39 protein-coding genes and 1 pseudogene are annotated in these 44,141 nt (G+C 71.7%); 18 read left to right on the top strand and 22 right to left on the bottom strand.

What is annotated here, in order from left to right:
• The first annotated feature begins 443 nt into the window (after positions 1-443).
• The 15 genes and pseudogenes from D9C15_RS30650 to wecC all read left to right on the top strand — a co-directional run bounded on the left by D9C15_RS30650 (position 444) and on the right by wecC (position 17,933).
• Positions 444-1,550 (top strand): KpsE/RkpR family capsule polysaccharide export protein, encoded by a 1,107-nt coding sequence (locus tag D9C15_RS30650; protein ID WP_128003295.1) that lies wholly within the window; start codon positions 444-446, stop codon positions 1,548-1,550.
• Between the two features lie 6 nt (positions 1,551-1,556).
• Positions 1,557-3,293: a polysaccharide biosynthesis/export family protein gene (locus tag D9C15_RS30645; RefSeq protein ID WP_240668659.1), complete on the top strand. Its 1,737-nt coding sequence runs from the start codon at positions 1,557-1,559 to the stop codon at positions 3,291-3,293.
• A 166-nt stretch (positions 3,294-3,459) separates the two neighbouring features.
• Positions 3,460-4,551 (top strand): polysaccharide biosynthesis protein, encoded by a 1,092-nt coding sequence (locus D9C15_RS30640; protein WP_128003294.1) that lies wholly within the window; start codon positions 3,460-3,462, stop codon positions 4,549-4,551.
• An 89-nt stretch (positions 4,552-4,640) separates the two neighbouring features.
• Entirely contained in the window at positions 4,641-5,792 is a 1,152-nt protein-coding gene (locus D9C15_RS30635; RefSeq protein WP_128003293.1) for an NAD-dependent epimerase/dehydratase family protein, read from the top strand.
• A gap of 64 nt (positions 5,793-5,856) precedes the next feature.
• A complete protein-coding gene (locus D9C15_RS30630) occupies positions 5,857-8,061 on the top strand; it encodes a hypothetical protein (protein WP_128003292.1) in 2,205 nt (734 codons plus the stop codon).
• Between the two features lie 13 nt (positions 8,062-8,074).
• Complete coding sequence (locus tag D9C15_RS30625; RefSeq protein ID WP_128003291.1) at positions 8,075-8,929, top strand: glycosyltransferase family protein; 855 nt, start codon at positions 8,075-8,077, stop codon at positions 8,927-8,929.
• A gap of 12 nt (positions 8,930-8,941) precedes the next feature.
• Positions 8,942-10,051 (top strand): hypothetical protein, encoded by a 1,110-nt coding sequence (locus D9C15_RS30620; protein WP_128003290.1) that lies wholly within the window; start codon positions 8,942-8,944, stop codon positions 10,049-10,051.
• Between the two features lie 33 nt (positions 10,052-10,084).
• Positions 10,085-10,885, top strand: a complete 801-nt coding sequence (locus D9C15_RS30615) for a hypothetical protein (RefSeq protein ID WP_128003289.1) — start codon at positions 10,085-10,087, stop codon at positions 10,883-10,885.
• A gap of 27 nt (positions 10,886-10,912) precedes the next feature.
• Positions 10,913-12,091, top strand: a complete 1,179-nt coding sequence (locus D9C15_RS34255; protein WP_240668658.1) for a hypothetical protein — start codon at positions 10,913-10,915, stop codon at positions 12,089-12,091.
• A 23-nt stretch (positions 12,092-12,114) separates the two neighbouring features.
• Positions 12,115-12,690: pseudogene (gene cysC, locus D9C15_RS34250) on the top strand (adenylyl-sulfate kinase); the annotation flags it as partial.
• Positions 12,691-12,806: 116 nt separating this feature from the next.
• Positions 12,807-14,189 carry a glycosyltransferase family 2 protein gene (locus D9C15_RS30605; RefSeq protein ID WP_205854955.1) on the top strand — a complete coding sequence of 461 codons (1,383 nt, stop codon included), beginning with the start codon at positions 12,807-12,809 and terminating at the stop codon, positions 14,187-14,189.
• Between the two features lie 31 nt (positions 14,190-14,220).
• A complete protein-coding gene (locus D9C15_RS30600) occupies positions 14,221-14,844 on the top strand; it encodes an HAD-IA family hydrolase (protein WP_128003286.1) in 624 nt (207 codons plus the stop codon).
• 33 nt (positions 14,845-14,877) lie between these two features.
• Positions 14,878-15,417: an NUDIX domain-containing protein gene (locus D9C15_RS30595; protein ID WP_128003285.1), complete on the top strand. Its 540-nt coding sequence runs from the start codon at positions 14,878-14,880 to the stop codon at positions 15,415-15,417.
• A gap of 111 nt (positions 15,418-15,528) precedes the next feature.
• A complete protein-coding gene (gene wecB / locus D9C15_RS30590; RefSeq protein ID WP_128003284.1) occupies positions 15,529-16,656 on the top strand; it encodes a non-hydrolyzing UDP-N-acetylglucosamine 2-epimerase in 1,128 nt (375 codons plus the stop codon).
• A gap of 5 nt (positions 16,657-16,661) precedes the next feature.
• Positions 16,662-17,933 carry a UDP-N-acetyl-D-mannosamine dehydrogenase gene (gene wecC / locus D9C15_RS30585; protein WP_128003283.1) on the top strand — a complete coding sequence of 424 codons (1,272 nt, stop codon included), beginning with the start codon at positions 16,662-16,664 and terminating at the stop codon, positions 17,931-17,933.
• A 34-nt stretch (positions 17,934-17,967) separates the two neighbouring features.
• Here the strand turns inward: wecC and cysQ are convergent, their stop codons facing one another.
• Positions 17,968-18,753, bottom strand: a complete 786-nt coding sequence (gene cysQ / locus D9C15_RS30580) for a 3'(2'),5'-bisphosphate nucleotidase CysQ (protein WP_128003282.1) — start codon at positions 18,751-18,753, stop codon at positions 17,968-17,970.
• Positions 18,754-18,907: 154 nt separating this feature from the next.
• Here cysQ and D9C15_RS30575 point away from each other — a divergent pair, with 154 nt between their 5' ends.
• Complete coding sequence (locus D9C15_RS30575) at positions 18,908-20,914, top strand: capsule polysaccharide biogenesis protein (RefSeq protein WP_205854954.1); 2,007 nt, start codon at positions 18,908-18,910, stop codon at positions 20,912-20,914.
• On the opposite strand, the gene D9C15_RS30570 is transcribed toward D9C15_RS30575, so the two are convergent.
• From D9C15_RS30570 to D9C15_RS30500, 15 genes are all read right to left on the bottom strand, one after another.
• Entirely contained in the window at positions 20,880-22,193 is a 1,314-nt protein-coding gene (locus D9C15_RS30570; RefSeq protein WP_128003281.1) for a capsular polysaccharide export protein, LipB/KpsS family, read from the bottom strand. The two genes, D9C15_RS30575 and D9C15_RS30570, sit on opposite strands and share 35 nt — an antisense overlap.
• Positions 22,190-24,091, bottom strand: a complete 1,902-nt coding sequence (locus D9C15_RS30565; RefSeq protein ID WP_128003280.1) for a polysaccharide biosynthesis protein — start codon at positions 24,089-24,091, stop codon at positions 22,190-22,192. Before D9C15_RS30565 ends, D9C15_RS30570 begins: the two co-directional genes overlap by 4 nt.
• 82 nt (positions 24,092-24,173) lie before the next feature.
• Positions 24,174-24,770 carry a sugar transferase gene (locus D9C15_RS30560; RefSeq protein WP_128003279.1) on the bottom strand — a complete coding sequence of 199 codons (597 nt, stop codon included), beginning with the start codon at positions 24,768-24,770 and terminating at the stop codon, positions 24,174-24,176.
• Positions 24,771-24,774: 4 nt separating this feature from the next.
• Positions 24,775-25,779, bottom strand: coding sequence for a KpsF/GutQ family sugar-phosphate isomerase (locus tag D9C15_RS30555; RefSeq protein ID WP_128003278.1), 1,005 nt, complete (start codon positions 25,777-25,779; stop codon positions 24,775-24,777).
• Positions 25,780-25,808: 29 nt separating this feature from the next.
• Positions 25,809-26,969: a DegT/DnrJ/EryC1/StrS family aminotransferase gene (locus D9C15_RS30550; protein WP_128003277.1), complete on the bottom strand. Its 1,161-nt coding sequence runs from the start codon at positions 26,967-26,969 to the stop codon at positions 25,809-25,811.
• The gene (locus tag D9C15_RS30545; RefSeq protein ID WP_240668657.1) at positions 26,966-27,652 is read right to left on the bottom strand and encodes a class I SAM-dependent methyltransferase; all 687 of its coding nucleotides are present in this window, start codon (positions 27,650-27,652) and stop codon (positions 26,966-26,968) included. Before D9C15_RS30545 ends, D9C15_RS30550 begins: the two co-directional genes overlap by 4 nt.
• Before the next feature lie 20 nt (positions 27,653-27,672).
• Positions 27,673-28,887 carry a glycosyltransferase family 4 protein gene (locus D9C15_RS30540; RefSeq protein ID WP_128003276.1) on the bottom strand — a complete coding sequence of 405 codons (1,215 nt, stop codon included), beginning with the start codon at positions 28,885-28,887 and terminating at the stop codon, positions 27,673-27,675.
• Positions 28,884-29,942: a glycosyltransferase gene (locus D9C15_RS30535; RefSeq protein WP_128003275.1), complete on the bottom strand. Its 1,059-nt coding sequence runs from the start codon at positions 29,940-29,942 to the stop codon at positions 28,884-28,886. Before D9C15_RS30535 ends, D9C15_RS30540 begins: the two co-directional genes overlap by 4 nt.
• Entirely contained in the window at positions 29,939-30,622 is a 684-nt protein-coding gene (locus D9C15_RS30530) for a class I SAM-dependent methyltransferase (RefSeq protein ID WP_128003274.1), read from the bottom strand. Before D9C15_RS30530 ends, D9C15_RS30535 begins: the two co-directional genes overlap by 4 nt.
• Positions 30,615-31,910, bottom strand: a complete 1,296-nt coding sequence (locus D9C15_RS30525) for a glycosyltransferase (RefSeq protein ID WP_128003273.1) — start codon at positions 31,908-31,910, stop codon at positions 30,615-30,617. Before D9C15_RS30525 ends, D9C15_RS30530 begins: the two co-directional genes overlap by 8 nt.
• A complete protein-coding gene (locus D9C15_RS30520; RefSeq protein ID WP_128003272.1) occupies positions 31,907-32,569 on the bottom strand; it encodes a class I SAM-dependent methyltransferase in 663 nt (220 codons plus the stop codon). Before D9C15_RS30520 ends, D9C15_RS30525 begins: the two co-directional genes overlap by 4 nt.
• 13 nt (positions 32,570-32,582) lie before the next feature.
• Positions 32,583-34,031: a lipopolysaccharide biosynthesis protein gene (locus D9C15_RS30515; RefSeq protein ID WP_128003271.1), complete on the bottom strand. Its 1,449-nt coding sequence runs from the start codon at positions 34,029-34,031 to the stop codon at positions 32,583-32,585.
• A complete protein-coding gene (locus D9C15_RS30510) occupies positions 34,013-35,110 on the bottom strand; it encodes a DegT/DnrJ/EryC1/StrS family aminotransferase (RefSeq protein WP_128003296.1) in 1,098 nt (365 codons plus the stop codon). The genes D9C15_RS30515 and D9C15_RS30510 overlap by 19 nt, the downstream gene beginning before the upstream one ends.
• An 8-nt stretch (positions 35,111-35,118) precedes the next feature.
• The gene (locus D9C15_RS30505) at positions 35,119-35,706 is read right to left on the bottom strand and encodes an acyltransferase (protein WP_128003270.1); all 588 of its coding nucleotides are present in this window, start codon (positions 35,704-35,706) and stop codon (positions 35,119-35,121) included.
• Positions 35,707-35,710: 4 nt separating this feature from the next.
• Complete coding sequence (locus D9C15_RS30500; RefSeq protein ID WP_128003269.1) at positions 35,711-36,772, bottom strand: Gfo/Idh/MocA family protein; 1,062 nt, start codon at positions 36,770-36,772, stop codon at positions 35,711-35,713.
• Between the two features lie 77 nt (positions 36,773-36,849).
• On the opposite strand from D9C15_RS30500, the gene lysS reads away from it, so the two are divergent.
• Positions 36,850-38,367, top strand: coding sequence for a lysine--tRNA ligase (lysS, locus tag D9C15_RS30495; RefSeq protein ID WP_128003268.1), 1,518 nt, complete (start codon positions 36,850-36,852; stop codon positions 38,365-38,367).
• 1 nt (position 38,368) lies between these two features.
• Positions 38,369-38,926, top strand: coding sequence for a pyridoxamine 5'-phosphate oxidase family protein (locus D9C15_RS30490; RefSeq protein WP_128003267.1), 558 nt, complete (start codon positions 38,369-38,371; stop codon positions 38,924-38,926).
• Positions 38,927-38,941: 15 nt separating this feature from the next.
• Here D9C15_RS30490 and D9C15_RS30485 read toward each other — a convergent pair whose 3' ends face one another.
• The 6 genes from D9C15_RS30485 to D9C15_RS30460 form a co-directional block, all read right to left on the bottom strand.
• On the bottom strand, positions 38,942-39,580 hold the full coding sequence (locus tag D9C15_RS30485; RefSeq protein WP_164886928.1) for an ABC-type transport auxiliary lipoprotein family protein: 639 nt from the start codon (positions 39,578-39,580) through the stop codon (positions 38,942-38,944).
• The gene (locus tag D9C15_RS30480; protein ID WP_128003265.1) at positions 39,577-40,563 is read right to left on the bottom strand and encodes an MlaD family protein; all 987 of its coding nucleotides are present in this window, start codon (positions 40,561-40,563) and stop codon (positions 39,577-39,579) included. The genes D9C15_RS30485 and D9C15_RS30480 overlap by 4 nt, the downstream gene beginning before the upstream one ends.
• Positions 40,553-41,320, bottom strand: coding sequence for an ABC transporter ATP-binding protein (locus tag D9C15_RS30475; protein WP_128003264.1), 768 nt, complete (start codon positions 41,318-41,320; stop codon positions 40,553-40,555). Before D9C15_RS30475 ends, D9C15_RS30480 begins: the two co-directional genes overlap by 11 nt.
• Positions 41,320-42,429: an MlaE family ABC transporter permease gene (locus D9C15_RS30470; RefSeq protein WP_128003263.1), complete on the bottom strand. Its 1,110-nt coding sequence runs from the start codon at positions 42,427-42,429 to the stop codon at positions 41,320-41,322. The genes D9C15_RS30475 and D9C15_RS30470 overlap by 1 nt, the downstream gene beginning before the upstream one ends.
• 2 nt (positions 42,430-42,431) lie before the next feature.
• The gene (locus D9C15_RS30465; RefSeq protein ID WP_128003262.1) at positions 42,432-43,220 is read right to left on the bottom strand and encodes an enoyl-CoA hydratase; all 789 of its coding nucleotides are present in this window, start codon (positions 43,218-43,220) and stop codon (positions 42,432-42,434) included.
• A 34-nt stretch (positions 43,221-43,254) separates the two neighbouring features.
• A partial coding sequence (locus D9C15_RS30460) for a DUF3108 domain-containing protein (protein ID WP_164886927.1) occupies positions 43,255-44,141 on the bottom strand: 887 nt, incomplete at its 5' end.

Here is a 44,141-nt window from a genome sequence, read left to right as displayed (position 1 = left end):
GCCCCGCCAAGGTCAACCCCAAGACGGCGCCCGCCGGGGCCGTCGCCCGGCCGCGGCCGCCGGGCGCCGCGGGCGCCGGCGGGGCAGGCCGCCCGCTGCGGCCCGCCCCCGGGGCCCGGCCCGCTAACCCGGCCGGCCAAGGCCAAGGCCAAGGCCAGGGCGTGGCCAAGCCCGGCGGTGGTCCACCTCGCGCAGCCGGGGCGAACCGGCCTGGCGGCCCGGCCCGGCCCGTGAACCACGCCAAGCCGGCCAGGCCCGCCGACCCAGCAGGGCCGGCTCGGCCGGCCGGTCCCGCCAGCCCGGCGACGGCCGGTGCCGGCAGCGTAGGCCCTGCGCTGCTGCCCGTCGCCGCCACCTCCGAGCCGCCCGTCGCGCCGGCAGACAGTGAGGCGATGCCCGCGGCGCCGGCCAGTTCCACTGCCCTCCGGGCCGACTGAACCTTCATGAACGTCGACACGGTCTTCACCCCCCTGCGCCTCAAGCTGGCGTTGATCGCCCTCCCACTGCTGCTGGTGGGGGCCTACCTGTGGATGATCGCCGCCGACCGCTACGTGAGCGAGTCGACGGTCGCGCTGCAGCGCGCCGGCGGTGAGGCGCAGGCCTTGCCGGGGGCGGCCCTGCTGCTGGCCGGCCTGTCGCCGCCTTCTCGCGAGGAGACGCTGTACCTGAAGCAGTACATGCATTCGCTCGGCCTGATCAAGGCGCTCGATGCCCGGCTCGGGCTGCGCCGGCACTATGCGGCCCAGAGGCGCGACCTGCTGTTCCGCCTCGGGGAGCGTGCCTCGCAGGAGGACTTCGTCGACTACTTCCGCAATCGGGTCGACATATCGATGGACGACCTGTCGTCCACTCTGACGGTGCGCGTGCAGGCCTTCGACGCCGCATTCGCACATCGCCTCAACCAGGAGATCCTCCTGGAGGCCGAGCGCTTCGTCAACGAGATGTCGCACAAGCAGGCGCGCGAGCAACTCGCCTTTGCCGAGGGCGAGCTGGCGCGTGCCGCCGACAAGTTGCAGGCGGCCAAGGGCGAGGTGCTCGCCTTCCAGAGCAAGAACCGATTCCTCGATCCCACTGTGCAAGCCCAGGCCAGCGGCTCGCTGGTGGCCGAGATGCAGGCCAGCGTGACGCGCGCCGAGGCCGAACTGCGCAACCTGCGCAGCTTCCTCAACGACGACGCGTTCCAGGTCAAGGCGCTGAAGGCGCAGATCGCCGCGACGCAGGCCCAGCTCAACGAGGAACGGGCCCGCGCGACCGGCACGGGACGGCAGAGCGAGCGGTTGGGGGCCTTGACGATCGAGTACCAGGGGCTGCAGACCAAGGCGGAGTTCGCCCTCGACGCGTACAAGCTCGCCCTGGCCGCGGTCGAGAGCGGCCGCATCGACAGCCAGCGCAAGATCAAGAGCTTGGTGGTGATCGAGCCCGCCACCCTCGCGGAGACGCCCGAATTCCCGCGCCGCTGGTACGACCTGGCGACATTGCTGGTGTGCAGCCTGCTGATCTATGGCGTGGTTCGCCTCGTTCTCGCCACGATTCGCGAACATCAGGACTGAGAGCCCATGAGAACGATCGAACGACTCCTGCGCGCCGGCCGGTCGGCGCTGATGCTGCCGCTGTGGCTGCTGGTCGTCGGCGCGGCGGCGCAGACCCCGGTGGCCGACCCCCTGAACACCGGTCCGCGTGGCCTGACCGATCTGCCGGCCCGCCGCGCGCCGCTGCCCGTGCCCGGCGCCGCCTCGGCGGCGACCCTGCCGGCCGCCACGCCCGCGACGCGCCCGACGCTCGCACTGCCGCCCGACCCGGCCACCGCCGAGAAGCCACTCGTCTTCGGCTCGCAGATCTTCACCGGCCGCTTCGGCAACGAGACCTTCTCCGGCTTCAACCCCGACTACCAGATCTCGGTGGGCGACCGCATCAGCGTGCGGATGTGGGGTGCGTTCACCTTCGATGCGGTGCAGCCGGTGGACGCCAAGGGCAACCTGTTCATCCCAAACGTGGGGCCGGTGGCGGTGCTAGGGGTGCGCAATGCCGACCTGAATTCGCAGCTCGAGGCGCAGGTCAAGCGCACCTTCCGCGGCAACGTCGGCGTCTACGCCACGCTCGAGGCAGCGCAGCCGGTCAAGGTCTACGTCACCGGCTTCGTGCGCGCCCCGGGGCTGTACGGAGGCATGTCGTCCGATTCGGTGCTGTACTACCTGGACCGCGCAGGCGGAATCGACCCGGACCGCGGGAGCTACCTGAACGTCGAGGTACGGCGGGGCAACCAGACCCGTGCGCGTATCAACCTGTACGAGTTCCTGCTGTCCGGGCGGATCGACGCGCTGCAGCTGCAGGACGGCGACACCATCGTCGTGCTGCCGCGCCGGCACTCGGTGCACGTCGCCGGCGACGTCGCCAATCCGTACGTCTTCGAGTTCGATCGCCCGACCCTCAGTGGCAGCGAGCTGCTCGAGCTGGCCCGCCCACGCCCGGGCGCCACCCATCTGAGCATCGAGCGCAGCCTCGGCGCCGAACGACGCAGCGAGTACCACGCGCTGGCAGACGCCTCGAAGGTCACCGTGCAGGACGGCGACGAGGTGCTGGTCACTTCCGATCGCTATCCCGGCACGATCCTGGTCCGCATCGAGGGCGCCCACCTCGGTGAACGCACCCTGGTGCTGCCGTACGGCGCGCGACTGAAGGACGCTCTCGATCGCATCCGTCCGGCGCCGCAGGCCCGCCTCGAGGCCGTCCAGCTGTTCCGCAAGTCGGTGGCGGCGCGGCAGAAGGAACTGATCGAGACCTCGCTGCGCAGCCTCGAGACCTACGCGCTCACGGCCCGTTCGGCGACCAGTGAGGAGGCTGCGCTGCGCGGCCGCGAGGCTCAGCAGATCCTCGAGTTCATCGAACGTGCCCGTCAGGTGCAGCCGCGCGGACAAATCATTCTGGCGCAGGGCAGCTCGGCCGGCGAGACGCTGATGGAGAACGGCGACGTGCTGCGCGTGCCGGAGCAGAGCAACCTCGTGCTGGTCAGCGGCGAGGTGCTGTTCCCGAGCGCGCTGGTGTTCGAGTCCGGGTCGCGCGCCGAGGGCTACGTGACGCGCGCCGGCGGCTACACGCAGGGCGCCGACCGCAACAAGCTGGTGGTGCTTCGGCAGGACGGCAGCGTGGCTGATGCGCAGGCCGCCGAGCCCCAGCCCGGCGACGAGATCATGGCGTTGCCGAAGATCGAGACGAAGAACATCGAGATCACGCGCGGCATCACGCAGATCGTCTACCAGATTGCGGTGGCCGCCAAGGTTCTGTTCGGGCTATAGCGCCGCCGGGCCGGTCCCGGCGGAGGGGATCCGGGGACATCCTTATAATTTCCTGTTCAGCACTACGGCGACCGGCCCTTGCCCGACGGTGGGTCGAGTGGCCGGCTCCGTCGGGGAGCAACGGCCGGCAGACCGATCGCAAGGCATCTCAGGCGGACAAGGACCGATGAACGTTCAAGAGTTTTTCCGAGGCAGGACCATCGTCGTGACGGGCGGCGTGGGCAGCGTGGGCAGCGAGATCGTTCGCCAGCTGCTGCAGTTCGAGGTCAAGGAAGTGCGCGCGCTGGACAACAACGAGTCGGCGCTGTTCGAGGCCGAGCACCAGTATTCAGCCGACCCGCGCTTCAAGGCCTATCAGGCCGACATCACCAACGAGTGGGAAACGCTGCGGGTCTTCTCGGGCGCCGACCACGTGTTCCACACCGCGGCGCTCAAGCACGTGCCGTCGTGCGAGCGCAGCCCGTTCAGCGCCATCGACACCAACATCATCGGCATCAAGTCGATCATCCGGGCGGCCCAGCTGAATCGCGTCCAGAAGGTGCTCTTCACCTCGTCGGACAAGGCGGTCAGCCCGACCAACGTGATGGGCGCCTCCAAGCTGCTGGGCGAGCGCCTGTTCATCGCCGCCAACCACATGTCGGTCGGCCCGGACAACGGCCTCGTCTTCTCCAACACCCGCTTCGGCAACGTCGCCGGGACCCGAGGCTCGGTCATCCCGCTGTTCTGCCGGCAGATCGAGCGCGGCGGGCCGGTCACGCTGACCGACGAGCGCATGACCCGCTTCATCATGAGCCTGGAGGAAGCCACCCAGCTCGTGATCGAGAGCATGATGCACGCACGCGGCGGGGAAACCTTCATCACCAAGATGCCCTCGCTGTGCGTGGCCGACCTGGCCCGGGTGATGGTCGAGTTGATCGCGCCGGTCTACGGCCGCAACCCGCGCTCGCTCGAGATCAAGGTGACCGGCGCGCGGCCGGGCGAGAAGCTGTGGGAGGAGCTCAGCACCGACGAGGAGAGCCGGCGCATCCTAGAGGGCGACCGCTACCTTTGCGTGCTGCCGTCCGCCAACGACATCCCCGAGGACATCGGCACACGCTACAAGGCGCTCGGGCTCGAGCGCTCGTCCTGCGTCTACAACAGCGCCAACGAGCCCAAGATGACCGACGCGGAGATCAAGCGCTTCCTCCTGCGCGACGGCGTGCTCCCGGGCGACATCCTGCTCGCGCTGCGTAAGTCGCCGGGCCTGCTCGCGGCCTGATTGCCGGCAGTGCCGGGTTCGACGTCCCGCCGCACCAACCCGGGATCGCGGCGGCGTCAGCCATACACCCCCTTCAGCGGAGTTTCGTAATGAAAGTACTCGTTCTCGGTGGCGACGGCTACCTCGGTTGGCCGACCTCAATGCACCTGTCCGCCCACGGACACGAGGTGCTGGCCGTCGACAACTACCTGCGCCGGCGATTGTCGCGCGAGGAGGACTCCGAGGCGCTGTTCGAGGTGCCGAACCTGCATCGGCGCGCGCAGTTGTGGAAGGAAAAGTCCGGCAAGTCGATCGAAGTCCGCATTGGCGACATCTGCGACTGGGACTTCATCGCCGCGCTGTTCGGCGAGTTCCGTCCCGATGCGTTGATCCACTACGCCGAGCAGCCGTCGGCGCCCTACTCGATGAAGAACCGGCCGGCCGCCGCGTTGACGCTGCACAACAACCTGACGGCCACGTTCAACGTGATCCAGGCGGTGCACGAGTTCGCGCCGCAGTGCCATATCGTCAAGCTCGGCACGATGGGCGAGTACGGCACGCCGAACATCGACATTGAGGAAGGCTGGATCGACATCGAGCACAAGGGCCGCCGGCAGAAGTTCCTGTTCCCGCGCGCCGCGGGCAGTCTCTACCACACCACCAAGGTGCTCGACACCGACCTGCTGTGGTTCTACGTGCGCACCTGGGGCCTGCGGGTCACCGACCTGATGCAAGGCCCGGTGTACGGCCTGGAAACCTACGAGAACCGCGGCGACGAGTCGCTCTACCCGTTCTTCAACTATGACGAGTTGTGGGGAACGGTCATCAACCGCTTCCTGGTCCAGGCGGTCGCTGGCTACCCGCTCACCGTCTACGGCAAGGGCGGCCAGACGCGCGGCTACCTGGACCTGCGCGATACCCTGCAGTGCCTGCGCCTGTCGATCGAGAATCCGGCCCAGGCGGGCGAGCTTCGCATCTTCAACCAGTTCGTCGAGACCTTCTCCGTCAACACCCTGGCCGATATGGTGCGTGCCTCGGGCAAACGGCTCGGGATCGAGGTCAGGATCGACAGCCTGCCGAACCCGCGCAAGGAACTGGAGGAGCATTACTACAACCCGGCGCACACCGGCCTGCTCGAACTGGGCCTGCAACCGCACCGGCTCACGCCGGAGCGCATGGACGAGATGCTGTCGGTGATCCAGCGCTACAAGGACCGCATCCGTACCGACTGCATCTTCCGCAACGTGCGCTGGAACCGCTGAAGCGGCCCCGGTCGACCGCGCCCCGACGGCATCAACTCACTGGACGGCCATGGAGATGAACGACATGACGGCGGACCTGGGTCCGCTCATCGACGTGCCTGCCCGGAGCGCCGACGATGCCTGGGTGGGCGGGCTGGCGCTGAATTCGCTGTATGCGCTGAAGCTGCGTCTGGTTGCGCAGCAGCCGGGGGAGCGTGAAGGCCGGGTGCGGCTCGAGTTCGGCCACGTCGATCTGTCCGGGCGATTCTGGACCTTCGACGAACGCGAGCTCGACCTGCCGGTGGTCTCCGACGCCGACGCAGACTTCGCCCAACGCGGGCGCTGGTATGAGCAGTTTCTGTTCTTCTCGACCAACGAGAACGTCAACGCATTGCGCTGGCAGGGGCCGGGCGAGACGGACGTCGCGCCGGTCGTGCGCGTGGCCCGCATCGTCGTCTTGTACCCACAGGTCGAGTCCTTTCGTCGCACGCTGGCCGGCATGGCCGAGCGCCGCACGCGGCTGCGCGGTCGCGAGTACCAGCCGTTTCTCGGGATGGAGTCGGCCACGGCCTACCTCGACGCGCTCAACGAGGCGATCGCCCCCGGTCCGCGCCGTCTGCCGCACTTGCGCGGCCAGTTCGGCGAGCGCGACGAGCGGGTGGCCGGCCCGAGGGTCGGTCTGGTTGGCGACGACCTGCTGGCCGGCCTGCTCGACTCCTCGGCCGCCTGCGTCAAGCTGACGCCGGACAACCTCGCGCTGGTGCGCGACGACCGTCTCGACCTGATCATGGTGCAGCGGCGCGCGGTGGGCATCGGCCCGCAGGGCATGTCCGATGCCGCCGAGGCGGCCTATCTGGCCGACCTGAGCTCGGCCCTGTCGGTGACGCGGGTGCCGATCGTCGAGCTGGCCGACGACCCGCGCACGCCCGTCGGCGTCACCCTGCGCCCGCTGCGCAACAGCGAGCTCGACATTGAGGTCGCGGGGTCGGAGTACGAACTGGCGCGCTTCGAGCCCGTCCGCGGCCCGCTGTGGAACAGCCGCAACATCGCGATCCCCTGCGTGTCCGACCTGTACCAGTACACGGAATTCCAGGAGGCCGCGAACAAGCTGGTCGACAACGGCTTCTCGCTGGCACTCAGTGAGACCAACTTCGACCATGTACCGGTGCGGACCTGGGAGCGCTTCGAGTCGCCGCGCGTGAAGTCGTTCGGGCGCCTGTCGCCACGCGCCCAGTCGGCGGTCTTCCAGAGCTGCGGCTTTGCGCTCGTGCCGGGTCGGAGCCTGCGCCCCCTGGCCGACGTCGTCAACCTGTGCACGATGGCGCTGCAGAGTGGTGCGCTGCCGATCGTTTTCGGCGACCCGCTGCCGGCACCGCTGGACCTGATCGCCGAGAGCGCCAACGGATTGGACAGCCTGCATGCGTACCTGTCGCAATTCAGCGAGGACCTGGTGCGCGAGCGCCACTGGGTGAAGCGCTTCCGCCAGTTCGTGGCGCGCAGCGCGCAGGGACGCCTGTGCGATGCGCTGCAAGACTTCACCGCAGGCCGGCGCATCGCCCGGGCCGGCGGCACTCTGCCCTCGGCCGAGCTGATCTGCATCTCGAAGCGGCCCGAGAACCTGGACATCATCGCCGAGAACTACCTGCGGCAACGCTATCCCAACCTCGGCATCCACCTGATCTGGAACGTGCCGGCCGAGACCGCGCAGCACTGCGTGGACCAGACCGACCGCATGAACCTGCCGAACATGCGCGTGAGCGTGCTCGACGAGGCCCACAACATCGGCAGCTGCCTGAACTACGGGCGCCGCCAGTCTCTGGCGGACTTCTGGTTCAAGTTCGACGACGACGACTACTACGGCGCCAACTACGTCGGCGACTCGGTCAATTACTACCGCTGGGTGGGCGCTGACGCGGTGGCCAAGCCGGCAGGCTTCGTCCACTTCAAGCGCTCGCAGGAAGTGTTCGTGCGCAACCTCTCGGGCGTCTACCTCTGGCACCTGGCGCGCACGTTCCCGGACCGGCCCTACCTGTGCGGCGCCACGTTGAGCGGGCGGCGGGCCTCCGACCTGCCGCTGTTCTCGACCAACTACCGCAACAGCTGCGACTCGAAGTGGATGGAAAGCCTGCCGGAGAACAATTTCCGCATCTTCGCCTCCGACCCGTTCAACCACGTCATCTTCCGCGGCGATGCAAGCTCGCACACCTGGCAGGCCTCCGAGCAGATGCTGACCAACAATTCGCGATTGCTCGCGTCGCGCTTCGTGGCGCCGACCTTCGATGCCGAGTAGGACCATCGGTGGCATGGCCACCTTCCCGGCGCGCGCGGCCAGCCTGCGGGCGGTGGTGGCGTCGATCGCCGGACAGCTGGACCTGCTCTACCTGTACCTGAACGAGTACCAGCAGGTGCCTGCCTGGCTGGGCGAGTTCGGCAACGTCCGGCCGCTGCTCGGCCAGGGTGCGGCCGGCAACCTGAGCGCCACCGGCAAGTTGGCCTTCCTCCAGCACGAGAGTGCCGGCACCTGCTTCACGCTCGACGATGACATCCTCTACCCGCCCGACTACGTCGCGCGGATGGTGGCGCTGCGCGAGCGGCTGCGCGGCGGCGTGGCGTTGTGCGTGCACGGCTCGGTCCTCCCCGACATCGCTTCCTGGTACTACGAGCGCAGCTGGCTGCACGACTCCGAGACCCCGCTGCGGCATGCCACGCCGGTGAACCTGGCCGGTTCGGGCACGTTCTGCTTCGCGCTCGACGAGGTGCCCCTGCGCTTCGAGGAGTTCCTCGGTCCGGTGCAGGTCGATCTGGCGCTGTCGCGGCGCCTGCTCGGTGCGGGGCAGCCCTTGCTGGCGGTGCCGCGCGAGGCGGGCTGGATCCGTTTCGTCCCGCACGACGGCATGACCCGGGCATTCAAGCGCCGGATCACCCAGCACACACTGAGCCTTCGCCAGTGCCCGGAGCTGTCGTCGCGGCATGTCCGGCAGGTGTGCGCCGAGTTCGCCGCCGGCCGGCCAAGGATGCCCGAACTCGCCGGGGTCGAGCAGTTCCTCGAGCTGTTCGCCCCGCCCACCGCCGAGGCCGGTCAGCCGCAGACCTTTCCGGTCACGCCCTACTTCATGACCAAGGCGGTGGAGTTCGCCGCGCTCTGGTCCGCCCGCTAGGCCCATCGAACCATGAACAAGCAGCTCTTCGTCCTGTGCCACTCGGACCGCGCCTGCGCCAGCGCCATCGAGGCGGTCATGAACTCCTGCCAGATTCCGTCGCTGGCGCCGGAAGCCAACCCGGCGGGCGAGGACCTTTCGTCCATCCTCGAGGGCGTGCTCGCGATGGCCGGGCTGACTCCGACGCAGATGATCCCCCGCGGCTGGGCCGGCGCACTTCAGCCGAGCTTCGACGCCGTGGCGGCCTTCTACCTCGACGCGCTGCTCGCCGGCCAAGCCTCCAGCGGCTACCTCAGCGCCAGCGCAAACGCCTTCTTCGTGGATGCCTGGCGGGCGCTGTGCGCGCGCATGTCGGTGTCGGTGCGCTTCGTCTACGTGCGGGACTTCTCCCGCCTCTACCAGCCGAGCAAGGATGCGCCTATGTCGGCGGCAGACTTCAACGTCGCCCTCGCGCTGCTGCGCCAGGCCGGCGCGGACGTGCTGTGCTTTGAGGCCGACGAGCTGCGAGGCGGAAGCACGGCGCTGCTGGCGCCGCTGCTGAGCGGCTCGCGCAGCCCGGCCCAGTTGCCCGCCGCACAGGTGGCCGATGTGGTGCGCAACCTGCCGGGTGCGCTGCGCGCGGAACTCCCGGCCGAGATCGCGGCGCTGCACCGGCTCTATGTCGGTCGTCGGCGCGGCATCGCTCTGACGTTGCCGGCGGGCTCGCCGGACTTGGCACTGCTCGAGAGCTCGGCGCAGCCGCGCACGGCTTTCCATCTGTGGCTCGAATCGGGCGCCGCCAGCGGCGCGCGTGCGCTGGCGGCTGCAACGGCCGTGCCGGCTCCGGCACGTCCCGACGGCGACCTGGTAGCGCTGCTGGTGCAGCGCGAACGCCGCATCGACGCGCTGATCCAGCAGCTGCGCGAGCAGGAGGCGGCGGCTGCCATGCAGAAGCCGGTGCGCGGCAAACGGGTCGGCGCCGCCGCGGAGGCCGGTGATGGACCGAAGTCCGTGCCAGCCGCCGGCGGACCCGCGCACAAGCGTTCGATTCCCGAGCGAGTCTGGCGCAAACTGAAGAAGATCGCCACCAAGATTCGTCCTGCGGCGAGTGCACCGGCGCCGGACAAGCGCGTTACAGGCTGACCCCCGCCCACCGCGGATTCAAAGGAGCGACCCATGTTGCGCAAGATGTTCCTGGTCCTTGGTCTGTCCGGCGCGCTCGCCTGCCCGGCCATCTCGATCGCCCGCCCGTCGATCATGTTCGCCGCCGGCTGGGATCCGGAGGCCGTCCGGCTGGTGCGCGAGAAGTTCGGCGAAGTCGACTACCTCAGCTCCGAGGTGACCGACGAATCCAGGCCGGGCCCGGCGCAGGTCTTCGCGCTGCCTGCCAGCCTGGAATCGGTGCGACGGCAGGCCGGCGCACCGTGCAACCTGAAGGGCGGTCCGACGCTCGTCATCTACGACCCGGAGCACTGGGAGGCGACGCCGGAGAGCGACCGCCGCGACCTGCCGGCGACCATCGAGGCCGGTGCCGACGCCGTGCGAGCGAGCGGCTGCCGCAAGTTCGGCCTGGCGCCGGACGGCCAGTTCATCGGGCTGGAGCCGAAGGAGTGCCGCGCCGCGCCGAGCGCACTGGCACGCAGCGTCAACTGGAAGAAGGTCGACGTGCTGGTGCTGCAGGCGCAGCGCCTCCTGTCGGACAAGTGCGGTGGCCGGGCCAACATCGCCGAGTACAGCCGCTTCGTCGCGGAGTGGTCGCGCCTCGTCAAGGCGGCCAACCCGGCCATCAAGGTGTTCCCGAGCATGACCTTCCGCTACACCGACGTGGCGACGATGTCCGAGGCGATCCGCAGGACCCGGCGCGACGTGGACGGCTACTACCTGGCCTATCCCTCGTCCAAGTCGGGCATCAACTGTGATCACTGCCGCTCGACCAACCTGAAGAGCGTGGTGGATACGATCGGCACCACCCAGTGACCTCAGGCCCCTGAAAGCGCCGCGATCATGGACAACAACCGCCCCATCCTCGTCACCGGCTCCGGACGCAGTGGCACCTCGCTGTGCATGTATTTCCTGGAGGCGCTGGGGGCGGTGATGTCGCCCGAGATGATCCCCGCCAGCCCGCAGAACCCGGATGGCGGGCGCGAGGACACCGAGATCTTCCAGCTGCACCAGGCGCTGCAGCGGTCGCTGAACACCCATGCCTCACTGCCGATGCCACCGCGCTGGCTCGAGCAGGAGGCCGTCCAACGCACCAAGCAGGCGCTGCGCAAGATCGTCAGCGAGCGCCTCCAGATCGACCCCTCGCGCCCCTGGGCGGTGAAGGATCCGAACCTGGCCTATTTTCTGCCGCTGTGGACCCACCTGTTCAACGGCCTGAAGCAGGTGCCGGTCCACGTGCTGTGCGTCCGCTCCCCGGAGGCGATGTGCCGATCGATGGAATCGCAGTACGGCGTGGGCCCCGACGAATCGCTGATGGTCTGGATGCTGCGCAACGCCTACACGCTGCGGCATACCGGAGGCAACTGCCTGGTCGTCCACTACGAGGCCTGGGAACAGGACGGGCTGGCCCAGCTCGGCCGCCTGGCCGCACAGCTGCTGCCCGGACAGGCCCATACCGCCGAGAGCCTGCGTGCGGTGCTGGAGCAGGTGTTCAAGCCAAGCCTGAACCGGGCGGGCGCGTCGCCGTTGGCCCCCACCGCCAATCCGGCGGCGCGGCGCTTCTACGAGACCCTCCAGCAGGTGCCCGGCGGTGCAATGGCCGGCCGCGACGCCCTGCAGGTGGCCGAGGAATGCCTGGCGCAGATCGAGCAGTTTCGCGGCATGGCCTCGGTGGCTCAGATGGCGTTGCGCCAGGTGGCGGGGCTGCGTGCGCCCGGACGCGAGCCCGGCGCCCGCAACCCGGCCGGCGGCAACGCCGAGGCTGCAGCGCCGGACAGCGTGGGCCGCCTGCGACGCCTGCTGGCCGACGCCCAGCAGGCCCTGAAGACGCTGCAGGATGCCTATGCCGAACGCGTGGCCGAGGCCGACACGCTACGGGTCGCCTGCGACCGGCTGACCGACAGCATGGACGCGCAGCAGACAATCGCAGCCTCGACGGCCCGGCACGTCAAGGTGCTCGAGGCCCGCATCATGGAGCTGCGCTCGCAGCTGGAAACGACCCGTCGGCTGTGGGCGTCCTGAACGGGACTGGTCAGCCGCCCGGCATCGGGCGGGACGAGCGGGCGCGCCAGAAGCGGCAGCGCCCCTGCGTGGTCTGGTTCACCGGCCTGTCGGGCGCCGGCAAGTCGACCTTGTCCGGCCTGGTCGACCGGCGCCTCTTCGAGCTTGGCTACCACACCTACCTGCTCGACGGCGACCACCTGCGGCGCGGCCTGAACCAGGACCTCGGCTTCAGCCACGCCGATCGGGCCGAGAACATCCGCCGTGCTGCCGAGGTGGCGTGCCTGATGGCGGATGCCGGCCTGATCGTGCTGGCCGCGTTCATCTCGCCGTTCCGGGCCGAGCGGCGCCGGATCCGCGACCTGCTGCCCGCCGGCGAGTTCGTCGAGGTCTTCGTCGACGCGCCGCTGGCCGTCGCCGAACAGCGCGATCCCAAGGGGCTTTACAAGAAGGCCCGACGCGGCGAGCTGAAGCAGTTCACCGGCATCGATTCACCCTACGAGGTGCCGGAAGCCCCGGACCTGCGCCTGCCCACCGATCGCCTCAGCGCGGAACAGGGGCGCGACAGCGTGCTGGCCCTGCTGGCGCAACGCGGCATCATCCGCGCCGCTGGGGCGTAACGGGCGGGCCACCCACGGACCGGACGCGATAATCAACGGCGAGCCGCCCGACCGGCTTGATGCCCCGGACCCGACCGCCCCTGTCCCCCATGTCCCTGCGAGAACGGGCGCGACGATTGGCCAGCGCCCTGCGCCTGGCCCTCTATGGCCCGCCGCTGCTGCGCCTGGTGCGGCTGCTGCGCCGAGGCCGCGGCAGCGGTGCAGGCTACGTCGACCTGTGCCTGCAGCTCGGTCTGGCGGCGCGCGCGCGGGCTGCTCTGCCGTCCGTGCCGGCGGCGCCGCCGCGCCCGTCTCTGGCGATCCGACTGGCCGCACTGTCGGGCCGGGTCGAGGAGGCGCTGGCGCTGGCGCAGACGCTCGCCGGACGCCTGCCCGACCCGACCGTGCCGCGGCGCGAACTCGACGCCGCCATCGCCTGCGTGGCGCCCCTGTCGGCGCCGGCCGCACTCTCGCTGATCCAGGCGAGCGGCCACACTCATGCGGCCCTGCCGGCCCTGCGCCTGCAGCTCGGCGACCGAGCCGGTGCCGCAGCGCTGCTCGCGGCACGCCCGGCTCCCGACCCGCAGCGCTGGCTGCTGTGGGCCAACCTGCAGGACGAGCCGCTGCGCCAGCTTGAAGGTTTCAACCGCTTCCTCGCCGCACACGACCTGGCCCCGGTGCACCTGGACGACGCGAGCCGGCCCCTGTCGGTGGGTAATCTGCGCGCGTCGGTGCCGGCCGGCCACGCGCCGGGCAGCGGCGAACTGCTCAGCGTCGTGATGACCTGCTACGACTGCGCCGCCTACGTCGACGCCGCCCTGCGCTCGGTACTCGGTCAGAGCCACGCGACGCTCGAGCTGATCGCAGTGGACGACGGCAGCCGCGACGACACCTGGCAGCGCCTGCTGGCCGCGGCCGCGGCCGATCGGCGCGTACGGCCGGTGCGCCTGCGCCACAACGTCGGCACCTATGCCGCCAAGAATGTCGGCCTGGGGCTCGCACGCGGCGAACTGCTGGCCTTCCAGGACGCGGATGACTGGTCCTGCCCGGAACGCTTTGCCCGCTGCCTGTCTTTGCTGCGCCGGCGACCGTGGGTGCAGGCCGTGACCTGCGAGTACGTGCGCTTGCAGGACGACGGGCGCTTCTGGTCCGGCCTGGTGTGGCCGCTGCAGCGCCGCACGCCCAACTCGGTGCTGCTGCGGCGCCGTGCGCTGGATCGCATCGGATTCTTCGACGAGCACCGCTTCGGTTCGGACGGCGAGTTCGTCGGCCGGCTGATCGCGAGCGTCGGCCCGCGCGGCCTGCACCGCATAGCGCAACCGCTGATCGTGGCCGCGCGTCGCGAGAACTCGCTGATGACGGCGCCGGCGACCGGGCTGGACGCGCGCGGCCGGTCGCAGGTTCGCGCCGATTTCCAGGAGGCCTGGACCGAGTCCCTGCTGCAGCGCGCACTGGCGGGTGAGTCGCACTACCGGGCGGCCGTGCAGGGCACGCCGGCGCTGATCGTGCAGGCACCATGATCCGCCCGGCCCTTGCCTGCGCACTCTCGCGATGACCACGCCCGCCACGCCCCCTCTGGCCCTGTTGTTCGATCTCGGCGGGGTGCTCCTGAACGTCGACTTCGAGCGCGCGCTCGAGGCCTGGGCGCCGTTTTCGGCGCTCGGCATCGACGACCTGCGCCGCCGTTTCACCTTCGACGCGGCCTACGCACATCACGAGCGCGGCGAGATCGGCGCGCAAGCGTACTTCGCCCATCTGATTGAGCTCCTGAAGCTGCGTGCCGCCGTCGACCAGGTCGAAGCCGGCTGGAACGCGGTTTTCGTGGGCGAGATCGTCGAGACGCGCCGGCTGGTCGAGACCGCGCGGCAGCGCATGACTTGCTGCGCGTTCACCAACACCAACGCCAGTCACATGCGCACCTGGTCGGCGCTGTACCCCCGGGTGGTGTCGACCTTCGACCGGATCTTCGCGTCCCACCAGATGGGCCTGCGCAAGCCGGAGCGTGCCGCGTTTGAGTACATTTGCCGCAGCCTCGCGCTGCCGCCGTCAACCATCCTGTTCTTCGACGACCTGGCCGAGAACGTCCAGGCCGCGCAGCAGGCGGGATTTCAGGCCGTGTGGGTTCGCACACCCCGGGATGTCGCCGAGGCGCTGCGGGCCGCGGGCGTCGCCTGAGTCTCCGACCCTCACGTCTGCCGGGATCCTCCCATGCCCACCCCCGAGTTCATCCGAGCGTTGCGTTCACGGGTCGGCCATGAACTGTTGCACGTCCCGACCGTCGGCGTGCTGGCGCACGATGGAGCAGGCCGCATCCTGCTGGTGCAGGATCGCGACGACGGGCAGTGGACCTGCCCGGGTGGCATCGTCGAGCCGTTCGAACTGCCCGCCGACGCGGCCCTGCGCGAGGCCTGGGAAGAAACCGGTGTCGAGGTCCGCCTGACCGGCATCGTCGGCATCTTCGGCGGCGAGCATTGCGGCGGCACCTACGCCAATGGCGACCGTATCGCCTGGGTGGCCACCATCTTTTCGGCGCAGGCGCTCGGGGACCGTGCCACGCCCGACGGCGGCGAGACCTCCGCCGCATGCTTCATGTCGCCGTCGGAGATCGCCCGGGCTCCGCTCAAACCGCACCTGCGGCTGTTCCTGGACGCACTCGCCAGCGGGCGACCGGGCTACTTCCAGCCGCCGAGTTGGTCGCAGCAAGGCGATCGGCCCGGCGTGGAGCACACCTCGATCGAGGGCCCCTGAGACGGCCCGGCGTGTGCAGAGGTGGTCGACCGATCCCCGCCTTGCGGGGGGCGGTGCGTCGGAACAGGTCCAGATAATACGCACGGTCTGCATGGTCTCCCAACCCAGAGGATGAAGGTTCTCACCGTCTTCGGCACCCGACCCGAAGCCATCAAGATGGCACCGCTGGTCAAGCACCTCGAGGCGGTGCCCGGCATCGAGTCACGCGTGTGCGTGACCGCCCAGCACCGGCAGATGCTGGACCAGGTACTCGAGCTGTTCGAGATCCGGCCCGACCACGACCTGGACCTGATGCGCCCGGGCCAGGACCTGACCTCGATTACCTGCGAGATCCTGCAGTCGATCCGCGGCGTCTACGCGGCGGAGCAGCCCGACATCGTCCTGGTGCACGGCGACACGACGACCACCTTCGCCGCCTCGCTGGCCGCCTTCTACCAGCGCATCGCGGTCGGCCATGTCGAGGCCGGGCTGCGGACCGGCGACCTCTACGCGCCCTGGCCCGAAGAGGCCAACCGCCGTCTGACCGGCGCGCTCGCCCAGCTGCACTTCGCGCCAACGGCGACCTCGCGTGAGAACCTGTTGCGCGAAAACGTGCCCGACGAGCGGATCGTCGTGACTGGCAATACCGTCATCGACGCTCTGCTGGCGGTGCGCGGCAAGCTGGAGCAATCGGCCGCGCTCAGCGCACCGCTGGCCGGACGCTTCCCGTTCCTGCGCCCGGCCGCCCCGCTGCTGCTGATCACGGGCCACCGGCGCGAGAACTTCGGCAGCGGCTTCGAGCGCATCTGCGCCGCGATCGCACAGCTCGCCCGGCGCCATCCGTCTTTGGACCTCGTCTATCCGGTGCACATGAACCCGAACGTTCGCGAGCCGGTCGGCCGGCTGCTCGGCGGCATCGGCAATGTGCACCTGATCGAGCCGCTGGACTACCTGCCCTTCGTCTACCTGATGTCGCGTGCAACCGTGATCCTGACCGACTCGGGCGGCATCCAGGAGGAGGCGCCCTCGCTGGGCAAGCCTGTGCTGGTGATGCGCGACACCACCGAGCGCCCGGAGGCCGTCGCCGCGGGCACGGTGCGACTGGTCGGCACCGACACGCTGCGCATCGTCGACGGCGTGACCGGCCTGCTCGACGATCCCGAGGACTACCGGCGCATGAGCGTCGCCCATAACCCCTACGGCGACGGCCATGCCTGCAAGCGCATCGCGGACGCCCTCCTTGCCAAGCTGCCGCAATGAACTCGATGAACAATACCAACAAGATCCAGACCGTGTGCATGGTCGGCCTCGGCTACATCGGCCTGCCGACGGCGGCGATGTTCGCCGCCCGCCGCACCAAGGTGATCGGCGTCGACATCAACCAGCACGCGGTCGACACCATCAACCAGGGCCGCATCCACATCGTCGAGCCCGAGCTGGACATGATCGTGCACAGCGCGGTCCACCAGGGCTGGCTGCGCGCCACCACCCGCCCGGAGCCGGCCGACGCTTTCCTGATCGCCGTGCCGACGCCGTTCAAGGGCGATCACGAGCCGGATACCAGCTATGTCGAAGCGGCGGCGCGCTCGATCGCTCCCGTGCTGCGCGCGGGCAACCTGGTGGTGCTGGAGTCCACCTCGCCGGTGGGCACCACCGAGCTGATGGTGCGCCAGCTCGCCATGGCGCGGCCCGACCTGCGCTTCCCGACAGGCGACGACGACCAGGAGGTCGACGTCTGCGTGGCCTACTGCCCCGAGCGCGTGCTGCCCGGCCAGGTGGTGCGCGAGCTTGTCGAGAACGACCGCATCATCGGTGGCCTCACGCCCCGCTGTGCCGAGCGTGCCACCGCGCTGTACCGCATCTTCGTCAAGGGGCAGCTGCTGGTGACCAACGCCCGCACCGCCGAGATGTGCAAGCTCACCGAGAACTCATTCCGTGACGTCAACATCGCGTTCGCCAACGAACTCTCGCTGATCTGCGACAAACTCGACATCGACGTGTGGGAGCTGATCCGTCTGGCCAACCGCCACCCGCGTGTGAAGATCCTGCAACCCGGGGCCGGTGTGGGCGGGCACTGCATCGCCGTCGATCCGTGGTTCATCGTCGACAGGACGCCAGACGAGGCGCGCCTGATCCGCACCGCGCGCGTCGTGAACGACGGCAAGCCCGCCTGGGTGATCGGCAAGGTCGCACAGGCGGTCGAGGCGCTGGCGCGCGAAGGGCGTGCCGGCGAACCCACCGTTGCGCTGCTCGGCCTGGCCTTCAAGCCCAACATCGACGACCTGCGCGAGAGCCCTGCCCTGCACATCGCCGAGGCGCTGACTCGCTCGTTGAGGGCCCGCTTCCTGCTCGTGGAGCCGAACGTGCAGTCACTGCCCGCCAGCCTGCGAGAACAGCCTTTGGTCGACGTGGCCACGGCCCTGGCGCAGGCCGACGTGGTCGTCGTGCTGGTAGCACATAAGGAGTTCGGCGCGATCCGCGCGGCGCTGCAGCCGCACCAGCGCGTCGTCGACGCCGTCGGCCTGCTGGGCCGCTGAGCGCGCCGCGCGGAAACGACCGACCCGAGCCCGGTCACCGGGTCGCGGCACCGCCCCAAGCGACGAAACCCGGGTTCTCGAAGCCGGGCTTGCCGTACCGCATCGGCTGGCCGTCGAGACACTCGACGCGCCCGCCGGCCGCCGCCAGCACCGCATGACCTGCGGCGATGTCCCACTCCATCGTGCGGCCCAGCCGCGGATACAGGTCGGCCTCGCCTTCGGCCAGCAGGCAGAACTTCAGTGATGAACCGACCTTGCGCGTGCCCGCCAGGCGACGACCCGCGAGAAACGGGGCGAGTGGCGGCACGTCGCCATGCGAGCGGCTGGCCACGACCACCAGGCCGTCGGCCGGGGGCGGGCGCACCGCCAGCGCCCGTCGCTCGCCCGCCTGCTCGACCCAGGCGCCCACGCCCTGCGCGCCAGCGAACAGCTGGTCCAGCGCCGGCGCGAGCACGACCCCGAGTACCGGCACCCCGCGCTGCACCAGCGCGACGTTGACCGTGAACTCGCCGTTGCGGTCCACGAACTCGCGCGTCCCGTCGAGCGGATCGACCAGCCAGAACTCCTCGCCGACCGCGGGGAGGCCGTGCTCGGCGCAGGCCTCCTCGGCAACCGCGGGCACCCGGGGCGCGAGCCGTCGCAGCGCCGGCAGGATCAGCGCCTCGGCCCGATGGTCGGCGTCGGTCACCGGCGAGTCGTCGACCTTGCGGTGCAGGTCGTACGCCCCTTCATAACACGCCAAGACGGCCGAACCGGCCGGGCGCACGATGTGCGCAACCTGTTCGAGCAGGTCGTCCAACTGGTGGGGTGGAAAGAACATGGCGGGCAATGCCGTCGCGCAGATCGCGCACAGCCGGGTCGCGTCGGAGCGACAGACTATCATCGCGGTCCCCGACCCGCTCCCAGTGTTCCATGTCGCAGACGGATGCTCGGCAGCACCAACGTACCGAGCCCGCGCCGGCACCCGATCGGGCATGAGCGTGGACGGCTTCTACGTCACCCGCCACGTCGGCCCGTGGATGCGGCCGCACCTGGACCGCTTTCTCGGCGCGCCGCTGCGCTACCAGCCCGTCGGCCGGCCCGGCCCGGGCGCGCTGGGCATCGTCGGCTGGGGCCTGAAGGGTGTGTTCGCCGCCAGCGCCGCGTATGCGCAGCGCATCGGCATGACGTACTACGCCGTCGAGGACGGCCTCCTGCGCTCGATCGAGCCGGGCGACGGGTCCATCGTGCTGAGCCTGTCGGTCGACCCGGTCGGCGTCTACTACGACGCGCGCCGGCCGTCGCGGCTCGAGCAGCTGGTCGCGCGCGGCGTCGACGCGGCGCAGCAGGTGCGTGCGCAGGCGCTCGCGCAGCAGTGGTGCGCGGCGCGCGTGTCGAAGTACAACCACGCCCGCGAGCTGCCGCCGCCGGTGCCCGGGCCGTTCGTGCTGGTGGTCGACCAGACCTTCGGCGACGCCTCGATCGCCTACGGCCTGGCCGACGCGGCGAGTTTCACCCGCATGCTCGAGGCCGCGCTGGACGAGCACCCCATGCTGCCGGTGGTGCTGAAGGTGCATCCGGACGTGATCGCCGGCCGCAAGCGCGCCCACTTCGGCGCGCTGTCGCCGGGCCAGGCGGCCCGGGTCACGTTGCTGGCGAGTGATTCGCATCCGCCGGCGCTGCTCGAGGCGGCGCAGGCGGTCTACGTGGTCACCTCGCAGATGGGCTTCGAGGCGCTGCTGTGGGGCAAGCCGGTGCGCTGCTTCGGCATGCCCTTCTACGCCGGCTGGGGCCTGACGCACGATGCCCTGCCGGCGCCGCCGCGGCGCGGCGCGGCCACGCTGCCGGCGCTGGTGCACGCCGCGCTGATCGAGCACCCGCGTTACCTCGATCCCGAGACCTTCGAGCGTTGCGAGCCCGAACGGGCCATCGCCTGGATGGCGCTGCAGCGCCGCCAGCGCGCGCGTTTCCCGGCGCAGGTGCAGGCGGTCGCCTTCTCGGACTGGAAGAAGCCGATCGCACGCCTGTTCCTCGCCGGCAGCACGCTGCAGTTCGTCGACGCCCCGCAGCCGCTCGGCGCGGCCGGCGCCCGCGCGGTGTGGGGCCGGCCCAAGGACGGCGACCCGGTCACCGAGACCGGCGGCGCGCCGCTGCTGCGCGTCGAGGACGGCTTCCTGCGCTCGGTAGGCCTGGGGGCGAACTGGGTCCAGCCGCTGTCCTGGGTGGTCGATGTGGTGGGCATGTATTACGACGCCACACAACCCTCGGCGCTGGAGCAGCTGCTCGAGTGCGGCGGCTTCGAGCCCGCGCTGCTCGAGCGGGCGCGTTCGCTGCGTGCCGCGATCGTCGCGTCCGGCGTGACCAAGTACAACGTCGGCGCCGGCGCCTGGCAGCGCCCGGCCGGCGGTCGGCCGGTGGTGCTGGTGCCCGGCCAGGTCGAGAACGACGCCTCGATCGCCTACGGCGCGCCGGGCCTGCGGCGCAACCTCGATCTGCTGCGCGCGGCGCGCGAGCGCCGGCCCGACGCCCACCTCGTCTACAAGCCCCACCCCGACGTGCTGGCCGGCAAGCGTCCGGGTGATGCGCATGCCGACGAGGCGCGCCGCTGGTGCGACGAGATCGTCACCGATGCGCCGATGCACCGCCTGCTGGAGGCGGTCGACGAGCTGCAGGTGCTGACCTCGCTGGCCGGCTTCGAGGCCCTGCTGCGCGGCAAGCCGGTGGTCTGCCACGGCCAGCCCTTCTACGCCGGCTGGGGGCTGACCGAGGACGTGCTGCCGCATCCGCGCCGCACGCGCCGCGCGACGCTCGACGAGCTGGTGGCGGCCGCGCTGATCCTCTACCCGACCTACGTGAGCCGCCGCAGCGGCGCGTTCACGACACCCGAGCGCGTGCTGTACGAACTGGCCCACTGGGCCGAGAGCGCGCCGCCGCCGGAGCGCCCGGTGCTGCGGGCGCTGCGGCAGGTCAAGCGATGGCGCGATCGGCTTCGACGTCGATGACCGCCGGTGCGGCACGCCGCACCAGCGACAGCCGCGCGGCGCGGAAATGTTTCAGCGCGATCTCCGCGGTGGCCTCGATGTCCTGGGCCGTGTAGGCCCAGGCGTCGCCGGGGGCCTGGTAGCAGCGCAGCACGGTGGCGCGCAGCGCCTGCCCGGCCTCGCGGTCGCCGTCGCCCGCCAGCACCTCGGCCAGGCGCTGCGCGAAGTCGACCTGCGTGGCCGTCACGAGGCTGGGCGCGTCGGCATAGAAGCTCGGCGCGAAGCAGATCACCCGCTCGCCGCGCACCAGCGACTCGAAGCCGACCGTGGAGTTGATGCACACCACCACCGGTCGGGCGCGGTGGAAGCGGCCGAGGTTGCCGCCGACCATGCGCGCGCCCTCGGGCAGCCGGTAGCGCGTGGCATCCATCGGGTGGCGCTTGAACAGCAGCACCGCGTTCGGCGCGACACGCGTCACCTCGGCGGCGAGGAAGTCGATGAAGGCCTGGTTGTTCTCGAACGGCGAGTGCAGCACCAGCTGCGAATCGGTCTGCAGCTGCAGCGGCACGACGATCAGCGCGCGACCCTTGCGCGCCGGCAGCGCCTCGTCGTGCTCGCTGGCGAGGTGGTGCTCGGTGAGCCACTGCGCCCAGGCCAGGCGCAGGTAGGGGCCGACTGCGTAGCGCTTGTGCTGCATGCGCGCCCGGTCGGGCTGCAGCAGGCAGGCCAGCAGGTTGCGCAGCAGGAAGAGCGCGAAACGGGTGCGCAGCCAGGGCTCGGAGCGCCGCGGCGTCAGCGGCGCGTCCTCCGCAATGCCGGTGATGCCGGGCAGCGCCTCGGCACGCCTGAGGCTGAAGCGCGAGTTCAGGCCCAGGGTGCTGAGGCTGGAGGTCATCAGCCGGAACGCGCCGCGCTCGAAGTACAGGATCACGACGCCGAGTTCCTGCGCCGCCAGCCGCGCCGCCACCGAGAACGGCCGCGCGTCGGAGAACACCAGGCACAGCTCGATGCACTCCTGCGCGAAGCGCTGCTTGAACCACTCCACCGCATGCGCGAACACCGCCATCGAACGCGGGTCCTGCATCGGCGCCCAGGTGGCGTGCTCGAACTCCGGCGGCAGCTCGCGCAGATGGTCGGACAACCCGGGCTGCCAGACGATGGACCGGTCTGCGCCGGTGTAGAGCCGGTAGGCCGGCGACGACAGCAGTGCCACCACCTCCCCGCCGGTGCGCCGCGCCAGAACGCCGGCCAGCGCCTGGAAATGGCGGCTGTAGGCCGGGTCGACGTAGGCGATGTTCATGGAGCCGCCGATTGTCGCACTTCCGCCACGGCGGGCGCCTCCTGCGCCGGGTGGACCCGGTACTCCGGCACCGCCTCGGCCAGCCACTGTCGCACCTGTGCATCGCCGTCCGGGGCCTCGCCTGCCGCCCGGTCCAGCAGCGCGGCCACCCGCTCGACGCCGCCGCCCAGGCGCGCCAGGTGGATGCTCGCGATCGGGGTGGGCAGCGTCGAATCGGCGTCGGCCAGCAGTTCCTCGTACAGCTTCTCGCCCGGGCGCAGGCCGGTGAAGACGATCTCGATCTCGTCGTCGCCGTGGCCGGAGAGCCGGATCATGTCGCGCGCCAGGTCGACGATGCGCACCGGCTCGCCCATGTCCAGCACCAGCACCTGGCCGCTTTCCCCGATCGCCGCGGCCTGCAGCACCAGGCGCGCCGCCTCGGGGATGGTCATGAAGTAGCGGATGATGTCCGGGTGGGTCACGGTGACCGGCCCGCCGCGTGCGATCTGCTCCTTGAACTTCGGGATCACGCTGCCGCTGGAGCCCAGCACGTTGCCGAAGCGCACCGCGATGAAACGCGTGCCTGGGTGGCGCGGCGCGAGCAGGCCCATCGCCATCTCGGCGGCGCGCTTGGTCGCACCCATCACGTTGGTCGGGTTGACCGCCTTGTCGGTGCTGATCAGCACGAAGCGCTCGGCCCCCGCCTCGGCCGCGGCCCGCGCGGCGAACCAGGTGCCCAAGGTGTTGTTGCGCAGCGCCGCCCAGGCGTTGTGCTGCTCCATCAGCGGCACGTGCTTGTAGGCCGCGGCGTGGAACACCATCTGCGGGCGCCATTGTCCGAACACGGCGCGCAGGTGCTCCGGGTCGCGCACGTCGCCCACCAGCCGCACCAGCGGCAGGCCGGGGTGCGACTCGCCCAGCTCCTGCTCGATGGCGTAGAGGTTGAACTCGCTGAGTTCGTAGAGCACCAGCCGCGCCGGCCCGTAGCGTGCGATCTGCCGGCACAGCTCGGCGCCGATGCTGCCGCCCGCGCCGGTGACGAGCACGGTGCGGCCGGCCAGCGTCTCGCCGATGCCGGCTTCGTCGAGCACCACCGGCTCGCGGCCGAGCAGGTCTTCCGGCTCGATGTCGCGCACGCGCTGGCGCGTGCCCTCCTGCAGTTCGCTGGCGTTGGGCACGGTCAGCACCGGCAGCCGGGTCGGCAGCACCAGGTCGATGGCGCGGCGGCGCTGTGCACGGGTGGCGGTCGGCATCGCGATCACGAGGTGGGTGATGCCGTGCAGCGCCGCCTGCTCGGCCACCGTGTCGAGCCGGCCGAGCACCGGGATGCCGCCGATGCGCGCGCCCTGCTTGACCGGGTCGTCGTCGAGCAGGCCGACGACGGTCCAGCCGTCGCCCGCGACGCCGGCGATCAGCCGCCGCGCCGCGCCGCCGGCGCCCAGGATGAGCGCGCGGCGCGTCTCGGTCGCGCGGCCGGTGATGCGGCTGCGCATGTGCTCGTAGAGCATGCGGTAGGCCACGCGCACCAGCGTCAGCCCCATCAGCGTGACGAACGGGTGCAGCGCCAGCACGGCGCGCGGCACGCCGCGCAGCCCCAGGCCCATCACCGCGGCCGCCCCCACGGCGCCGGCCAGCGCGCAGGCCAGGCCGAGCCGCTTGATGTCGCCGAAGCCGGTGAAGCGCCACATGCCGCGCGGCACCGCGAAGGCCAGGAACACCGCCAGGTACAGCGCCACCAGGCCCGCCAGCACCGGAGTGTCGTAGGCCGGCCGGGCCGAGACCCAGCGCTCGAAGCCGAGGCGGAACAGGTAGGTGGCGTTCCAGCACACCACGATCACCAGGCCGTCGATGGCGAGCGCGAACAGCTGCCGGTGCGGGCGGATGCGCGTGAGCAGGGTGTCGAGCGCGAGCCAGTTCATGTCTGCCCCTCGTCCGACGAGTACGTCGGCCGATCCCCCGAGGGGATGCGGGCCGGCTTGGGAGCGGCCCGGCGCTCGGCCCTCATGCCGCCCTCCCCCACACCGCGCGCACGGTGCGCCAGATCACCTGCAGGTCGGTCGCCAGCGAGGCCTGCTCGACATAGGCCTCGGCCAGACGCAGCTTGCGCGGCAGCACCACGTGCACGTACTCGTGCTCCGGGTCGGCGGCGCGCGCCAGTTGCGCGCTCTCGTCGCGGTACTCGATCGACGCCGGGTCGGTGATGCCGGGCCGCACCGACAGCACCTTGTCGCGCAGCGCCGGCGGGTACAGCGCCACGTAGCGCGGCAGCTCGGGGCGCGGCCCGACCAGGCTCATGTCGCCCACCAGCACGTCGACCAGCTGCGCCAGCTCGTCGAGCTTGGTCGCGCGCAGCCAGCGGCCCGTGCGCGTGATGCGCGGGTCGTCGCCGACCGTGATCGGCGCGCCGGCCGCACCGTCGTGCATGCTGCGGAACTTGTGGATGCGGAACGGCACGCCGTGGCGGCCGACGCGCTCCTGGCGGAAGAACACCGGGCCCGGCGAGTCGAGCTTGACAGCCAGCGCGATCAGCATGAACAGCGGGCTCAGCAGCAGCAGACCGAGTGCAGCGACCAGCACGTCGAACACCCGCTTGGCCACCGCGTCAGATCACCTTCGCGCGCATCAGGTCGTTCGAGTTCAGCGCGCCGACCAGGCGCCCCTCGGCGTCGACCACCAGCACGCTGGTGATGCGGTGCAGCTCCATCAGGTCGGCCGCCTCGACGGCCAGCGCGTCACTGCGCACGGTCTTGGGCCCGGGGTGCAGCACGTCGCCGGCGCGCAGCTCGCGCAGGTCGCGCCCGGCCTCGATCAGGCGGCGCAGGTCGCCGTCGGTGAAGATGCCCAGCACGCGGCGCTGCGCATCGACGATCGCGGTGGCGCCCAGGCCCTTGCGCGTCATCTCGCGCATCGTGTCCACCAGGCCGGTCTCGGGCGCCACCGCGGGCACGGCGTCGCCCGAGCGCATCACGTCGTGCACATGGGTCAGCAGCTTGCGGCCGAGCGCGCCGCCGGGGTGCGAGCGCGCGAAGTCCTCCTCGCGGAAGCCGCGCGCGTCCAGCAGCGCCACGGCCAGCGCATCGCCGAGCGCCATCTGCGCCGTGGTGCTGGCGGTGGGCGCCAGGTTCAGCGGGCAGGCCTCCTGGTCGACCGCGCACGAGAGCACCAGGTCGGCATGCCGCGCCAGCGTGCTCTCGCTCCGGCCGGTCATCGCGATCAGCGTGACGAGCAGGCGCTTGATCGCCGGCAGGATGGCGGCCAGCTCGTCGCTCTCGCCCGAGTTGGAGATCGCCAGCACCACGTCGCCGGCGGTGACCATGCCGAGGTCGCCATGGCTGGCCTCGGCCGGGTGCACGAAGAGGGCCGGCGTGCCGGTGGAGGCGAGTGTCGCGGCGATCTTGCGGCCCACGTGGCCGCTCTTGCCCATGCCCATCACGACCACCCGGCCGCGGCAGGCCAGGATCGCGCGCACCGCGGCGACGAAGGAGTCGCCGACACGCGCCTTCAGGCCCTGCAGCGCGGCCGCCTCGATGTCGAGGGTGCGGTGCGCGAGGGCGAGCAGCTGCACGTCGTCGGGCGCGGCGGGGGTCGGCACGGCAGAGGTGGTCATCGGGTCGGCTGGCAGGGCAGCCGGGCATTCTAGGCGGCCAGGGCCTCGCGGGCGGCGCGGGCGACCCGCTGCACGTCGGCCTCGGTCATGCGCGTGTAGAACGGCAGGCTGAGCATGCGTTCGTAGGCGTGCTGGCTGTGCGGGAACTGCTCCGGCCGCAGGCCGTAGCGCTCGCGCCAGTAGGGCTGCAGGTGCAGCGGGATGTAGTGCACGCTGCAGCCGATGCCGGCGGCGTAGAGCGCCTCGATGAAGGCGTCGCGCGCGATCCGCGCGCCGTCGGCCAGGCGCACCACGTACAGGTGCCAGGCATGCGTGTCGCCGGCCGGCGGTCGCGGCGGGCGCAGCAGCGGCAAGTCCCGCAAGGCCTCGTCGTAGGCCGCGGCGAGCTCGGCGCGGCGCCGCTGGAATGCCTCCGCGCGCCGCAGCTGGTGCAGGCCGAGTGCCGCGGCGATGTCGGTCAGGTTGTACTTGAAGCCCGGCGCGACGACCTCGTAGTACCAGCTCGGCACCTTGGCGGTGAAGCGGTCGAAGGCGTCGCGGCTGATGCCGTGCAGGCGCATCACCTTGATGCGCTGCGCCAGCGCGGCGTCGCGCGTGACCACCATGCCGCCCTCGCCCGTGGTGATGGTCTTGTTGGCGTAGAAGCTGAAGACCGTCGCGTCCGAGGCCAGGGTGCCGACCAGCGCGCCGCGGTGCGTGGTAGGCAGCGCGTGCGCCGCGTCCTCCACCACCTTCAGGCCGTGCCGTTGCGCCAGCGCGAGCAGCGCGGTCATGTCGGCCGCGAGGCCGGCGTAGTGCACCGGGATCAGCGCCTTCGTGCGCGGCGTGATCGCACGCTCCGCGGCCGCTGCGTCGATGCACAGCGTGGCCGGGTCGATGTCGACCAGCACCACGTCGGCGCCCAGGTAGCGCACCACCTCGGCGGTGGCGGTGAAGGTGTGGGTGGTGGTGATGACCTCGTCGCCGGGGCCGATGCCCAGGGCCTCGAGCGCCAGGTGCAGCCCGGCGGTGGCCGAGTTGACCGCCATCGCGTGCAGGCCCGGCGCGCCCAGCCAGGCGGCGAAGTCCGTCTCGAAGCGGCGTGTCTTCGGCCCGGTGGTGACCCAGCCGGAACGCAGCGTGTCCACCACCTCGGCGATCTCTTCTTCGCCGATCTCCGGCAGCGCAAAGGGAAGAAAGGGTTCGGTCATGGCTTGGCGATCCAGGCGAGCACGTGGGTGCGCAGCCAGGGTACGGTGTTGCAGGCAGTGTAGAGCGCGGGGTGCAGGCGCACGACGGCGCGCGCCAGCGGCGGCGCGAGCGTGACGCGGCGCGCCGTCACGCGGCCATGCGGGAAGAGCTGCCGCAGGCGCGCGAGCGGCACGCCGCGCACGTCGGGGTTGCGCGGGTTGTCGACGGTGAAGTCGTACCAGAGCACGCCGCCGCCGGGCTTGAGCCAGCGCCACAGCGTGTCGGCCAGGCGCTGCTGGAAGGCCGCGTCGAGCAGCGAGGAGAAGACCGTCGAGACGAACACGATGTCCTGCGATGCCGCAGGCAGATCGATCGCCGTAGCATCGCCCGCGTGCAGCACGAGCGCCGCGGGCAGGCGCTCGCGCGCCTGGGCGAGCCGCTCCGGCAGCAGCTCGATGCCGACGAGGTGATCGGCGCGGAAGCCGAAGCGCAGCAGCTCGAGCAGGTTGGCGCCGCTGCCGCAGCCCACCTCGACGAGGCGCAGCGTCGCGAAGTCCGGCAGGCCCACCGACCCGGCCAGCGCCACGAACGCCCGCTGCCGCTCGTGCACCATCTGCCACACCTCCGGGCGCAGCAAGCTGTAGCGGCCGCTCTCGCCGCGACGCGCGTAGCGCTCGGCGACGGCGCGAGCCTCGTCGTTCACGCCGGCGCTCCGGGGGGGAGTCACGTCACCGCCTCGATGAACTTCCGCGCCAGCACGGGATACGTGTGGTGCGCCAGCACGAAGGCGCGGCCACGCTCGCCCATCGTGCGGCGTGCCCCGGCCGGCAAGGCGGCGAGCCGGCGCAGGCCGTCCGCCACCGCGGCCGCGTCCTCCGGCGCGACGGTCAGCCCACAGCCGGCCTCGGCCACCGGGTCGTTGCCGGCGTCCACCGAATGCAGCACCGGGGCGCCGGCCATCATGTAGTCCATCAGCTTGTTCGGCGCGATGCCGAAGCGGTACAGCGGCTGGCGCTTCCAGCCGATGTAGGCAATGTCCACGGCCGCCAGCAGCGCCGGGATCTGCGCCTTCGGGATCGGCTCGAACAGCGCGACGTGGGCGAGGCGTTCGTCGGCCACCCGCCGCGCCAGGCGCGCCTTCTCGTGGCCGCTGCCCACGAGCACGAAGGCGAAGGGCTCGTCCTTCATCATGGCCGCCGCGTCGAGCAGCACGTCGAGCGCGTTCGGCTCGCCGTGCGAGCCGGCGTAGCCGACGATCGTGCGCCCCTGCGCGCGCTGCGCGGCCAGGTGCGCGGCCAGCGCCGGCACGAGCGGCGCGGGCGCGCCGGACCAGTCCTCCGGCACGATGCCGTTCGGCACGATGTGCAGCTTGGCCAGGTCGAGCCCGTGCGCGGCCAGGTGCCCGGCCACCTTGGGCAGCATCGAGACCACGCGGTCGGCGTCGCGGCAGGCATCGTCCTCGGCCTTCTGGCACAGGCGGATGAACGGGTGCGCGGGCGACATGCCGGAGAGCTCGATCGGCGACGCGGGCCAGAGGTCGTGGATCTCGTGCACCAGCCGCGCCCCGGCCAGCCGCGCGATGCGCCGCGCGACCCAGAAGTCCATCGGGTAGGTGCTGGACGCGATCACCACGTCCGGGCGGAAGTGGCGCGCCCAGTGGCCGGCCTGGCGCCACAGCCGGCCGAGGAACACCGCGATGTTGAGCACCCGGCCCACGCCGTTGCCGCGGTAGCGCGGCGTGGCCAGCCAGCGGTAGGCGATGCCGTCGATGAGCTCGACGCCCGCCGCGGGCTGCACGCTGCGCACGTGCGAGTAGGTGGCACCGACGATCTGCACCGCGTGCCCGGCGCGCACCCATTCGCGCGCGAGGTAGTACGGCCGGTACTCCATGCCGTGGCGCGGCGAGCCGGCGTAGTGGTTGATCAGCAGCAGCCTCATGACGGCCGGCGCTCCAGCAGCTCACGGTAGAGCTGCGCCATGCGGTCCATCTGCACGCGGCTCGACGCGCGTGCCTCGATCACACGGCGGTTGTGCGCCCCCATCGCGGCGCGGCGCGCCGGATCGTCGCGCAGCGCCTGCAGCGCAGCGGCGACGGCCGCGGGGTCGGCCCCGTCGACGACCATGCCGCCCGCGCCGCTCACCCACTGCCGGTTCGCCGCCAGGTCGGACACGACCACCGGCAGGCCGCAGGCCATGGACTCGAGCAGCGACACCGAGGTGGCATCGCTGGCCGGCACCGACACCGACACCTGGCAGGCAGCCAGCCGCGCCGGCAGCTGCGCCGCATCGACCTGGCCATGCCACACCACCGAATCGTCCAGCCCGAGGCGCGCCACCTGCGCGCGCAGCGCCGCCGCGCCGGAACCGCTGCCGAACAGGTGCAGTGTCGCCGGCCCGCTCGCCCGCAGCCGCGCGACGGCCTCGACGATGACCTCGATGCGGTAGTTCGGCTCCCAGGCGCGCAGGCTGGCGACGTGGAAGCCCGCCGGCTTCGCCTCGGGCGACAGCGGCACGAAGCGTTCGGTGTCTGCGCCCCAGAAGATCTCCTCGAGCCGTGCCGTCGGCCGGTAGCGCGCGATCGCCTCGAGCACGTCGCGCGAATCGGCGGTGACCAGTGCGGCACGGCGCAGCATCCAGCCGGTCAGCACGCGCACCAGCCCGCTCTCGCGCGGCGAGACCAGGATGTCCGAGCCCCAGGCCGTCAGCACCAGCGGCCGGCGCCCGCCGGCAGCGGCCAGCATGCCGTACGAGGTGACGTAGTGGCCGTGCACCACGTCGGGCGCGAGTGCCGCCAGCAGGCGCCGCGCGGCCGGTACGCGGCCAAACCAGCCGAGCGCGCCGGCATGCGGCAGCAGGTGCAGGTCGACACCGGGGATGGCCTGCGGCTCGGCGCTGACCACGCTGACACGAAAGCCGCGCTCGACCATCGCCGTCGCCCAGCGCTGCAGGTGGATGCTCGGCGCGTGGCCGAGCAGGCACAGATGGATCGTCACGGCCGCCGCCCCAACCCCATCAGGTGCGTGCACGCCAGCCCGCTCGCATCCAGCAGCGCGAGCGCACCCGGCACGCGCCGCAGGCGGGCGGCGATGCCGATGTCGCAGGTCAGCCTGCGCCAGCGCCAGGCGACACCCGGGAACAGCGCCTCCACCTCGCTGCGCGGAACGGCACGGAAATGCGGGTCGCGCGCGCGGGTGCGGAAGGCGTCGTACCAGAGCAGCCAGCCGCCCGGGCGCAGCACGCGCAGCATCTCCGCGGCGCTGGCGCGGCGCGCTGCAGGGTCGACGATCGAGCTGAACACCACGTTCTGCGTCACGAGATCGAAGCAGGCATCGGGAAACGGCAGCGCGGTGCCGCTGCCCTGCACCAGCAGCGCCGGGCTGTGGCCGCGCGCCACGCGCAGGCGCTCGTGCATCAGGTCGATGCCGACCAGCGTCTGCCCGCGCACGCCCCAGCGCAGCAGGCTGGTGAACTCGAGGCCGAAGCCGCAGCCGACGTCGAGCACGCGCAGCGCGGCGAGCTCGATGCCGGCCGCGGCCAGCAGCTGCAGCGCGACGCGTTCGCGCTCCTGCGCCACGTGTAGCACGGCCGGGTTGCGCAGCGACCAGAAGCCGGTCAGCGCCGCGCTCGCGTCGCGCTCGCGGTAGCGCGCGGCAGCCCGCTCGAGCTCAGCCACGGCGGCGTTCCGCGCAGCGCTGCAGGAACACCGCCAGCTGCGCCGTCAGCGCGCGGCGCTCGAACAGCTCGGGGCGCGCCGCGTCCGGCACGCTGCCGTAGCCGCCCGTGAGCGCCGCGCCCAGCGCCGCGGCGATGCCGGCCACGTCGCCCTCCTCGGCCACGCGGCTGGCGGCATGGGCGCGCAGCAGCTGCGCGGCGTCGCCGTCGGTCGGGCCGATCAGCAGCACCGGGCGGCGCGCGCGCAGGTACTCGAACACCTTGCCCGACAGCACGCCGCGCGCCGCGGCACCGCCGCCGATGATCAACAGCAGCAGGTCGGCGCCCTGCATCTCGGCCACCGCCTGGTGGTGCTCGACATAGCCGCGCCGCTCCAGCACACCCGGGTGCACCGCGGCGAACTCGGCCAGCATGGTCTCGAAGCGCGCGCCGACCAGACCGACCAGGCGCAGGCGCAGGCGCTGCGCCAACGCGGGCTGGGCCGTCAGCAGGCGGTCGGCGGCGAGCAGCAGCGGCAGCGGCGACTGGTGGCCGTAGAGCGTGCCGGCGTGCACGACGCGGAAGGTGCCCGGCTCGGCCGGCACGGGCTCGACCGCCGCGAAGTCCGCCTCGTCGTAGCCGTTCGGGATCAGCGCCACCTCGCGGCGCCCGCCCAGCCGGGCGGCGAGCACACGCTGCAAGGTCGGCGTCACTGTCACGACGCCGGCTGCGCTGTCGAGCAGCCGCGTCTCGAGCGCGCGGTCGGCGGCACGGCGCCAGGCCGGCGCGGCATAGGCCGGGTTGTCGGTCCACAGGTCGCGCCAGTCGGCCACCCAGGGCAGGCGGAGCTCGCGCGCCAGGCGCGCCGCGAGCCGGTGCGAGGACACCGGCGGCGCGCTGCTGAGGATCAGCTCCAGCCCCTGCTCGCGCACCAGGCGCGTCGCGACGGCGTGGGCGCGGCGCGCCCAGCCGGCCTGGCCGTCGGGCCATTGCAGGCTGCCCCAGGCGGCCAGCGCGGCATCGCGCCAGGCCGGCCGCGCGGCCGACGCCGCCGGCGCCGCGCCCGCCGGCGCGGCCGCGTGGCGCCGCACCAGGCGCTGCAGCAGCGGCGTGTGCGCGACGCGCTCGACCCGCAGCCCGGGCGGGATCTCGGCCAGCAGCGAGTCGTCGCGTGTGTAGCCCGGGTCGTCCCCGGCCAGCACGCTCACCTGCACGCCTTCGGCGCCGAGGTACTTGCTGAACTTCAGCGCGCGCTGCACGCCCGCCCCGCCCATCGGCGGGTAGTAGTGACTCAGCAGCAAGACCTTCATGACCGGCGCACCAGCACCCAGTAGTCGCAGTAGGGCAGCGGCAGGAACGACTCGGTCTCGAAACCCGTTGCGGCGAACGCGGCCTCGACCCGCGCGCGGGTCACCGTGCCGTCGCCGATCTCCCAGCAGTGATTCGGGTCGATCCAGATGCGCCGGCGCACGAAGCGGTTGTACGCCTCCGACAGGCTCGTCGTGCCGAACGGGAAGCGCCAGGTGCGCAGCCGCTGGCGCGGCGAGACGACGAGCAGGTGGCCCTTGCGGTGCGGCACGGTCAGGAACAGCCGGCCGCCGGGCTTGAGCACGGCGGCGAGCTGCGCGAGCGCACGCGGGAAGTCGGCGAACGGCAGGTGCTCCAGCACCTCGGTGCAGACCGCGGCGTCGAAGCGGCCCGCGAGCTGCGGCTGCGGCTCGAGCAGGTTGCCCAGCACCTCGGGCTTCAGGTGCGGGTTCAGGTCCATCACCGTGTAGCCGCCGACGAAGGGCTCGAGGCAGCGGCGCAGCACGCCGTCGCCGGTGCCGACCTCGAACACCGCGCCGTCGCTGCCGACATGCGCGAGCAGGTCCTTGAGCACGTGGAAGTGACGCGTCCAGGTGAAGAAGTCCAGCCCGGCGAGGTACTGCCGCTGCGTCAACGAGAACTGGTCGGGAGGGCTGCTCATCGGCCGCGCATTGTCAGGGCAGGATGCTGCGGGCGATCGAGCCCGGCCGTGCCAGGTCGAGCCCGAGGTAGAGCGCCGCGGCCAGCAGCGCCGCGCCGAGCATCAGCATGGCCGAGGGCTGCTGCTGCGCGGCGGCCCAGGCCAGCGGCAGCGCGGCCAGCAGCGACCCGGCCCCGATGCGCGCCACACCGGTCCAGGGAAAGCGCCAGGGCAGCACCGCATGCGCCAGGCGCGCGGCGAGGGCGGACATCAGCAGGTTGGCGCTCGCCACCGCCGCCGCCGCGCCGGTGGCGCCGAAACGCGGCGCGAGCAGCAGGTTCAACCCGGCGTTGACCGCGGTGGCGAGCACCGCCAGCCCGAGCACCTGGCCGCTGCGGCCGTCCAGCAGCAGCGCGTAGAGCAGGATCTGGTAGACGCCGAAGGCCACCACCGAGACACCCAGCGCCGCGAACAGCGACAGCGGCGCGCCGTAGTGCGCGGTGGTGAGACGCGGCAGGCCCCAGGGGCCGGCCAGCGTGATGAGCAGCGCCACCGGCACGCAGAGGAACAGGTAGGCCTGCAGCGAGCGCGCCACCAGTCCGGAGGCCTTGTCGACCATGCCGGCGTGCCAGTGGCGCGCCAGCACCGGGAACAGCGTGAAGCCGAGCACCGTGTGGAACAGCGTCGGGATGTTGGCCAGCGACTGCGCCGCGGCGTACACCGCCAGGCCGCGCAGGTCGAGCGTGCGCAGCAGCAGGTAGCGGTCGAGCACCGCGTTCAGCGAGGTGAAGCCGGCCAGCGCCACCAGCGGCAGCGCGAAGCGCAGCAGCTCGCGCAGTTCCGCGGCGTGCGGCTGGCCCGCGGCCGGCGGGCCGAGCTGCGCGCGCGACAGCAGCACGACCAGCACGCCGTAGCCGGCCTGCAGCAGCGCGAAGTGCATCAGCCAGACGGCCAGCGGCGGCTCGCCGCCGCCCACCAGCGCCAGCAGCGTGCCGTAGCGCACCAGGCTGCGCCCGATCAGCACACCGGCCACGCGGCCCATGCGGCCGGCCGCGCGCAGCCAGGCGACACCGAACTCGATCGCGGCGTCGGCGGCCACCCACAGCAGCAGCGCCGGCAGCAGTGCGCGGGCCGTCGGGTCGCCGTAGACCCAACCCGCGACCGCGCCGCCGGCGGCGAGCACGGCCCCCGCGGCCACGAGGTACAGCCCCGCGGCGATGCCACCGAGCCGGTCGAAGAAGGTCCGGCACTCGCCGCCGCCGCCGGAGAAGCTGCGCACGATCGCCGTCGGGAAGGCGAACAGCACCAGCGGCACCAGCAGCCCGGCGCTGACGGCGGTCTGCGTCCAGGCGCCGAAGTCCTGCGGCGCGATCAGGCGCGTCAGGAACGGCAGCATCAGGAAGGCGAGCAGGCGGTCGAGCCCGACCGCGAGCGCGTACAGCGCGGTATCCCCGCGCAGTCCCTTCAGGCCGAACGCAGACACGCGGCCAGCGCCTCGACGACGCGGTCCTGCTGCGCATCGGTGAGGTCCGCGCTCATGGGCAGGCTCAGCACGCGCTGCGCGGCGCGCACGGCGTGCGGGCAGGCATCGGCCGGCGCGTACGCGGCATAGGCGCCCTGGTGATGCAGCGGCTTCGGGTAGTGCACCGCGGTCGGGATGCCCCGCGCCTGCAGCGCCGCCTGTACGCGCGGCCGGTCGTCGACGAACACGGTGTACTGGCCCCAGACGCAGGTGCGCTCGGGCCGCACCGCGAGCCGCTCGACGCCGATCTCGCCGAGCAGGCGCTGGTAGCGCGCACCGAGCGCGTGCCGGCGCTGCAGTTCCCACTCGAAGCGCTCGAGCTTGGCCAGCACCACGGCGCATTGCAGCGTGTCCATGCGCCCGCCGACGCCGAGCCGGGTGTGGCTGTAGCGCGCGCTCTGGCCGTGCACGCGGATCTCGCGGCAGGCCTGCGCGAGCGCGGCGTCGCTGGTGAAGACGGCCCCGCCGTCGCCGTAGCAGCCCAGCGGCTTGCTCGGGAAGAAGCTGGTGCAGCCGAGGGTCGACAGGTTGCCGCTCTTCGCGCCGCGGTAGGTGGCGCCGAAGCTCTGCGCCGCGTCCTCGATCACGGCCAGGCCGTGGCGCGCGGCGATGGCGTTGAGCGCGTCCATGTCGGCGGTCTGGCCGTACAGGCTGACCGGCATGATCGCCTTCGTGCGCGGCGTGACCGCGGCCTCGACGAGCGTGGCGTCGAGGTTGCAGGTGTCGGGTTCGATGTCGACGAACACCGGGCGGCCGCCCAGCAGCACGATCATCTCGGCCGTGGCGGCGAAGGTGAAGGGCGAGGTGATCACCTCGTCGCCGGGCTTCAGGTCGAGTGCCATCAGCGCGATCAGCAGCGCCTCGGTGCCGCTGGCCACGGTGATGCAGTGCGCCGCGCCGGTCCAACCCGCCAGGCGCTCCTCGAGCTCCTTGACCTCCGGGCCCATGATGTACTGGCCGTGGTCGAGCACGGCCTGCATGCGCGCGTCGATGCGGTCCTTCAGCGCCGCGTACTGGGCCTTCAGGTCGATGAAGGGCAGCGCGTCGCTCATCGCGCCTCCTCCGCCGGCGAACACAAGCCGCCGCGCAGAACGTAACGCTCGCCGGTGGCCGGGCAGCGCGCCTCGGCGTCGCCTTCGAGCGGCAATGCGAGGCGCTCGCCGTGGCGGCTCATCCAGCCGGCCTGGCGCGCCGGCACGCCGAGCATCAGCGCGAAGTCCGGCACGTCGCGGTTGACCAGCGCGCCGGCGCCGACGAAGGCAAACGCGCCGATCGTCACGCCGCAGACGATGGTGCAGTTGGCGCCCAGCGTCGCGCCGCGCTTCACGAGCGTGCGGCGGTACTCGGTCTTGCGCGGCACCGCGGCACGCGGGTTGTAGACGTTGGTGAACACCATGCTCGGGCCGCAGAACACCTCGTCCTCGAGCGTGACGGCGTCGTAGACCGAGACGTTGTTCTGGATCTTCACGTCGTGGCCGATGAGCACGTCGTTGCCGACGTAGACGTTCTGCCCGAACGAGCAGCGCGCGCCGATGCGCGCCCCGGCGCTGATGTGCACGAAGTGCCAGACGCGGCAGTCCTCGCCGAGCACCGCGCCGTCGTCGACGATGGCGCTGGGGTGGATCGTGGTGCCCATGGCTTCAGTACGAGAGCGGCAGGCTGATGCGCTTGCCGTCGCGCGCCGACAGGTACATCGCGATCAGCAGCTCGAGCGACTTCAGGCCCTCGCGGCCGTCGGTCTCGGGCTCGGCCTCGCCGCGCAGCGTGTTGATCACGTTGTCGTAGTAGAGCGGGTGGCCGAAGCCGTAGACGGATGTGGTCTGGTAGCTCGCCTCGTCGATCTCGCGGTCCATCTCGTGCGGCGCGTCGAAGGCCCAGTGCTCGATCTTGTTGACCGCCACGCCGCCGATGCGCACCGAGCCGCGCTCGCCCAGCAGCGTGATCGAACCCTCCAGGTTCTTCGGCCAGGTCAGCATGGTCACGTTGAGCGTGCCCATCGCGCCGTTGCGCCAGCGCAGCGCGGCCACGCCGGTGTCTTCCACCTCGATGGCGCGCGCCAGCGTGCCGGTGTAGGCCATCACGCTCTCCACCGGGCCGACGATCCAGTCCAGCAGGTCGACGTAGTGGCTGGCCTGGTTCATGAACGCGCCGCCGTCGAACTCCCAGGTGCCGCGCCAGGCGGCGCTGTCGTAGTAGGCCTGCGGGCGCGTCCAGAACACGTTGACCGCCACGCTGTAGAGCCGGCCGAAGCGGCCCTCGGCCACGGCGCGCTTGAGCAGCTGCAAGGTGCGGTTGCGCCGGTTCTGCTTGACCACGAACAGGCGCACGCCGGCCTCGTCGCAGGCGCGCACCATCGCCAGGCCGTCGCTCCAGCGCGTGGCCATCGGCTTCTCGGTCATCACGTCGCGCCCGCTCTTCGCGATCTCGATCGCCTGGCCCGGGTGCAGGCCGCTGGGCGTGGTGAGGATCACGCAGTCGGCCGTGGTGGCGGCCAGCAGCGCGCTCAGGTCTGCATGGCCGCGTGCACCGGTGCGCTCGACGGCGGCCGCGAGCGCGGCCGGGTCGACGTCGCACAGGTCCACCAGCTCGCAACGCGCGGCATGCGCCTTGATCGCCTCGAAGTGGTTGGCCGCTATGCGGCCGCAACCGACCAGCGCAAAACGGATCTTCCGGTCGGTGATGGGCGCGCGGCGGACGTGCATGGGTGGCGGGCAGGCGAAGCGCGCGATTTTACGAGATGGAACACCGCCTAAAATCGCGGGCCGAACCGCAGGACACCATGGCCGACGACCGCTCCCCGCCCCCCGCCGACGACAACCAGCTGATCGCCGAACGCCGCGAGAAACTCGCCGCGATCCGCGCCCACGCCAAGAAACACGGCACGGCCGCCTTTCCGAACGATTTCAAGCCGAAGCACCGCAGCGCCGACCTGCAGCGCCAGTACGGCGGCATGCCGAACGAGGCGCTCGAGCCGCAGGCGGTGAAGGTGTGCGTGGCCGGGCGCATGATGCTCAAGCGCATCATGGGCAAGGCCAGCTTCGCGACGCTGCAGGACGCCTCCGGCCGCATCCAGCTGCGCGCCACGGTCGACCACCTCGGCGCCGAGGCCTACGAGGCCTTCAAGCACTGGGACCTGGGCGACATCCTCGGCGCCGAGGGCACGCTGATGCGCACCCGCACCGGCGAGCTGACGATCACGGTCACCTCGCTGCGCCTGCTCACCAAGAGCCTGCGCCCGCTGCCGGACAAGTTCCACGGCATGACCGACCAGGAGCAGAAGTACCGCCAGCGCTACGTCGACCTGATGACCGACGAGGAGGCGCGGCTGCGCTTCATGGCGCGCAGCAAGGCGGTGGCCTCGATCCGAGGCTACATGGTCGAGCACGGCTTCCTCGAGGTCGAGACGCCGATGCTGCACCCGATCCCGGGCGGCGCGAACGCCAAGCCCTTCGTCACGCACCACAACGCGCTCGACCAGGACATGTTCCTGCGCATCGCGCCCGAGCTGTACCTCAAGCGCCTGGTGGTGGGCGGCTTCGAGCGTGTGTTCGAGATCAACCGCAACTTCCGCAACGAAGGCATCAGCGTCCGGCACAACCCGGAGTTCACGATGATGGAGTTCTATGCGGCCTACTGGAACCATCACGACCTGATGGACTTCACCGAGGGCGTGCTGCGCCATGCCGCACGCATGGCCACCGGCTCGGCCACGCTCACCTACGCCGGCCGGCCGGTGGACCTGGACAAGCCCTTCGCACGCCTGTCGGTCAAGGACGCACTGGTCGCGCACGCCGGCCTGACGGCCGAGCAGGCGGTCGACGCGGCCTTCATCCACGCGAAGCTGAAGTCGCTCGGCGAGGAGCCGCCGGCGCACTGGAGCCTGCCCGAGCTGCAGTTCGGCCTGTTCGAGGCCGCGGTGGAAGAGCAGCTCTGGGACCCGACCTTCATCATCGACTATCCCGTCGAGGTATCGCCGCTGGCGCGCGCCTCCGACACCAACCCGGCCATCACCGAGCGCTTCGAGCTGTTCATCACCGGGCGCGAGTACGCCAACGGCTTCTCCGAGCTGAACGACGCCGAGGACCAGGCGGCGCGCTTCCAGGCCCAGGTGGCCAACAAGGAGGCCGGCGACGAGGAGGCGATGTACTACGACGCCGATTTCATCCGCGCGCTCGAGTACGGCATGCCGCCCACCGGCGGCTGCGGCATCGGCATCGACCGGCTGATCATGCTGCTGACCGACAGCCCGAGCATCCGCGACGTGATCCTGTTCCCCTCGCTGCGCAAGGAAGGCTGAGATGAACGGGCGGCTGACGACGCTGGAGGAGGTCGAGTCGGCCGTGTGGCGCGAGCTCGCTGCCTGCGCGACCGACAAGGCGCACCCGTGGCGCACCGCGGTGCTGGCGACCGTCGACGGCGAACGCGCCGATGCGCGCCTGGTGGTGATCCGCGAGGTCGATGCGCGCCAGAAGCAGCTGCTCTTCTACACCGACGAGCGGGCCGGCAAGGTGCGCCAGCTGCTCAACCGCCCGCTCGGCACGATGGTGATGTGGTCGCAACCGCTCGGCTGGCAGCTGCGCTGCCGGGTGCGCCTGGCGGTCGAGATGTCCGGCCTGGCGGCCTCGTCGCGCTGGGCCCGCATCAAGCTCTCGCCGGCGGCGCAGGACTACCTCTCGCCGCTGCCGCCCGGCGCCCCGCTCGACGCGCTGGCGCCGCCCACGCACGGCACCGTCAAGCGCGACTACTTCGCGGTGATCGACGCCACGGTCGACGCGGTCGACTGGCTCGAGCTGCATGCCCAGGGGCACCGGCGCGCGATCTTCGATGGGCAGGGGGCGCGCTGGGTGCAGCCCTGACGAGGCTGTTGACCGTCAGCGCACGGCCACCGCAGGCCGCTGCAGTTCCGCCTCCAGCCACGGCAGCGCGGCATCGAACACCTGCGCCAGGGCCTGGGACAGCGCCGCCACCGCGGCCGCCGAATCGGCGCGCTGTGCCGGCACGCTGGCCTCGAAGCTGCGCCGCGCCACCCGCGTGCGGCTGCGCCGGTCGAACAGCTCGAGCGTGAGGGCGATGCGGCCGGCGCCGGGCTCGCTGGCGAGGTCGTGCACCACGGCATCGACGCCGAGCTGCAGCAGCCAGTCGCTGCGCAGCGGCTCACCGGCCAGGCCGACGGCGCCGGCCAGTCCGCTGGCCTCGAGCCGGCGCTGCAGCAGGCGCGGCAGCGCGCGCACCGGGCGTTCGGTCCAGCTGGCGAGCTGGTAGAAGGCGTACTCGCCAGGGCGGCGCGAGTAGGCGATCGCGGTGGTGTCGCCCAGCGCGTCGGCCGGCACGGCCTGGATCACGAGCGCCGGAACGACCGTCTGGGCGCGCCGCGCCGGCGCCGCGCCGGCACCGGCATCGCGCAGCGCGAACTGCGTGTCGAGCGCGGCCTCGTTGCCGATGCCCACCGACACGCAGCCACCGAGACCCGCCAGCGCCCCCAGCCCGCCGAGCAGCAGCGCGCGCCTCACCGCTTCTCCCCCGGGCCGAGCTGGGCCTTGCCGGGCCCGAGCAGCGCCGCGCGCGGGTCGCGCAGGCGGTCGACGACGCGTGTCGCGGCCTCGATGCTCAGGCGCAGCTCGCCGACCGCCGCGCCGAGCTGATCGTCCAGGCCGGTGGCGCTGGTTTCGAATCGCTTGACCGTCGCGGCCACCTGCTCCTGCACCGCGACGCTGGTGCTGGCCACCTGCTGCAGCGCGCGGCGGGCGTCCTCCAGCGTGCGTTGCGTCTCGACGAGCGCCTCGTCCAGGCGCGCGCCGTCGCGCTCCACCACCGCGGCGATGCGCTCGCCGGAGGCCCCCAGCCGCGTCGAGGCCGCACCCACCTCGCCGGCCGCGCGAGCCACCTGTGCGAGCGCGCGGTCGAGCGTGGCGAGCCGCTCGTTCAGCCCGTCGGACAGCTTGCGCACGCTGTCCACCGTGTCGCGCAGCGCCTGGCGGTTGTCGGCATTGAGCAGCTGGTTGATGTTGGAAAGCGCCAGCGCGGCCATCTCGCCGACCTTGTTGACCCGGCCGGCAATCTCGTCCAGGTCCGAACGGCCCTCGGCGATGACCGGGAAGTCCTCGCCCTCGGGCACGGCGGTCAGCGGCAGGCCGATCGGCTCGCGCGTGACCAGCGCGATCGCGGCGATGCCGGTGACGAAGTTGCGCGTCACCACCGCCTCGGTGTTGCTCAGCACCGGCGCGCGCCGGTCCACCCGCACCACCACGCGCACGCGGTTGAAGCGTTCGTCGGACAGCGCGTAGTCGTCGACCCGGCCGACCTTGATGCCGCGCAGCGTGACGTCGGCGCCGACCTGCAGCCCGTCGAGCGCCTGGCGCTCGAAGTGGATCGCGTAGCGGCGGTAGTCGTTGCCGCGCGCCGGATCGTTCAGCCAGACCAGTGCGCTCACCAGCGCGGCCGCCAGCACCAGCACCGCGGCACCGACCCAGGTGTAGCGCGCCTCAGCTTCCATCGCGGACCATTGTACGAACCGAGAAGTATTCGCGCAGCCACGGGTCGTCCACGCGCATCACCTCGGGCACCGGACCGTCGGCCAGCACCTCGCCGCGCGCCAGCACGATCAGACGGTCCACCACGGTCAGCAGCGTGTCGAGGTCGTGCGTGACGAGGAAGACGGTCAGCCCGAGGTCGTCGACCAGCGAGCGCACCAGGCGATCGAAGGCACGTGCGGTGATCGGATCCAGCCCCGAGGTCGGCTCGTCGAGGAACAGCACCTCGGGCTCGAGCGCGATGGCCCGCGCGATCGCGGCGCGCTTGCGCATGCCGCCGGAAAGCTCGCTCGGCCGCTTCGCGCCGGCCTCCGGCGGCAGCCCGGCCTGGCGCAGCCGCAGCGCCACCAGCGCCTCGATGGTCGGCACCGACAGCCGGGTGTGCTCGTGCAGCGGCACCGCGATGTTCTGCGCCACCGACAGCGAGGAGAACAGCGCACCGTCCTGGAACATCATGCCGAAGCGCTGGCGCAGCGCATCCAGATCGTCGGGCGCGGCGGACCAGACGTCCTGCCCGAACAGCCGCACGCGCCCGGCCGTGGGCCGCTGCAGCCCGATGATCTCGCGCAGCAGCACCGACTTGCCCGTGCCGCTGGCCCCGATCAGCCCCACCAAGGTGCCGCGCCCGACACCGAAGCTCACGCCGTCGTGCACCGTCTGCGCGCCGAAGCGCGTGACGATGCCGTCGACCTCGATCACCGGCGCATCGGCCCCGCCCATCACAGCCCCATGGCCTGGAGGAGCACCGCGAACAGCGCGTCGAGCAGGATCACCGCGACGATGCTCTGCACCACCGTGGAGGTGGTGGCCGTGCCGACCGCGCGCGTGTCGCGCTCCACCGTCATGCCCATGCGCGTGCCGATCAGCGCGATGGCCAGCGCGAACACCGGCGCCTTCACGAGGCCGATGACCACGTGGCGCAGGTCCAGGGCCTCGTGCAGCCGGGCCAGGAAGGCGGCCGGCGTCAGGTCGAGCATGGGCTGGGCGATCGCCATCGCACCCACCAGGCTCATCACGTCGCCCACGAACACCAGCAGCGGCAGGCTGATCGCCAGCGCCAGCACCCGCGGCAGCACCAGCACCTGCGCCGGCGACAGCCCGAGCGTGCGGATCGCGTCGGTCTCCTCGGTCAGCTTCATCGCGCCGAGCTGGGCGGTGAAGGCCGCGCCCGAACGCCCGGCCACGATCACCGCCACGATGATGGGCGCGAACTCGCGCGTCGCGCCGATGCCCACGCCGTCGACGACGAAGATGTTGGCGCCGTACTTGCTGGCCTGCAGGCCGAGCAGGTAGGCGATCACGATGCCGATAAGCAGCGTGACCAGCGCCACCACCGGCAGCGCGTTCAGTCCGGTCTGCTCGATCTGCACGGTCAGCTCGCGCCAGCGCAGCCGGCCGGGCCGGCGCAGCACCTCGGCCAGGGCGACGCAGGTGGCACCGAGAAAGGCCAGGTGCCCGCGCAGCAGGTGCAGCACGTAGGTGGCGGCCTGACCCACCCAGGCCAGCACGCCGACGCGCGGCGGTGCCGGCGCGGCGTGGTCCGCCGCGAGGTGCTCGCGCACGCGCTCGAGCACACGCGCATGGGCCGGCGCGAAGCCGTGCTGCGGCGGCGGCTCGGCGCCGCGCTGCAAGGCCCGCAGCAGCACCAGCGCGGCGGCGCTGTCGAGCTCGGTGAGCGCGCTGCCGTCCACGCGCACGCTCTGCGGCAGCACCAGCGTGGCCAGCGCGGCGTCGATCTCGGCCAGGCCGGCCATGCGCCAGGCCCCGGCCAGCTTCAGCACCGCGCCGTCGGGCGTGCGCTCGAGCTCGAACCAGGGCGCGCCGGCCATCGTCAGCGCTGTTTGAAGGCCGGCTTGCGCTTGTTGACGAAGGCGTCCATGCCTTCCTTCTGGTCTTCGCTGGCGAACAGCGCATGGAACATGCGGCGCTCGAACATCATGCCGTCGGCCAGCGTGCTCTCGTAGGCGCGGTTGATGCACTCCTTGGCCATCATCACGCTGGGCCCGCTGAACTCGCAGATCTGCGCGGCCGCGGCCAGCGCGGTGTCGAGCAGCTCGGCGGCCGGCACCACGCGCGAGACGAGGCCGGCGCGCTCGGCCTCGGCGGCGTCCATCATGCGTGCGGTCAGCACCAGGTCCATCGCCTTGGCCTTGCCCACCGCGCGCGGCAGGCGCTGCGTGCCGCCGGCGCCGGGGATGATGCCGAGCTTGATCTCGGGCTGGCCGAACTTCGCGCTGTCGGCGGCAATCAGCATGTCGCACATCATCGCCAGCTCGCAGCCGCCGCCCAGCGCGAAGCCGGCCACCGCGGCGATCACCGGCTTGCGGATGCGGCGCAGCTCCTCCCAGTTGCGCGTGATGTAGTCGCTCTTGTAGACGTCCATGAAGGTCCAGCGCGCCATCGCGCCGATGTCGGCGCCGGCCGCGAAGGCCTTCTCGCTGCCGGTGATCACGATGCAGCCGATGCCCTCGTCGGCGTCGAAGCCCTTCAGCGCAGCGCCCAGCTCGTCCATCAGCGCGTCGTTCAGCGCGTTGAGCTGCTTGGGGCGGTTCAGCGTGATCAGCGCGGTGCGGCGCTCGCCGCTGCCGCGCACTTCGGTCAGGATGTTTTCGTAGGCCATCGTCGATCTCCTTGGCGACGACGCACTATACGGGTCACGGCGCCCCCAGCTCGGGCTTGCGCGCCAGCACCAGGTCGACGAAGGTCTCGGCATCCTGCTGGATGCGGATGCGCGCGGGCAGGTAACGCAGCGTCGGCGCGAACCAGATCTCGGCCACCAGCTCGCCGCCCGGGCGCGACATGCGGCGCGGACGCAGGTGGAAGGCGTCGACCGCGCCGAACAGCGTGTGCACCGGCTCCTCGCCCAGCACGTCGAAGGTCCAGCGGTCGACGCTGCGCGGCAGCGCGAGCGGGAACTCGACCCGGCCGCCCTCGCGCAGCAGCTCGGGGCGCGTCGTGAACAGCCAGGAGAGCTGCACGAACTGGCTGGCAGCGTCCTGCATGCCGGGCGTGCGCTCGCGGCGCCGGCCGTCGGGCAGCACCACCACGTCGGGCTCGAAACGCAGCGTCAGGCGGCGCCGGTCGCGGAAGGCCTGCTTGGTCTCTTCGTCGTAGCGCTCGGGCGCGAGGCCCTGCGCGGTGAGTGCGCCGGCGCTGGTGGAGCGGCGCGTCAGCAGCGGCGCGAACGGCAGGCCGACGGTGATGTCCACGTGCACCTCGTAGCGCTGGCCGAGCTTGATCCACTCGACCTGGGCGTCGCCGTGCACCTCGCCGCGCACGTTGCCGGTCAGCTTGTAGCTCAGGCGCGTCGCCCCGGGCCACTCGAAGCCCGCGGCAGAGGCGGCCGGCTCGGCGGCGGGCACGGCCTCGGCCAGCGCGGGTGCCGGCTCGGAGGCCGCCGGCGCGGGCGACTCGGCCACCGCGGCCTCGGTCGCCGGCGCGGGCGGCGGCGGCACGGGTTCGGGTTCGGGTTCGGGCGCCGGTTCGGGCGCCGGGGGCGGCGGCGGCACGGCCGGCGCCGAGGCCGGCGGCGTCGGCCGCG

The sequence above is a fragment of the Piscinibacter defluvii genome, assembly GCF_004011805.1.
GTDB lineage: Bacteria > Pseudomonadota > Gammaproteobacteria > Burkholderiales > Burkholderiaceae_C > Piscinibacter > Piscinibacter defluvii.
Note: the sequence above shows the minus strand (reverse complement) of the source record. Positions and strands in the feature narration are given on the sequence as shown.

Coding starts and splice junctions, on each gene's coding strand:
- D9C15_RS30650 (WP_128003295.1), top strand. CDS start 444: ATGAACGTCGACACGGTCTTCACCCCCCTGCGCCTCAAGCTGGCGTTG.
- D9C15_RS30645 (WP_240668659.1), top strand. CDS start 1,557: ATGAGAACGATCGAACGACTCCTGCGCGCCGGCCGGTCGGCGCTGATG.
- D9C15_RS30640 (WP_128003294.1), top strand. CDS start 3,460: ATGAACGTTCAAGAGTTTTTCCGAGGCAGGACCATCGTCGTGACGGGC.
- D9C15_RS30635 (WP_128003293.1), top strand. CDS start 4,641: ATGAAAGTACTCGTTCTCGGTGGCGACGGCTACCTCGGTTGGCCGACC.
- D9C15_RS30630 (WP_128003292.1), top strand. CDS start 5,857: ATGACGGCGGACCTGGGTCCGCTCATCGACGTGCCTGCCCGGAGCGCC.
- D9C15_RS30625 (WP_128003291.1), top strand. CDS start 8,075: ATGGCCACCTTCCCGGCGCGCGCGGCCAGCCTGCGGGCGGTGGTGGCG.
- D9C15_RS30620 (WP_128003290.1), top strand. CDS start 8,942: ATGAACAAGCAGCTCTTCGTCCTGTGCCACTCGGACCGCGCCTGCGCC.
- D9C15_RS30615 (WP_128003289.1), top strand. CDS start 10,085: ATGTTGCGCAAGATGTTCCTGGTCCTTGGTCTGTCCGGCGCGCTCGCC.
- D9C15_RS34255 (WP_240668658.1), top strand. CDS start 10,913: ATGGACAACAACCGCCCCATCCTCGTCACCGGCTCCGGACGCAGTGGC.
- D9C15_RS30600 (WP_128003286.1), top strand. CDS start 14,221: ATGACCACGCCCGCCACGCCCCCTCTGGCCCTGTTGTTCGATCTCGGC.
- D9C15_RS30595 (WP_128003285.1), top strand. CDS start 14,878: ATGCCCACCCCCGAGTTCATCCGAGCGTTGCGTTCACGGGTCGGCCAT.
- wecB (WP_128003284.1), top strand. CDS start 15,529: ATGAAGGTTCTCACCGTCTTCGGCACCCGACCCGAAGCCATCAAGATG.
- wecC (WP_128003283.1), top strand. CDS start 16,662: ATGAACAATACCAACAAGATCCAGACCGTGTGCATGGTCGGCCTCGGC.
- cysQ (WP_128003282.1), bottom strand. CDS start 18,753: ATGTTCTTTCCACCCCACCAGTTGGACGACCTGCTCGAACAGGTTGCG.
- D9C15_RS30575 (WP_205854954.1), top strand. CDS start 18,908: ATGAGCGTGGACGGCTTCTACGTCACCCGCCACGTCGGCCCGTGGATG.
- D9C15_RS30570 (WP_128003281.1), bottom strand. CDS start 22,193: ATGAACATCGCCTACGTCGACCCGGCCTACAGCCGCCATTTCCAGGCG.
- D9C15_RS30565 (WP_128003280.1), bottom strand. CDS start 24,091: ATGAACTGGCTCGCGCTCGACACCCTGCTCACGCGCATCCGCCCGCAC.
- D9C15_RS30555 (WP_128003278.1), bottom strand. CDS start 25,779: ATGACCACCTCTGCCGTGCCGACCCCCGCCGCGCCCGACGACGTGCAG.
- D9C15_RS30550 (WP_128003277.1), bottom strand. CDS start 26,969: ATGACCGAACCCTTTCTTCCCTTTGCGCTGCCGGAGATCGGCGAAGAA.
- D9C15_RS30540 (WP_128003276.1), bottom strand. CDS start 28,887: ATGAGGCTGCTGCTGATCAACCACTACGCCGGCTCGCCGCGCCACGGC.
- D9C15_RS30525 (WP_128003273.1), bottom strand. CDS start 31,910: ATGAAGGTCTTGCTGCTGAGTCACTACTACCCGCCGATGGGCGGGGCG.
- D9C15_RS30520 (WP_128003272.1), bottom strand. CDS start 32,569: ATGAGCAGCCCTCCCGACCAGTTCTCGTTGACGCAGCGGCAGTACCTC.
- D9C15_RS30505 (WP_128003270.1), bottom strand. CDS start 35,706: ATGGGCACCACGATCCACCCCAGCGCCATCGTCGACGACGGCGCGGTG.
- D9C15_RS30500 (WP_128003269.1), bottom strand. CDS start 36,772: ATGCACGTCCGCCGCGCGCCCATCACCGACCGGAAGATCCGTTTTGCG.
- lysS (WP_128003268.1), top strand. CDS start 36,850: ATGGCCGACGACCGCTCCCCGCCCCCCGCCGACGACAACCAGCTGATC.
- D9C15_RS30490 (WP_128003267.1), top strand. CDS start 38,369: ATGAACGGGCGGCTGACGACGCTGGAGGAGGTCGAGTCGGCCGTGTGG.
- D9C15_RS30480 (WP_128003265.1), bottom strand. CDS start 40,563: ATGGAAGCTGAGGCGCGCTACACCTGGGTCGGTGCCGCGGTGCTGGTG.
- D9C15_RS30475 (WP_128003264.1), bottom strand. CDS start 41,320: ATGGGCGGGGCCGATGCGCCGGTGATCGAGGTCGACGGCATCGTCACG.
- D9C15_RS30470 (WP_128003263.1), bottom strand. CDS start 42,429: ATGGCCGGCGCGCCCTGGTTCGAGCTCGAGCGCACGCCCGACGGCGCG.
- D9C15_RS30465 (WP_128003262.1), bottom strand. CDS start 43,220: ATGGCCTACGAAAACATCCTGACCGAAGTGCGCGGCAGCGGCGAGCGC.